The organism is Streptomyces sp. NPDC102259, assembly GCF_044766465.1.
Taxonomy (GTDB): Bacteria; Actinomycetota; Actinomycetes; order Streptomycetales; family Streptomycetaceae; genus Streptomyces.
This window is the reverse complement of the sequence record NZ_JBIWMA010000036.1, coordinates 1-51,972: the sequence shown is the minus strand read 5'-3', so window position 1 is coordinate 51,972 and position 51,972 is coordinate 1. Positions and strand designations below refer to the sequence as shown.

The 51,972-nt window shown below is 69.7% G+C and carries 45 protein-coding genes, 1 tRNA gene and 2 pseudogenes; 29 read left to right on the top strand and 19 right to left on the bottom strand.

The window, feature by feature from the left end; all coding sequences use genetic code 11:
- Window positions 1-106: pseudogene (locus tag ACIRPU_RS41425) on the top strand (MerR family transcriptional regulator); the annotation flags it as partial.
- Between the two features lie 195 nt (window positions 107-301).
- Here the strand turns inward: ACIRPU_RS41425 and ACIRPU_RS41420 are convergent.
- The gene (locus tag ACIRPU_RS41420; protein ID WP_403877513.1) at window positions 302-505 is read right to left on the bottom strand and encodes a hypothetical protein; all 204 of its coding nucleotides are present in this window, start codon (window positions 503-505) and stop codon (window positions 302-304) included.
- A 222-nt stretch (window positions 506-727) separates the two neighbouring features.
- On the opposite strand from ACIRPU_RS41420, the gene ACIRPU_RS41415 reads away from it, so the two are divergent.
- Window positions 728-1,156, top strand: a complete 429-nt coding sequence (locus tag ACIRPU_RS41415; RefSeq protein ID WP_403877510.1) for an ATP-binding protein — start codon at window positions 728-730, stop codon at window positions 1,154-1,156.
- 291 nt (window positions 1,157-1,447) lie between these two features.
- Here ACIRPU_RS41415 and ACIRPU_RS41410 read toward each other — a convergent pair whose 3' ends face one another.
- The 3 genes from ACIRPU_RS41410 to ACIRPU_RS41400 form a co-directional block, all read right to left on the bottom strand.
- The gene (locus tag ACIRPU_RS41410; protein ID WP_403877508.1) at window positions 1,448-1,672 is read right to left on the bottom strand and encodes a hypothetical protein; all 225 of its coding nucleotides are present in this window, start codon (window positions 1,670-1,672) and stop codon (window positions 1,448-1,450) included.
- Window positions 1,673-1,802: 130 nt separating this feature from the next.
- Entirely contained in the window at window positions 1,803-2,282 is a 480-nt protein-coding gene (locus ACIRPU_RS41405) for a MarR family winged helix-turn-helix transcriptional regulator (protein ID WP_403877506.1), read from the bottom strand.
- Window positions 2,283-2,319: 37 nt separating this feature from the next.
- Complete coding sequence (locus tag ACIRPU_RS41400; RefSeq protein WP_403877503.1) at window positions 2,320-3,234, bottom strand: NADP-dependent oxidoreductase; 915 nt, start codon at window positions 3,232-3,234, stop codon at window positions 2,320-2,322.
- 299 nt (window positions 3,235-3,533) lie between these two features.
- On the opposite strand from ACIRPU_RS41400, the gene ACIRPU_RS41395 reads away from it, so the two are divergent.
- A complete protein-coding gene (locus ACIRPU_RS41395) occupies window positions 3,534-4,004 on the top strand; it encodes a hypothetical protein (RefSeq protein ID WP_403877500.1) in 471 nt (156 codons plus the stop codon).
- 256 nt (window positions 4,005-4,260) lie between these two features.
- Window positions 4,261-4,599 (top strand): thioredoxin family protein, encoded by a 339-nt coding sequence (locus tag ACIRPU_RS41390; RefSeq protein WP_403877497.1) that lies wholly within the window; start codon window positions 4,261-4,263, stop codon window positions 4,597-4,599.
- A gap of 318 nt (window positions 4,600-4,917) precedes the next feature.
- Here ACIRPU_RS41390 and ACIRPU_RS41385 read toward each other — a convergent pair whose 3' ends face one another.
- The 3 genes from ACIRPU_RS41385 to ACIRPU_RS41375 form a co-directional block, all read right to left on the bottom strand.
- Entirely contained in the window at window positions 4,918-6,246 is a 1,329-nt protein-coding gene (locus ACIRPU_RS41385) for an enolase C-terminal domain-like protein (protein ID WP_403877516.1), read from the bottom strand.
- A 71-nt stretch (window positions 6,247-6,317) separates the two neighbouring features.
- Window positions 6,318-7,655, bottom strand: coding sequence for a gluconate:H+ symporter (locus ACIRPU_RS41380; protein WP_403877494.1), 1,338 nt, complete (start codon window positions 7,653-7,655; stop codon window positions 6,318-6,320).
- 161 nt (window positions 7,656-7,816) lie between these two features.
- The gene (locus ACIRPU_RS41375) at window positions 7,817-8,776 is read right to left on the bottom strand and encodes a 5-dehydro-4-deoxyglucarate dehydratase (RefSeq protein WP_403877491.1); all 960 of its coding nucleotides are present in this window, start codon (window positions 8,774-8,776) and stop codon (window positions 7,817-7,819) included.
- A gap of 119 nt (window positions 8,777-8,895) precedes the next feature.
- Here ACIRPU_RS41375 and ACIRPU_RS41370 point away from each other — a divergent pair, with 119 nt between their 5' ends.
- Window positions 8,896-9,684 carry an IclR family transcriptional regulator gene (locus ACIRPU_RS41370; protein ID WP_403877488.1) on the top strand — a complete coding sequence of 263 codons (789 nt, stop codon included), beginning with the start codon at window positions 8,896-8,898 and terminating at the stop codon, window positions 9,682-9,684.
- A gap of 142 nt (window positions 9,685-9,826) precedes the next feature.
- Here ACIRPU_RS41370 and ACIRPU_RS41365 read toward each other — a convergent pair whose 3' ends face one another.
- Window positions 9,827-10,555, bottom strand: coding sequence for a TetR/AcrR family transcriptional regulator (locus ACIRPU_RS41365; RefSeq protein WP_403877486.1), 729 nt, complete (start codon window positions 10,553-10,555; stop codon window positions 9,827-9,829).
- 89 nt (window positions 10,556-10,644) lie between these two features.
- On the opposite strand from ACIRPU_RS41365, the gene ACIRPU_RS41360 reads away from it, so the two are divergent.
- The 6 genes from ACIRPU_RS41360 to ACIRPU_RS41335 all read left to right on the top strand — a co-directional run bounded on the left by ACIRPU_RS41360 (window position 10,645) and on the right by ACIRPU_RS41335 (window position 15,542).
- Complete coding sequence (locus ACIRPU_RS41360; protein ID WP_403877483.1) at window positions 10,645-11,505, top strand: SDR family oxidoreductase; 861 nt, start codon at window positions 10,645-10,647, stop codon at window positions 11,503-11,505.
- 872 nt (window positions 11,506-12,377) lie between these two features.
- Window positions 12,378-12,542: a 50S ribosomal protein L33 gene (gene rpmG / locus ACIRPU_RS41355; protein ID WP_403877480.1), complete on the top strand. Its 165-nt coding sequence runs from the start codon at window positions 12,378-12,380 to the stop codon at window positions 12,540-12,542.
- 46 nt (window positions 12,543-12,588) lie between these two features.
- Window positions 12,589-12,849, top strand: coding sequence for a type B 50S ribosomal protein L31 (locus tag ACIRPU_RS41350; protein ID WP_403877477.1), 261 nt, complete (start codon window positions 12,589-12,591; stop codon window positions 12,847-12,849).
- 35 nt (window positions 12,850-12,884) lie between these two features.
- Window positions 12,885-13,007, top strand: a complete 123-nt coding sequence (ykgO, locus tag ACIRPU_RS41345; RefSeq protein ID WP_310437034.1) for a type B 50S ribosomal protein L36 — start codon at window positions 12,885-12,887, stop codon at window positions 13,005-13,007.
- A 513-nt stretch (window positions 13,008-13,520) separates the two neighbouring features.
- Window positions 13,521-13,715, top strand: coding sequence for a hypothetical protein (locus tag ACIRPU_RS41340; RefSeq protein ID WP_314225077.1), 195 nt, complete (start codon window positions 13,521-13,523; stop codon window positions 13,713-13,715).
- Window positions 13,716-14,636: 921 nt separating this feature from the next.
- A complete protein-coding gene (locus ACIRPU_RS41335; RefSeq protein WP_403877472.1) occupies window positions 14,637-15,542 on the top strand; it encodes a CAP domain-containing protein in 906 nt (301 codons plus the stop codon).
- A 252-nt stretch (window positions 15,543-15,794) separates the two neighbouring features.
- Here the strand turns inward: ACIRPU_RS41335 and ACIRPU_RS41330 are convergent.
- The 4 genes and pseudogenes from ACIRPU_RS41330 to ACIRPU_RS41315 form a co-directional block, all read right to left on the bottom strand.
- Window positions 15,795-16,022, bottom strand: a pseudogene (locus ACIRPU_RS41330) (MarR family winged helix-turn-helix transcriptional regulator); the annotation flags it as partial.
- A gap of 457 nt (window positions 16,023-16,479) precedes the next feature.
- The gene (locus tag ACIRPU_RS41325; protein ID WP_403877469.1) at window positions 16,480-16,773 is read right to left on the bottom strand and encodes a putative quinol monooxygenase; all 294 of its coding nucleotides are present in this window, start codon (window positions 16,771-16,773) and stop codon (window positions 16,480-16,482) included.
- A gap of 42 nt (window positions 16,774-16,815) precedes the next feature.
- Window positions 16,816-19,344, bottom strand: a complete 2,529-nt coding sequence (locus ACIRPU_RS41320) for a GH32 C-terminal domain-containing protein (RefSeq protein WP_403877466.1) — start codon at window positions 19,342-19,344, stop codon at window positions 16,816-16,818.
- 216 nt (window positions 19,345-19,560) lie between these two features.
- On the bottom strand, window positions 19,561-20,523 hold the full coding sequence (locus tag ACIRPU_RS41315; RefSeq protein WP_403877463.1) for a carbohydrate kinase: 963 nt from the start codon (window positions 20,521-20,523) through the stop codon (window positions 19,561-19,563).
- A 245-nt stretch (window positions 20,524-20,768) separates the two neighbouring features.
- Between ACIRPU_RS41315 and ACIRPU_RS41310 the strand changes: the two genes are divergently transcribed.
- The 4 genes from ACIRPU_RS41310 to ACIRPU_RS41295 all read left to right on the top strand — a co-directional run bounded on the left by ACIRPU_RS41310 (window position 20,769) and on the right by ACIRPU_RS41295 (window position 24,880).
- Window positions 20,769-21,785 carry a sugar ABC transporter substrate-binding protein gene (locus tag ACIRPU_RS41310; RefSeq protein ID WP_403877460.1) on the top strand — a complete coding sequence of 339 codons (1,017 nt, stop codon included), beginning with the start codon at window positions 20,769-20,771 and terminating at the stop codon, window positions 21,783-21,785.
- A gap of 143 nt (window positions 21,786-21,928) precedes the next feature.
- Window positions 21,929-22,942 carry an ABC transporter permease gene (locus tag ACIRPU_RS41305; protein ID WP_403877457.1) on the top strand — a complete coding sequence of 338 codons (1,014 nt, stop codon included), beginning with the start codon at window positions 21,929-21,931 and terminating at the stop codon, window positions 22,940-22,942.
- Entirely contained in the window at window positions 22,939-23,775 is an 837-nt protein-coding gene (locus tag ACIRPU_RS41300) for an ATP-binding cassette domain-containing protein (protein ID WP_403877454.1), read from the top strand. Before ACIRPU_RS41305 ends, ACIRPU_RS41300 begins: the two co-directional genes overlap by 4 nt.
- A 73-nt stretch (window positions 23,776-23,848) precedes the next feature.
- Complete coding sequence (locus tag ACIRPU_RS41295) at window positions 23,849-24,880, top strand: LacI family DNA-binding transcriptional regulator (protein WP_403877451.1); 1,032 nt, start codon at window positions 23,849-23,851, stop codon at window positions 24,878-24,880.
- A 202-nt stretch (window positions 24,881-25,082) separates the two neighbouring features.
- Here the strand turns inward: ACIRPU_RS41295 and ACIRPU_RS41290 are convergent, their stop codons facing one another.
- The 3 genes from ACIRPU_RS41290 to ACIRPU_RS41280 all read right to left on the bottom strand — a co-directional run bounded on the left by ACIRPU_RS41290 (window position 25,083) and on the right by ACIRPU_RS41280 (window position 25,983).
- Window positions 25,083-25,397, bottom strand: coding sequence for a hypothetical protein (locus tag ACIRPU_RS41290; protein ID WP_403877449.1), 315 nt, complete (start codon window positions 25,395-25,397; stop codon window positions 25,083-25,085).
- Window positions 25,398-25,567: 170 nt separating this feature from the next.
- Window positions 25,568-25,756, bottom strand: coding sequence for a neutral zinc metallopeptidase (locus ACIRPU_RS41285; protein ID WP_403877446.1), 189 nt, complete (start codon window positions 25,754-25,756; stop codon window positions 25,568-25,570).
- Window positions 25,753-25,983, bottom strand: coding sequence for a hypothetical protein (locus ACIRPU_RS41280; RefSeq protein WP_403877443.1), 231 nt, complete (start codon window positions 25,981-25,983; stop codon window positions 25,753-25,755). Before ACIRPU_RS41280 ends, ACIRPU_RS41285 begins: the two co-directional genes overlap by 4 nt.
- Between ACIRPU_RS41280 and ACIRPU_RS41275 the strand changes: the two genes are divergently transcribed.
- The 6 genes from ACIRPU_RS41275 (at window position 25,964) to ACIRPU_RS41250 (ending at window position 31,553) form a co-directional block, all read left to right on the top strand.
- On the top strand, window positions 25,964-27,151 hold the full coding sequence (locus tag ACIRPU_RS41275; RefSeq protein ID WP_403877440.1) for a UvrD-helicase domain-containing protein: 1,188 nt from the start codon (window positions 25,964-25,966) through the stop codon (window positions 27,149-27,151). The two genes, ACIRPU_RS41280 and ACIRPU_RS41275, sit on opposite strands and share 20 nt — an antisense overlap.
- Before the next feature lie 698 nt (window positions 27,152-27,849).
- Complete coding sequence (locus ACIRPU_RS41270) at window positions 27,850-28,137, top strand: helix-turn-helix domain-containing protein (RefSeq protein WP_070201824.1); 288 nt, start codon at window positions 27,850-27,852, stop codon at window positions 28,135-28,137.
- On the top strand, window positions 28,134-29,696 hold the full coding sequence (locus ACIRPU_RS41265) for a helix-turn-helix domain-containing protein (RefSeq protein WP_403877438.1): 1,563 nt from the start codon (window positions 28,134-28,136) through the stop codon (window positions 29,694-29,696). The genes ACIRPU_RS41270 and ACIRPU_RS41265 overlap by 4 nt, the downstream gene beginning before the upstream one ends.
- Window positions 29,696-30,268, top strand: coding sequence for a transcriptional regulator (locus ACIRPU_RS41260; RefSeq protein WP_403877435.1), 573 nt, complete (start codon window positions 29,696-29,698; stop codon window positions 30,266-30,268). Before ACIRPU_RS41265 ends, ACIRPU_RS41260 begins: the two co-directional genes overlap by 1 nt.
- Before the next feature lie 62 nt (window positions 30,269-30,330).
- Window positions 30,331-30,404 (top strand) — tRNA-Met (locus ACIRPU_RS41255).
- Between the two features lie 519 nt (window positions 30,405-30,923).
- A complete protein-coding gene (locus ACIRPU_RS41250; RefSeq protein WP_403877432.1) occupies window positions 30,924-31,553 on the top strand; it encodes a hypothetical protein in 630 nt (209 codons plus the stop codon).
- On the opposite strand, the gene ACIRPU_RS41245 is transcribed toward ACIRPU_RS41250, so the two are convergent.
- Both ACIRPU_RS41245 and ACIRPU_RS41240 read right to left on the bottom strand, forming a co-directional pair.
- Complete coding sequence (locus ACIRPU_RS41245) at window positions 31,554-32,669, bottom strand: hypothetical protein (RefSeq protein WP_403877429.1); 1,116 nt, start codon at window positions 32,667-32,669, stop codon at window positions 31,554-31,556. It lies immediately after the preceding gene.
- A gap of 101 nt (window positions 32,670-32,770) precedes the next feature.
- Window positions 32,771-33,880 (bottom strand): ImmA/IrrE family metallo-endopeptidase, encoded by a 1,110-nt coding sequence (locus ACIRPU_RS41240; RefSeq protein ID WP_403877426.1) that lies wholly within the window; start codon window positions 33,878-33,880, stop codon window positions 32,771-32,773.
- A 540-nt stretch (window positions 33,881-34,420) separates the two neighbouring features.
- On the opposite strand from ACIRPU_RS41240, the gene ACIRPU_RS41235 reads away from it, so the two are divergent.
- The 8 genes from ACIRPU_RS41235 to ACIRPU_RS41200 all read left to right on the top strand — a co-directional run bounded on the left by ACIRPU_RS41235 (window position 34,421) and on the right by ACIRPU_RS41200 (window position 47,910).
- Window positions 34,421-36,247 carry an ATP-dependent nuclease gene (locus tag ACIRPU_RS41235; RefSeq protein WP_403877423.1) on the top strand — a complete coding sequence of 609 codons (1,827 nt, stop codon included), beginning with the start codon at window positions 34,421-34,423 and terminating at the stop codon, window positions 36,245-36,247.
- Window positions 36,248-36,623: 376 nt separating this feature from the next.
- A complete protein-coding gene (locus ACIRPU_RS41230; protein ID WP_403877420.1) occupies window positions 36,624-37,793 on the top strand; it encodes an exonuclease SbcCD subunit D in 1,170 nt (389 codons plus the stop codon).
- A gap of 1 nt (window position 37,794) precedes the next feature.
- Window positions 37,795-40,809, top strand: a complete 3,015-nt coding sequence (locus ACIRPU_RS41225) for an AAA family ATPase (protein WP_403877417.1) — start codon at window positions 37,795-37,797, stop codon at window positions 40,807-40,809.
- A gap of 769 nt (window positions 40,810-41,578) precedes the next feature.
- Window positions 41,579-42,256 (top strand): restriction endonuclease, encoded by a 678-nt coding sequence (locus ACIRPU_RS41220; protein WP_403877414.1) that lies wholly within the window; start codon window positions 41,579-41,581, stop codon window positions 42,254-42,256.
- Window positions 42,257-42,436: 180 nt separating this feature from the next.
- On the top strand, window positions 42,437-43,996 hold the full coding sequence (locus ACIRPU_RS41215) for a DEAD/DEAH box helicase family protein (protein ID WP_403877411.1): 1,560 nt from the start codon (window positions 42,437-42,439) through the stop codon (window positions 43,994-43,996).
- Between the two features lie 37 nt (window positions 43,997-44,033).
- Entirely contained in the window at window positions 44,034-44,849 is an 816-nt protein-coding gene (locus ACIRPU_RS41210; RefSeq protein ID WP_403877408.1) for a tyrosine-type recombinase/integrase, read from the top strand.
- Window positions 44,846-47,350, top strand: coding sequence for a tyrosine-type recombinase/integrase (locus tag ACIRPU_RS41205; protein WP_403877405.1), 2,505 nt, complete (start codon window positions 44,846-44,848; stop codon window positions 47,348-47,350). The genes ACIRPU_RS41210 and ACIRPU_RS41205 overlap by 4 nt, the downstream gene beginning before the upstream one ends.
- Window positions 47,347-47,910 (top strand): hypothetical protein, encoded by a 564-nt coding sequence (locus ACIRPU_RS41200; protein WP_403877402.1) that lies wholly within the window; start codon window positions 47,347-47,349, stop codon window positions 47,908-47,910. The genes ACIRPU_RS41205 and ACIRPU_RS41200 overlap by 4 nt, the downstream gene beginning before the upstream one ends.
- A gap of 70 nt (window positions 47,911-47,980) precedes the next feature.
- Here the strand turns inward: ACIRPU_RS41200 and ACIRPU_RS41195 are convergent, their stop codons facing one another.
- Together ACIRPU_RS41195 and ACIRPU_RS41190 are read right to left on the bottom strand one after the other, a co-directional pair.
- Window positions 47,981-48,967: a hypothetical protein gene (locus tag ACIRPU_RS41195; RefSeq protein ID WP_403877399.1), complete on the bottom strand. Its 987-nt coding sequence runs from the start codon at window positions 48,965-48,967 to the stop codon at window positions 47,981-47,983.
- A 32-nt stretch (window positions 48,968-48,999) separates the two neighbouring features.
- A complete protein-coding gene (locus ACIRPU_RS41190; protein WP_403877396.1) occupies window positions 49,000-51,396 on the bottom strand; it encodes a Helicase associated domain protein in 2,397 nt (798 codons plus the stop codon).
- Window positions 51,397-51,972: the final 576 nt, after the last annotated feature.

Below are 51,972 nucleotides of genomic sequence, written 5' to 3'. Positions count from 1 at the left end.
CGAGGCCGCCTGCCGCATCATCATCCTCGAAGACCAGCTCGAAGAAGCCCAGCGCATCAACGCCGAACACCGCCGCGCCGCCTCCCGGCACACAGTCGGCACCTGACCCGCAGCCCGCAACGGCGCCGCGCCGGGCCACACCCGTGAGGAAAGACGCACCGCCTTCCCGAGCCCGACCGCGCACGACGAGGATCCGACCGCGCACGACGAGGACGTGACGAGGTCTTGCGCGCCGTCGCCGGACCGGGCCGGCATCGAAGGGGGAAGGACCTGGTCGGCGCCGAGCGGATCGCCCGACGGATCAGCCCCGATGACGCCCCGGGAAGCCCGGCTGGTGGCCGAAGCGGCCGTCGGCCCGCGTCTGCCGCAGATTCGGCCCCGGCGCCATCGGTGCGGCAGCCGTCTTTCGCCTCGCGCCCCGCACGGTGACGGCACGGACGCCGACGGCCACGCGGTGCTCGGCAGACAGCCTCTCCAGCCGGTCTGCCTGCTCGATGCGGGTCACCGTCTCCCTGACTGCGCATACGCTGGCCCCGGGCCACGGCCTGCGCGGATGAGCCTGCCCCACCACCCCGGCCGGATGCATTGGACGACTACGCCGAACAACATGCCTCTGCCATGTATGCCGGGAGGATGGGTACTCGCGCACTCATGCACGGGGAATGAGGGGAAAGCAGTGGGATCCCATGGCGACGGCGAGGGCTGTACCAAACCGGATGAGCACCTGATGCGTGCCGGCTACGCCCTGGACGGGGACAACGGCTGCATCGCCGACGCCCGCCGCCACGCTGTCGCCTTTCTCGACCAGGCCCACGCCGATCATCACCTGCCCGTGCCCGCACGGGCGAGAGACCTCACGCAACTGGTGGTCAGCGAGCTGGTCACCAACGCCCTCAAGTACGCCCCAGGTCCCGTCCTGATGGAACTGCGCATCACGGTCCGCGTCGTGGACGTCGTGGTGTGGGACAGCGACCCCAGGGTGCCCGCGGCCCGGTCCGTCGACCCCGGCAGGATCGGCCAGCACGGCCTGGAGATCGTCAAGGCCGTCACCGAGGCTCTCCTCATCGACCAGGAACCGGTCGGCAAGCGCATCACGGCCCGCATCACCCTGGCCGACCCCCCTGACGAACACCTCACCGGCCGCCGCCCTCAATAGCAACCGGCGCACCCCGCCGGCCGGCGAAGGCGGGTGAGCCCGGGCAGCACAGCGACCCGAACCCGCGGCCGGCGCCCGGGTGTGACGGTACGTCACCTGACGGGGTGCGAAGCCAGGACCGGCAGCCGGACGCACCCCCGCACCCTGCACGTGCTCGGCATCGCCCTGGACGGCGACCCGATCGGCACCGTCCGGCTCCGCACCACCGACAGCACCGGCCGCCTTCGCCTGCATTCTGCGCGAGGACACCTGGGGCCGCTCGAGGGCGTCGTCGATGTCTCCCACGGCGGGTCATTCTCCTTCGTCGTGGGTGGCGTCGTGGGTGGCGTCGTGACCGTCGCCCTTGATGTGGCCCCGTTTCTGGTTGAAGACGGGGCGGGTGAAGTGGTCGGGTGCGGACAGCCCGACGGTGAGGCGGGCGGCGGCGAGGGAGGCGGGGTTGACGTCCAGCCAGACCGTCCGTGCGCTCCAGGCGGAGCCCGCCGCTCCGTTGCGGGCGAGCGGGCTGTCCGCCATCGCCTCACACAGCCGTCGCAGATAGGCCGGAGACATGGCATCGGCGGCCACGCGATGCGTACGGAGAGCAGCTCTGCGCGCGGGGTAGGGGGCGGTCGGCCTGGCGGGTGGGCCGCCTGGTCGTGCCCGATTACCCGGCGGGTGCCTGTCGGCTGTGGTCCCTGACGGACTTCTCGATGGTGCGCGCACATGTGGTGAACATGTCGATCTGGTCGGGGGTCAGATCGCGTACGGAAATCTGCTCCAGGGTGCGCCACATGCCGGCGATGGGCTCCTGCAGGGCACGGCCGGCATCGGTGAGGCTGACCACCATGACCCGCCGGTCGTGGGCGGCGGGTTCCCGGGTGAGCAGTCCGGCCTCCTGCATGCGGCGCAGTGACTTGGAGACGGTGGAGTGGTCGAGGCCGACCCGCTCCAGCAGTTCTCCCTGCGTCTGGCCGTCGCGGTCGAAGAGCTGCATCAGCAGCAGTTCCTGTCCCGGGTGCAGGTTCAGGGCGCGCAGCATGGCGGCGGCGTGGCCGCGGTGGGCGCGGGCGAGCTGGAAGACGGCGTAGCTCAAGCGCCCCTCGCGCGCCGCGTCCGGCAGCTCCGATGCGGTGGTGTCGGACATTTCTTGCTCCCTGGCCTGAAGAGTTGAGGGCGACCGGCTAGTCGACGGTGAGGACGATCTTGCCGCGGTTGTGGCCGGCGTCGCTGGCCTGCTGCGCCTTGGCGGCTTCTGCCAGCGGGTAGGTGGCGCTGAGCGTGGTCACCAGTGTGCCGCCGGCGGCCTGCTGGGCCAGTTCGGCCAGCCGCGCGGCGGAGCGGCGCTGCGGGCCCTCCGCGAAGACGACGCCGAGTTCGCGGGCGCGGAAGTCGGCGGTGGTGACGATCCGGTCGGTGCCGCCGCGCAGGATGATGGAGTCCTCCAGTGCGCCCTTGCCCGCGGCGTCGAAGACGGCGTCCACTCCTTCGGGGGCGAGCTCGCGGACCCGCTGGACCAGGTTGTCGCCGTAGACCAGCGCGCTCGCGCCGAGCGAGGTGACGTACTCCTGGTTGGCGGCTCCGGCCGTGCCGATCACGCGGGCGCCGCGGGCGACGGCGAGCTGGACGGCGATGGTGCCGAGCGCGCCGGACGCTCCGTGGATCAGCAGCGTCTCACCCGAGGTGACGCCGAGCAGGTCCAGCACGCGTTCGGCGCCATCGCTCGCCACAGGCAGAGCGGCGGCGTGTGCCCAGTCCAGGCCGGCCGGCTTGGGCGCGAGGACGGCCGCGGGCGCCAGGGCGTACTGGGCGTAGGAGCCGGTGTCGGACCAGCCCAGGACCTCGTCTCCCACCTTCAGGTGGTCGACGCCCTCGCCGACGGCGTCGACCACACCGGCGATCTCCCCGCCGGGGACGGCGGGCAGCGTGGTGGGGAAGATGGCCTCCATGACACCGGAGCGGATCTTGCCGTCCACCGGGTTGACGCCGACAGCCTGTACACGCACCCGGACCTGGCCGAAGCCGGGCTGAGGAATGTCGATCTCCGCATCGTGCAGAACCTCGGTGCCGCCGAACGCGTCGAAAACGATGGCCTTCATCACGGTGCTCTCCTCATGTGGGATGCTGCGCCGACCACCTTCTGTGGCTAGCCACATAAAAGTAGCACCGAATGGGTGGCTAGCCAAGTAATCGCTTCGAGGGGATCTCGGAGGCACGCACCCGCCGTACACGCCGGCGTGGCCGGCGAGTTGGACCAGGGGTGTTCCTGCTGTCACGCGGCCATCGCCCGGCATCGAGCCCCTGCACCGCGGTGCCCGGCAGGATCGGCGCCGCTGCCACTCGTGCAGCTGCGCGCCATCGGCTTCGAAGGCGCGTACGGGCGGCGCGCGAGGATGGGATGATCCTCTCCTCTCCGGTACGCCTGGCGACGCCACGTCTGCCGGATCGCACCGACGAGGAAGACGAAGGACCGATGATGCTGAGCGTGGGCCAACGGGTGCGGCTGGCGGCGGACCTCCGGTTGGCCGGGTCGGTGACCCCGGCCGAGGAGCCCCCGCAGGAGACAGGCGCCTTCGCCGCCTCTGTGGCCCTGGCGGCAGGCATCGAGGGCACTGTCGAGCGGGTGGACGAGCATCACCGCCGGCAGAGCCACGAGGTCCGGGAGTACCTGCGCCTCAAGTCGCTCCTCGACGACTTCGGCCACCAGATGCCCCCGGGGAGCAGAAAGCAACTGGAGGAGCAGGTGGGGGCCTTGGAAGAGGAGTGGGCCGCCCACCAGCGACGGATGCTCCGCGTCACGGTCCGCGTCCGGCTCGACAACGGATTCGTCCTCGACGACGCCCCCGAGGAGGCTTTCGCCTCCGCCTGATCATGAAGTCTCGGGTGGCCTGGCGTTCGGCCTCGGGCGCGCGGCGGGCTGCGGCTGGGTGACCGGCCCGGCGGCCAGGCCGGGTCACCAGAGGCCGCTCGCGCCGGGGACCACCGTGGTTCTGCGACGGCCCCGCGCCTCCCTTCCGACAGGTCAACCGGACGACCGGTCAGCCGGACGACCGGCCGGGCCGGCCTGGCACACCGCGCGAGGGATGATGGGGATGGAATGACGGAACGTGAGGTCAGGAGCTTCCATGGCGAAGCGGGTTCACCGCCCCCGTGAGGACGCGGAGTTCGATTTCATCCTCGAGATGAGCAAAGTTCCGGTCCTCGCGTACTTCACCGGGACCTGGCCCAAGGCGGTCGAGCCCTGCCGGGTGATGGACCTCGTCGTGGGTGGCATCGCCGACGACTACACGGGCCGCCTGACGGCCGTCCGCGCCGACATCACGCGCTGTCCGGCCGCAACCGAGCGATACGGGATCACCGGAGCCCCCTCCTACGTCCTGCTGAAGGAGGGAGAGGCGGTGGCGCACGGCACGGGGCCCATGACCAACGCCGAGGTACGGAAGTTCCTGGACGGCCACCTCTGAGCGGCCGCTGCGGCACGTGGCCGCGACGCCCGGCACGTCTCGTCTTTGGGAGCTGCGCCGCCTGAGACACCTTGGGGCTGAGACACCCCCTCGGCCGTCATGGCCGGGTCGCATCGCATCCGAACGTAGGCGTCGACGTCGCCGTACCCAACATCACGTAGCAGCATCCGTGTTGCTTCCTTGCCTACGTATCTCATGCTTCTCCCGCGATTATTCCGGGAGCTTGGATGCGGAGTGACAAGTGATTCTGGTCCTGGTGCATCGCCGTACTGCTGCTGGTGGGTGGGCCGGAACGAAGGCGGGTCCGCGAACAGTCGCCTACCGCACCAGGCAGGGGCGCTTGCTGTCGAACTTCCAGTCAGGAATGAGGTATTGCATCGTGACGGCGTCGTCGCGGGCCCCCAACGCCTTCTCCTGGTAGAGAGCGTGGGCCGCGAGGAGCCGGTCCATGTCGAGGTGGATGCCCAGCCCCGGCGCGTCCGGGACCGCGATCTCGCCGCCGGTGATGCGCGGTGGGGCGGTGGTGAGGCGTTCCAGCCCTTCCTGCCAGATCCAGTGGGTGTCCAGGGCGTTGTACTGGCCGGGGGCCGCCGCGCCGCAGTGGGTCACCATGGCCAGGGAGATGTCGAAGTGGTTGTTGGAGTGGCAGCCCCAGGTCAGTCCCATCGCGTTGCACAGCTGCGCCACCCGGACGGAGCCCTGCATGGTCCAGAAGTGCGGGTCGGCCAGCGGGATGGAGACCGACTGGAGGGCCAGGGCGTGGGTCATCTGACGCCAGTCGGTGGCGATCATGTTGGTCGCGGTGGGGAGGCCGGTGACGCGGCGGAACTCGGCGAGGATCTCCCGTCCGGAGTAGCCGTCCTCGGCTCCGCAGGGGTCCTCGGCGTAGGCGAGCGTGCCGGCCAGCGGCCGGCACAGTTCGATCGCCTCGCTCAGTGACCACGCGCCGTTGGGGTCGAGGGTGATGCGGGCCTCGGGGAAGCGGTCCTTGAGGGCTCGTACGGCCGCCACCTCCTCGGCACCCGCGAGGACGCCCCCCTTGAGCTTGAAGTCCCGGAATCCGTAGTGGCCGTAGGCCGCCTCGGCCTGACGGACGATCGCCTCGGGCGTCAGGGCCTCCTCGTGCCGGACCCGGTACCACTCGACGGGGGAGTCGGGTTCCCGGACGTACTCCAGGTCGGTCCGGTCTGGGTCACCCACGTAGAAGAGGTAGCCCAGCACCCGTACGGAATCGCGCTGTTGCCCGTCGCCCAGGAGCGCCGCGACGGGCACGTCGAGGTGCTGCCCGAGCAGGTCGAGCAGTGCGGACTCGACGGCGGTGACCGTGTGGACGGTGGTGCGCAGGTCGAAGGTCTGGGCGCCCCGTCCGCCGGTGTCGCGGTCGGCGAACCGGTCGCCGATTTCGCGCAGGACGCGCTTGTAGTCGCCCACCTTCGCCCCGACGACCAGCGGCTCGGCGTCGCGCAGCGTCTGCGTGATCTTCTCCCCACCGGGTACTTCGCCCAGTCCGGTGCGTCCCTCGGAGTCGGTGAGGACGACGATGTTGCGGGTGAAGTAGGGGCCGTGGGCGCCGGAGAGGTTCAGCTCCATGCTGTCCCGGCCGGCGACCGGGTAGACGGAGAGCGCCGTGACGGTCGGCTGTCCGATACTCATCGGGTGTCCTTCTGCGGATGGGATGGTGCGGGTGATCAGAGGTTTGCGGTTCAGGGGGTTCTGGTTCAGAGGCTGAGGATGTCGAGGGCCCACTCGGCCGCCAGGACGCCTCCCAGGCCGAGAACGGCGAGCACCGTCGTGTAGGTGGTGCGGACCTTGATCGCCTCGACGACGGAGAGGTTGAAGTACTCCTTGAACAGCCAGAATCCAGGGTCGTTGACGTGGGAGCACGCGATGGAACCGCAGGCGACGGCGAGCACCATGATCTCCGGGTGGACCCCGCTGCCCGCCAGGAGCGGCAGCACCACGCCGGAGGCCGTGACGACGGCGACCGTCGCCGAGCCGAGCGCGATGCGGAGGATGACGGCGATGAGCCAGGCAAGGATGATCGGCGAGATGGACCAGTGTTCTGTGGTGTCCTTGATGTAGTCGGAGATCCCGCCTTCGACGAGGACGTTCTTGAAGGCCCCGCCGGCGCCGATCACCAGAAGGATCATCGCCATCGCCTTGGCCGCCGAGGTGCAGGAGGCGCCGACGTCGTCCAGGCTGCGGCCGATCCGCGGTCCGAACGCCCACGTCGCCAGGCAAAGGGTCAGCAGCAACGCGATCGGGGCCGAGCCGATGAAGGCGACGGCGTGCAGGAGCGGACTCTCGGTGGAGGTGGCCATGTCGGTCACGGCGGCGGCTACGATCAGCACCACGGGGAAGAGCGCCACGAACAGCGACCAGCCCAGCCCGGGCATCTCCTCGTCGGTGAACTCGCGCTCGCTGACCAGTCCCTTGGGGATGGACGGGTTCATCGCCTTGATGAATGGAAGGCGAGGCCAGGTCAGGGCGATGAGCGCACCGGCGGGAACGGCGATGAACAGGCCGTAGAACAGCGTGAGCCCGACGGAGGCGTGGAAGGTCGCGGCGACCGCGGTGGGACCGGGGTGCGGCGGCAGGAAGCTGTGCATGGTGGACAGGGCGATGGACATCGGCAGGCCGACCCACAGCAGCTTCACCCCCGTGACCCTGACCAGGGTGAAGGCTATGGGCACCACGATGACGAACGCGACCTCGTAGAACATGGTCACGCCGATCAGCATGGACGTGACCACCATGGCCACCTGAACCCCGCGCGGGCCGAAAGCGTCAAGGAGCTTGCCGGCTATACGCTGAGCGGCGCCCGAGTCCCCCATGACGCGGCCGACCATGGCACCGAGTCCGATGGTGAGCATGGTGTCGCCGATCTGGTCCCCGATGCCTTCGGAGAGGACGTCCGGGATGGTCGCCACCGGGATTCCCCGGACCAGTGCGACGCCGACCGCCACGAGCAGGAGGGCCGCGAAGCCGTTGACTTTCAGCTTGGTCATGAGGAGCAGCAGAATCAGAACACTGATCCCGACTACGAGTATGGGCATGACAGTTCCCCTTTGAACTGTTGGCTGGGCAGCCGGACGCTCCGTCGGCTCCGGGCGGCCCGATCGGCGTACGGCGAGAACGGCCGCACGTCTCGGAAGGCAGAGGGCACTGGCGCGTGGCAGGGCCGGGGGCGGCCGGGGACGAGAGGTGACCGGGTTCGTCAAGCGGGCCGTCGTACGGCGCCCACCAGACTCAGGCCGTGGTCCAGCACCTTCTCCAGATCGGCAAGGTCGGCCGGGCCGGGGTCGGTGAGCGGGGCGCGCACCGGGCCGACCGGGATGCCGCGCAGCCGGGCGGCGGCCTTGACCAGGGAGACGGCGTAACCCGGCACCCGGTCGCGCAGTTCGACCAGCGGGACGTAGAACTCGCGCAGGAGTTTGGTCACGCCCGCGTCGTCCCCGTCCCGCAGAGCGGCGAAGAAGGCGTTCGCGATCTCGGGTGCGAAGGCGTGGACGGCCGACGAGTCGGCGGGCACGCCGACGGCGGCGTAGGCACGGGCCTGGATCTCGGCGGTAGAGGCGCCGTTGAAGAAGAGGAAGCCGTCGGGCGCGGCCAGCGTGAGGCGCTGGAGCCGGTCGAGGTCGCAGTGTCCGTCCTTCAGGCCGATGACGGTGGGGATCTGTGCGATCCGGCGCAGGCTGTCGGCGGTGAAGGAGACCTGACCGCGCTGGTACGCGATGAGTGGCAGCCGGGTGCCGTCGGCGATGCGGCGCAGCTGCTCCACCAGACCGTCCTGCGGGGCCCCGACCAGGTAGTGGGGCATGACCAGCGCGGCGTCCGCGCCGGCTTCCTCCGCGATACGGGCGAAGCGCAGGGCCTGTGCCCAGCCGTAGCCGATGCCCGCGACCACCGGCGACCGCCCGTCGGTGACCTCGACCGTGGTCCGCACGACAGCCCGGTACTCGTCCTCGTCCAGCGAGAAGAACTCCCCGGTCCCGCAGGCCGGGAACACCGCGCCGGGTGCGCTGTCCAACCGGCCGGCCAGGTATGCCCGGTAGGCGGCCAGGTCGAGACCGCCGTCGTCCCGGAAGCTCGTGAGAGGGAAGGACAGTACCCCGCCGGCCATTCCCTCACGGAGCCGCTGGACGACCCCTGCGGCCTCGGTGCTGATTGCTGTCATGCCCGTCGCCCGTCCCTGTATGCAGATGCTGTCTATGTATGCAGATGGAGGCTAGAACCGTGAACGCGACGGGTCAATGGGTGCGCAGACCCGAATCGACGCGGATCTACGATGAGCGCATGTCGCAGACGAGAGGCGTTCGCGGGGTGAAGTCAGCGGCCCGGACCGTCGTGTTGCTGGAACTCCTCGCCGAGCGGGGTGAGCAGCCCTCGCGCCTGGATCAGCTCGCGGAGGAGCTTGGTGTGCCGCGCAGCAGCATGTACCAGCTGCTCCAGACCCTCGTCGAGTACGGCTGGGTCCGCACCGACGCCACCGGCTCCCTCTACGGGATCGGCATCCGCGCCCTGCTCACCGGCACCAGCTACCTCGACGGCGACCGGCGCATCCGCCTGGTCCGCCCGTACCTCGACGAGGCGTCGGACGCGCTCGGGGAGACGATCCACATGGCACGGCTCGACGGCCCGGACGTCGTCTACCTCGCCACCCGCGAGTCCCATGAGTACCTGCGCACCATCAGCCGGGTCGGCCGTCGCGTCCCGGCGCATGCGGGCGCGCTCGGCAAGGCGTTGCTCGCCGAGCGCGCCGACGACGAACTGCCCTTCACGGGCGAGCTGTTGACTCCTCTCACGAAGAACACGCACACCGACCGTGGCGCACTGCTCGCCGACCTGTCCCAGGTGCGCGCGTGCGGCTACTCCATCGATCGCGAGGAGACGGTGCCCGGTATCGCCGGCTTCGGCTTCGCCCTGCGGTACGACACGCCGGCCACCGACGCCATCAGTTGCTCGGTGCCGGTGGCCCGGTTGACCGGGGAACACGAGGCCCGCATCATCTCCGTGATGCAGGAGACACGAGCGAAGATCGAAACCCGTCTGCCGCCCGTCTCCGGCGTACCCGACTGGCGCTGAGGCCGCGAGCATACGCCCGGCTCTTCGTCGTTGGTCCCGGTCGGCCACTCCCGGTCCTTCTGAAGCCTCAAGGCCTGCCGCTCCCAGGGCTTCCGCCTGCGGGACGGACGCCGAGTCATGAGCGAGGCCGGCTGACGGAGGTTCAGGCCTGCGGCGTGCCGCAGTCCGCCGCCAGGCGGGTGAGCCACTCGCGCAGCAGGCGCTGCTCGGCCTCGCTCAGCACGTCGGCGTCGTCGGGAAGGGCGGCGCGCAGCGCGCGGGCCGCCGGCGCGGGGCCGGACTCCGCGGCGGGGACCGTCGGTTCGGCGCGGGTGACGGCGGCGACCATGGACTCGCGAAGGATGGTCAGCAGCGCCGGGTTGCGGCGTTCCGCGGGGGTGGCGTGCCATGTGGTGACCCCGCCCTGGCCGGTGGCCTGGATGATCTGGGCGGCCAGGTCCTCGTCGACGCGCAGCCATCCCGAGGCCGCCAGCCGGCGCACCCGGCCGCGGAGGATCTCCAGGCCCGCGCGGTGTGCCGCGTCCGTCCCCGAGCCGGTGGCCCGGTTCATCAGGGCGAACAGTTCGGGGCGCGAGACTCCGAACTCCACCACCATGTCCCAGCCGCGGCGCAGCTCTTCCACCGGGTCCTCGGGCGCGAGGTCGAGCTGTGCGTGCTTGCTCTCCAGGAACTGCGCGTAGCCGTGCTCGGCGACTGCCTGCAGCAGCCCTTCCTTGTCGCCGAAGTGGCGGTAGATGGCCGGTGGCTGCATCCCGGCCGCGGCGGCCACCGCGCGGGTGCTCACCGCGTCGGGGCCGCCGCTCTCCAGCAGCTCGACGGCCGCCTCGATGATGCGGTGGCGGGGGCTGTCGGGGGTGTCGCGAATCGGCATGTATCGATGATATCCGGGGTTTGCTTCCACCGTTAGTTCCAGTGTTATCGTGGAACTGATTCCACTGGAACCATTGCTGGGAGACCCTCATGATCATCGTGACCGGAGCCACCGGAAAGCTCGGCCGCCGCACCGTCGAGCGCCTCCTGGAGCGTCTCCCCGCCGACCGCGTCGGCGTCAGTGTCCGCGACCCGCGCAAGGCCCGGGACCTCGCCGAGCGCGGCGTCCGCGTCCGGCGCGGCAGCTTCGACGACCCCGCCTCGCTCCTCCACGCCTTCGAGGGCGCCGAACAGCTGCTGCTCGTCTCCCTCGACCGCACGGGCGAGGAGTGCGTCACCGGCCACCGTGCCGCGATCGACGCCGCCGTGAAGGCCGGAGCCGGCCGCATCCTGTACACCAGCCAGATGGGCGCCGCCCATGACTCCCGCTTCCAGGCATGCCGTGACCACGCCCGGACCGAGGACCTGCTGCGCGCCACCGGCCTGCCCTGGACCGCGTTGCGCAACGGCTTCTACGCCGCCAGCGCCCTGCAGTTCCTGGAGTCCGCCCGCCGCACCGGCGACATCGCCCTGCCCGCCGACGGCCCCGTCGCCTGGACCGGCCACGACGATCTCGCCGAGGCCACCGCGGCGATCCTCACCGACGAAGGCCGCTTCGAGGGGCCCACCCCGCCGCTCACCGGCCCGGCGGCGCTGGACTTCGACGCCGTCGCCGAGACGGCGGCCAAGGCCACTGGGCGGCCCTTCACCCGCACCGTCCTGTCCGACGACGCCTTCCGCGAACAGGTCCTGGCGCACGGCGCCCCCGCCCCGATCGCCGACCTGATGCTGAGCATCTTCGCGGCGGCACGCAACGGCGAGTTCACCGCCGTCGACCCGACCCTGGCCGAGCTGATCGGCCGGGAGCCCGCCACCTTCCGCACCGTGCTGGAGCACACCTGGGCCGCGTAGACCCGGCGGCGCGCACCCGCCGCCGCGGCGGGATCCGGGCACGAAGCGTCGAGATGCGCATGCATACCATCCCCAGAAGCGGGCAGCAGCCCGATATAGCTCGGAACAGCCCACCCCCCGGCCCTCCGAGCGTCTGTCGGCCCTACGCCCCCTCCCCCCGGGGGGCAGTAGGGCCGACCCAGCCCCCGCCATCAGCTCCCAGCCCTCCGGCGGCATCGGCTCCAGAACGCCGGCCCCCGCTGCTCCGCCGCCGGACCCCGCCGGTCCGCCGCCGGGCGGCCGCGCCGGCCCCGGCCCCGGCAGGACGAACACTCCCGCGCAGCGGTCAACGCGCGACGCTCACGGTCCACGACTGCCGTCACCTTGCGTTCCTCGTCGGTCACAACGGAGACGAGCGGTTGTCGTACGGCCGTCCCGTCACCGCCGACGGGGCGGGTTCGCCTCCTGGTTCACCGAACCGGACCAGCGGTGCCCCGAGCCGGGTGCGCCCCCGGTGCGGTGTCTGCCCTCGCAGCCGACCGCGATCGCCGGATCCACAGGCACCGGGGCGGGGGGGCCGGGGGACCCGGCGGCGACGGCGGCGGACTGGGGCCCGGCGGGAGGCTGGGGGCCCGGCGGAGGACTGGGCGGGGGACTGGGCCGCTGCCGTCCTCGCCTGGCAGCGCCGATGCCCTGCCGATGCCTGCCGAGGCCGTGCACGGGCGGCGCACCGGTGGTCGTGCTGCCGACCTGAGTGCGGACAGCCGTGCCGAAGGGCCTGCGGCGGCCGGAGCTTCGTGCCGGTCGGGAATGAAGAGGCCGGAGTGCGTGTTCCACACCATGTAACTGGCATGCTCCGGTCAATCCGGGGGTGTGGGTGAAAGGAGGACCTCATGGCACGCAACAGCATGCGTCCCGTCGTCACGCTGAAGTCGACGGCCGGGACCGGCGTCACCTACGTGACGCGCAAGAACCGCGGCAACGATCCCGACCGGCTCGTCCTGCGCAAGTACGACCCGCTCGCCGGGAAGCACACCGCCTTCCGCGAAGAACGCTGAACCACGCTTCCGCCCCCCGGCGGACAGCCATAAGGAAGGAAACCCCATGAGGCCCCGCATCCATCCCGAATCCCGGCAGGTCGTCTTCCGTGACCGCGCCGCGAACGCCCTCTTCCTCACCCGCTCCACAGCGGCCTCGGCCCGTACGGTCGAGTGGGAGGACGGCAACACCTACCCGCTGATCGATGTCGACATCTCATCGGCGAGTCACCCGTTCTACACCGGCACCTCGAGGGTCGTGGACACCGCCGGGCGGGTCGAGCGGTTCGAGCGCCGCTACGGCCGCACCGCCCCGGCCCGCCCCTGACCGCGGTCCGTCGTCCGAACAGGAGGAAGCAGACCATGAAGGTACGCAAGTCCCTGCGTGCGCTGAAGTCCCGACCGGGGGCCCAGGTGGTACGCCGCCGGGGCGTGGTCTTCGTCGTCAACAAGAAGAACCCCCGCTTCAAGGCTCGCCAGGGCTGACAGCACCTGCCCGTCCGTCCGCCCGTCCAGCCGTCCGCCCGTCCAGCCGTCCGCCCGTCCAGCCGGCCGGGCCGCAAGCCGCGCAGCCGGGCCGACCGCGCCTCGCCCGGGATCTGCGTCCCGTGTGTCCCCGGGCCGACCCGGTCCGGGAGCCCGCCCGGCCGGTGGACGGCGCGGGAATGCCGGTGCGGCGGGCTGTGTTGTGGACGGTGTGGTGGTGAAGGGGACAGTGTCCCCGGGCCTCACCTATTGCCTGCGGGGACGATCGTCCGGCTGAAGCCCCGCAGAGCCTTTCGCCGCGAAGGCGACCGCCCTTCACGACCACGCTCTTTCGTCTGCGGCCCCGGGCCGGCGTCCTCGCCGGCCCGGGGCCGCAGACGTGTGCGCCGCTGACGCGCGGCGGGACCGGCCCGCGGCAGCCCCCGGAGGTCCTCCCTGCCGGGGGATCGGCAACCGCGTGATCATCCACGAGCGGCTCGCGGCGTGCTTACGGCTGCCGGGGGCGGGGAATTGATGATCTCCATGACGAGCGCGATGCAGAACTACGGTCTCCTGTGGACCGACCCGGACGGCACTCCGCAGGCGTCCGCGGGCAGGTACGACAAGCGGTCCGCGAAGCACCGCCGCACCGAACTGAAAGCCGTGGGCTGCACCCGCGTTGAGATCGTGCCGGTCAGACCCGGCGAAGTTCCCGAACCCGTTTCCTGAGCAGGGCAGGAAAGGGCGGACCAGCCCGGGGCGGGACGGCCCCGGCAGGAGACCCGCACGACACCGATACCGCTGCGCCCCGGCCGCGCAGCGCCTGACTGACGCCCGCTCGCGCTCGGCCGCGCCGCTGGCCCGAGTCCCCGACGAGCACACGACTGCCGGCCGGTCCGGGCCGTGCGGCAGCCTGCGGCGGGAAGGGAGCGCCTGAGCGACGAGCTCAGCGCGACGCTGCCACATCCTCTGCCGCCCGGTGGTGTCGACTCCCGCCGACCGGGCTGACCCCAGACCGGCCCATCGGGCGGCCGCGCTCGCCGACCTGACTTCTCCGAGAGCGCGCTCCGCATCTCTCTCGGCGCTCCCTCGGCACCCCCACGGACGGGCGGCCGTCCGCAGCGGTGTTCAGGCCGGCCATCGGCGGCGGCGAGGAGGCCGTAGCCCTCTCCCGCGCTCCTGTGCCAGTCACCGGGCCCGACCACGTCGCCCCGCACGCCGGGCACCGGAAGGGTTGTGGGCAAAGCCGGTGACATCCCTCACGTGCCCGTTCCCCGTCAACGTGCCGCGATAGTACGTGGCGCGTGGTCGACATAGGCGGATCTGGGATGCGGAAGCAGGCATACGAGGCACATCGGCCGGTGTCGTCGGCCCGGGGCACCGGCCCCGAGCCGCCGGACCGTCTCTGCCGTCCTTCTGACGGAGTGTGAGGCGCCGTCGGTGTCCGGCGCGTCGGCCCGGCACAATCCCGGCCCGGATTCAAGGGGCGCCCTCGTCTACTAGGCGAGGTAGTGGAAGCCCCCGTTGCCGTGCCCTCACGCGGCTTTTAACAATGACGGCCCCGCAAGGCGTCCCCGCAGGTCAAGCGCAGTGTCTGTGCGAATCCGAGCCTGCCGGAGGCGTAAGGAGAGTCGACCGAACGAGGTCCGCATGAGGAACCAACGGAAGCACCGCAGGAAGACGCGCCGCCGGCCCATAGCCGTCGCCGTCCTGGCGATGAGTGCGGTGGCGGTGCCGTCGGCCGCCATGGCGTGCATGGGCGACGGGGGAGCGGAGGCCATCACCGCCACGACCAGCTCTCCCTGGACGGACGGGAAGAAGGCGTCCTGGAACGGACACCGCACGGACGGGGGGAAGACGTCCTGGGACGGGCACCGGGGGCGGGACACCTGGACCGCGAAGCCCACGGCGACGGCTTCGCCCTCGGCCTCGCCGACGACCTCTCCCGGGACTGCGGCGCCCGCCCCGGACAAGCCCGAGGCACCCGTCTCGAAGACGACCGCCCCGCCCGCCCCGACGAGGACCACCTCCGCGCCGAAGCAGACCGCCGCGCCCCTCTCGACGGCCACCTCCGCGCCGAAGCAGACCGCCGCGCCCCTCTCGACGGCCACCTCCGCGCCGAAGCAGACCGCCACCACGGCCCCCGCCGCCACCACGGCCCCCGCCGCCGGCACGGCGACCTCAGCCGTCGCCCGCGTGGTCGCTCTGGTCAACAGCGAGCGCGCCAAGGTCGGTTGCTCCCCGGTCACCCTGAACGCGAAACTCTCGCAGGCCGCCCAGGCCCACAGCGCGGACATGGCGAGCCACAACACCATGTCCCACACCGGTTCCGACGGGTCCGACCCGGGACAGCGGATCACGCGCGCGGGCTACCTCTGGAGCACCTACGGCGAGAACGTCGCCTACGGGTACGCCACGCCCGAGCAGGTCATGGCGGGCTGGATGGCCAGCGCCGGTCACAAGCGCAACATCCTGGACTGCGGCTTCAAGGAGATCGGTGTGGGGGTGGCGCAGCCCGGCAACTACTGGACGCAGGACTTCGGCACGGCCCGCTGACGCTCACGGGACCCCACGCCCGTCACGGCCCGCCGACTATCACGCCGGCCGCTGCCCAGCCGATCAACGCGCGGTACGCCGCCCCGGTATCCGCACGGGTGAGGAAGCCGCAGAGCAGGGGGTCTTGCCGCCCCGCGCAGAGCGAGGGCTGCCCTCAAGGCGCCCTGGCTCTGCGTGCGGGGGAGGGGCGGTCGGCCCGGGAAGTGGACCGCGGAGTCGGGGGAGCGGACCGCCTGGTCGTGCCCGATCACCCGGCGGGTGCCTGTCGGCTGTGGTCCCTGACTTCTCGATGGTGCGCGCACACGTGGTGAACATGTCGATCTGGTCGGGGGCCAGATCGCGTACGGAAATCTGTTCCAGGGTGCGCCACATGCCGGCGATGGGCTCCTGCAGGGCACGGCCGGCATCGGTGAGGCTGACCACCATGACCCGCCGGTCGTGGGCGGCGGGCTCCCGGGTGAGCAGTCCGGCCTCCTGCATATCGCTGGTGACCGCTACCAGTGGCTAGCCGCACGGCAGGGATATGTCGTGGCCCCGGTTCTCTCCGGCGGGTACGCCGTACAGGGTCGCCAGCTCGTCGACCATCCCAGCCAGGACCGACCGTCTCCGTGGATCACCGTGGTCCCGTCGTCCGCGGTGATGATCGCGCGCTGGATCAGGGACGGGTTGGTGGTCATCAGTGCGGTGATCCAGCGTGTGCGGGAGGTGCTCTCGCTCCTTCTGTCTGTCCGGACAGGTCGGCCGGTGGTCCGTGCGCCTTTCCAGCCGGGCCCGAGTCCGCGTCGTCACGCACGTTCGGAGCCCGGAGCGGGCACTTCGGCGACGTCCTCGGTGGCGGTGTCGGCGGCGCAGTTCACGTGCCGGGCCCGGCAGCCTCCCGACACCGTTCGAAACGGTATTGGCCCGGCTCGCGGCGCGAGCCGGGCCAGGCCAGTGGTCATGCCGTCGGATCGAGGAACGTCAGGACGGAGGCGTCCTCCTCGATGAGCGGGGTGAGTGCCGTGTTGAATGGGGGGCCGTAGGGGGCTTTGAGGTGTGCCTGGAACGCGTCCTCGTCGCGGTAGACCTCGAAGATCCAGTAGGCGCGTGGGTTGGCTGCCTTGGTGTAGACGTCGAAGGTGAGATTGCCTTCCTCCTCGCGGACGTTGCGGGCGTAGTCGCTGATCATGCGGGCGACCTCGTCCTGTGCTCCTTCGCGGGCGGTGAACTCTGCGAGCAGTGTTTTCTTCACGGTCTCGTGTCCTCGGTGTTGTTGCGGCGGGCGGCCGTTGCGTCAGTTGTGGGTGGAGTCGAGGCGCCAGACGGTGGCCTTGTCCAGTTTCACCGAGCCGTTCTCGGCGAAGACCTGGACTTCCTGGCTGGCGGGGTCGGGGAAGATCTGGTCGGTGATCACGGCTTCTCCGCCGCCGCCGAAAACCTCGACGGACGACCAGTCGACAAGGATCCGCAACTTGATCTTGCCGTTGGCTGCCTTCAGGGGCGCGGTCTGGATGCCGGGGAAGGTGCTGTTGAAGTCCACGGCGCCGGAGTGGGTGCGGTCGACGTACAGCTCCTGGGTCGTGGTGTCGTAGCTGATGACGGTTTCCTCGCCCGAGGTGCCGGTGCGTACCTTGAGCCCGAAGCGTTCAGCGTCCTTGAGGGAGAAGGTGGCCTCGATGTCGAGTGCCTTGCCGGCGGCGGCGGGCCCGGCCAGCGCCTTCGACGTGTTCGTCACGATGCCCGCGCCTGCGGTCGCCGGGGAGGACTGCCGCAGGGACTTCACGCTACTCACCGGCTCGCTGGTCAGCCGGACGCGGCCGTCGACGGTGCGCAGGGCCATCTGGCGGGGGATGCTCTGCGCTCCGCGCCAGGGGGAGGTGGGGACAGCGCCGGCGTAGTCCCAGTTGCTCATCCAGCCGATCATGTACCGCTTGCCGCCCGGGGCGTTCTCCCAGGAGACGGCCGCGTAGAAGTCCTTGCCGTAGTCGGCCCAGTTGGCGCGCTGCAGGACGGAGAGGGCGGGGGAGTCGGCGGCGGTGAACTGGTCGGCGAGGATGTGGCCCCAGCCGCCGGTGTTCATGTCGACCAGCTGGATCTGCGCCTTCTTGCCGAGGTAGGGGCGCGTGCTGAAGGAGGCCCAGTCCAGCATCTCGCTGTCGGATCCGGTCGCGCTGCGCACGACCTGCCCGTCGACGATGAGGTTGACGGCGGTCTCCTGGGCGCCGGGCTGGGCCTGGGTGTCGGACAGCACGATCTGGTCGGCGTTGATGTGGCCCCAGCCGCCGGTGTTGTCGTCGACCACCCTGATCTGTGCTTTCTTGCCGGCGAGGTCATGGACGTCCCAGGAGGCCGTCTCGAGTGCCTCGGCGTCCTTTCCGGTGGCGCTGCGTACGACCTGGCCGTCGACGAGGAGTTCGAGAGCGGTGGGGTGGGGGGAGCCGGCGGGGTGGTTGCCGCCGCCGATGAGGAAGTTGACGTATCGCTTGACGATGGTGAACTCGGGCGACGCGAGGGTGCCGGTGGTGGCGTCGCCGTTGAGGAAGGTGTTGGCCAGGCCGCTGCCCTGGAAGCCGGAGACCTGCTGCTGGCCGGGGAGGGTGCCGGTGGCCGGCGCGGGGCCGAAGGCGTCGCCGGTCGTCGTCCAGTCGCCGTAGCTGCCGCCGTCGAAGTCGGCGAGGAGATTTGCGGGCTGGTGAGGGTGCCGGCCTCCGCCGATCTTGAAATTCAGGTAGGGGCTGTTCACGGTGAAGGAGGGCGAGGTGAGGGTGCCGGTGGTGGCGTCCCCGGAGTGGAAGCTGTTGGCAAGGCCCTTGCCGTCGAAGCCGGAGACGGTCTGCTGCTCGTCGAGTGTCCCGGCTGCCGGTCCCGGGCCGAACGCGGTGGCCGTGGCGGTCCACGCACCGAAGTCGGTACCCTCGAAGTCCTGCACGACCGCTCCGGCGGGAGGCGTGTAGGTGCCGTTGTCCTCGGCGGTGAACTTCGTGCCGTCGAAGTCGCCGATGAAGTACTGGGCTGCCGAGCCGCCCGCGATCCCGCCGGGGTTGATGTTGACGACCAGGACCCACTTGATGTTGTTCGTGTCCCCGTCGACGGCGAGGGGGAACAGGTCGGGGCACTCCCACACACCGCCCGTCGCGCCGGACGGGCCGAACTCGCTGAGCTGTGTCCAGTCCTTGAGGTTTTTGGAGGAGTAGAACCGCACCTTGTGCTCCGCGGACAGTGACACCGTCATCAGCCAGCTCTTGGTCGGCGCGTACCACTGGACCTTGGGGTCGCGGAAGTCCCTCGAACCGATGTCGATCACGGGACTGCCCTGGTACTTGGTCCAGGTGCGGCCGCGGTCGGTGCTGTAGGCGAGTGCCTGCGACTGGATGCCGGTGGTTTTGTTGTGGCTGGTGTAGATCGCCACCATGGGAGGGTTCTTCTTGGTGCCGAAACCGGTGGTGTTGTTCTCGTCGACGACGGCGCTGCCGGAGAAGACCATCTCCTTGTCGTCGTGCGACAGGGCGAGAGGCAGCTGCTGCCAGTGGACGAGGTCCGTGCTCACCGCGTGGCCCCAGGACATGTCGCCCCACGAGTTGCCGTCGGGGTTGTACTGGTAGAAGAGGTGGTACTCGCCCTTGTAGTACACAAGGCCGTTGGGGTCGTTCATCCAGTTCTTCTCCGGAGTGAAGTGGAACTGGGGACGGTAGGTCTCGGAGTGCAGCGGGGTGTCGGCCGCGGAGGCCTGAGGGGCGAGCAGGGCGGCGGACAGGGCGCAGACGGCCGCCGCCGCGGCGGTCGTCCGCACGCGGGCATGCCGGGATACACGTCCAGAGCTCATGGCGTCTCCTGTGCTGCGGCCGTCCACGCAGCACAGCCTGCGGCGGGCGGCCCGAAAATGTGATGCTCCGGCCCGCGATGTCGTCCCACACCGCCGACCAGAGGGTGTCAGCGATGACTTGTGTCAACGCTGACATCTAGTGGCCTGATGATGAGCGCCATCCAGCCGAGGCGTCAACGGTTCGGACGTCATTGCCCGGCGCGGCCTGTCTGCCGGTCAGACGTGATCGGCTGCAGCGAGCAGTGCCAACTGGTCGTGCCACGGCGGATTCGGACCGGCGACCGAGCAGGTCAGAGCCGCTACCCGAGCGGCGAACCGGCAGGCTTCCGCGACATCCTCAAGGCGCAGAGCGGCGAACCGGCCGCCGAGAAGTCCGCGGGCACCGAGGTGGTGCAGCAGCCCGGCGGTGAAGGAGTCTCCCGCCCCCACCGTGTCGACAACCCGCGTCGCCACCGCCGGCACCGCCACCCGTTCACCGTCCAGCGAGGCCAAGGCGCCGTCGGCACCGCGCGTGATCACGACCAGCCGTGCCCCGGCCGCGTGCCAGAGGTCGCACGCCTCTTCCGGCGCGGTGCCCGGCAGCAGCAGAGCCAGGTCGTCCTCGCTGAGGCGCAGGATGTCGGCGAGGGAGCACCAGTGGGTCAGCCGGGCGCGGTAGACGTCCGGGTGCACCAGCAGGGGCCTGACATTGGGATCGATGCTGATGGTGGCCTCGGCCGAGGACCGTGCCAGAAACTCCTCCACCGCCCTCGCGCCGGGTTCCCTGACCAGGGCCAGCGAGCCGGTGTGCAGACAGGACGTGCCGGACAGGTCGACTCCCGCCAGTTCTTGCGAAGTCCACTGCCAGTCGGCCGTGTTCTGCGCGTGGAAGGAGAACGCGGCCTGCCCGTCGGCGTCCAGCTCGGCTACGGCCAGCGTGCTGGGCTCGGCGGCCGCGACGGCATCCGAGAGGTCGACGCCGGATGTCTGGAGGTGGGTGCGGAACAGGCGGCCGAACACATCGCCGGACAGGCGCGCGAGAAAGCGGGCCCGGGTGCCGAGGCGGGCCAGCGCCACCGCCGTATTTGCAGGTCCACCGCCCGGCAGCACGCGCAGGACGAGTTCGTTCGAAGCGCTTGCGGGCTCGGTGAAGGCGTCGGCGACGCACTCTCCCAGAACGGTGATCTGGCGCGGGCTCATGGGCAGCTCTTCTCTCGGAGCGGTACGGGCGGACCGGGCCGGGCATGCGGGTGCCTCCGGCCCACCGTGCGCCCGGCCGTTGTGGGCGTTGCTGATTTGTGACGGTCAGAAGGCATTGACGTTGCCGGGAGACGGAGTCCATCATCCTCGCCATGCAGTGTCAACGATGACATAAGTCAACGGTGACACCGGGGGCGGCCTGCTCGCACCCTGCCTGTGCCGCCCGCTATCCACAGGAGTCGTTCATGTCTCGCACCACGCGCCTGTCCTCCTCCCTCCTCAGAGCCGCTGCCATCACGGGTATCGCGGCCCTCACCCTGACGGCCTGCGGCTCCGGCTCCGGATCGGGTTCGTCCAGTGCCGGTTCGGGCGATGTCAAGGTCGGACTGATCACCAAGACGGACACCAACCCGTTTTTCGTGAAGATGAAGGAGGGCGCGGAGAAGGCCGCGAAGTCCGAGGGCGTCAAGCTGATGACCGCGGCCGGCAAGTTCGACGGTGACAATGCCGGGCAGGTCACCGCGATCGAGAACATGGTCGCCGCCGGGGTGAAGGGCATCCTCATCACCCCGAGCGACTCCAAGGCCATCGTGCCCGCGATCGCGAAGGCCCGCGCCAAGGGCGTCCTGGTGATCGCACTGGACACCCCGACCGAGCCGCAGGGCGCGGTCGACGCCCTCTTCGCCACCGACAACCTCAAGGCTGGGCAGCTGATCGGCGAGTACGCCAAGGCGGCCATGGCGGGCAAGAGCGCCAAGATAGCCACCCTCGACCTGGCACCCGGCGTCTCGGTCGGCGTCCAGCGGCACAACGGCTTCCTCAAGGGCTTCGGCGCCACGGACAAGGACGTGGTCTGCGCCCAGGACACAGGCGGCGACCAGGCCAAGGGCCAGACAGCGATGGAGAACTGCCTCCAGAAGGAACCCGGCATCAACGTCGTCTACACCATCAACGAGCCGGCCGCGCTGGGCGCGTACACCGCGCTCAAAGCCAAGGGCCGTGAGAAGGACGTCCTCGTCGTCTCCGTCGACGGCGGCTGCACCGGCACTCAGGCGGTCAAGGACGGCAAGATCGCCGCGACCTCGCAGCAGTACCCGCTGAAGATGGCCGCCGAGGGCGTCAAGGCCGTGGTGACGTACGCCAAGGACGGCAAGAAGGCCTCCGGCTACACCGACACCGGCGTCACCCTGATCACCGACAAGGCACAGGCCGGGGTCGACTCCAAGGACACGGCGTTCGGCCTGGAGAACTGCTGGGGCTGAGCCGCCCGCCGGCCCCACGAACCGCCTTCTGCTCTCAGCTGGGGCGGCCGCCCCCACCTCCCCGACCCGGGACGGCCGCTCCCTCGCCTCCTTGTCCCCCAGCGGGGCCGACAAGGATTTCTGTCTCCCGACAAGGACTTCGCATGACTGCCACGTCCACGCCACCCTCGACCTCGACGCCATACGCCGAGCTCAAGGCACCGACCACGGCCCGCCGGCTGCTCATGCAGCCGACCACAGGCCCCCTGGCCGCCTTGCTGCTGGCCTGTGTCTTCTTCTCGTTCTCGACCGACCAGTTCCTCACCGGCGGGAACTTCTCGCTGATCGTGCAGCAGGTCATGGTGGTCGGCACCCTCGCCATCGGACAGACCCTGATCATCCTCACCGCCGGCATCGACCTGTCGTGCGGTGCCGTGATGGCGTTCGGCAGCATCGTGATCGCGAAGATGGCGGCGCAGGGGTCGCTTCCGCCGCTGCTCGCGATCGCGCTGGGCCTGGTGGTATGCGGCGGCTTCGGGCTGCTGAACGGGCTGCTGGTGCAGAAGATCCCGCTGCCGCCGTTCATCGTCACCCTCGGCATGCTCAACGTGGCGTTCGCGCTGACCCACATCTACTCCGAGGAGCAGACGGTCACCAACCTGCCCGGCCCGCTGACCGCTCTCGGCGAGACCTTCCCGCTCGGACATACCGACATCACCTACGGTTCGCTGGTCACCATCGCCCTGTTCCTGCTGCTCGCCTACACGCTCAGCAGCACCGGCTGGGGCCGGCACGTCTACGCCCTGGGCAACAGCCAGGAGGCAGCACGCCTGAACGGCATCCGCACCTCCCGCCTCACCATCGGCATCTACACCGTGGCGGGCCTGCTGTACGGCGTCGCGGCCCTGCTCCTCATCTCTCGCACCGGGGTGGGCGACCCGCAGGCCGGGCAGACCGACAACCTCGACAGCATCACCGCCGTGGTCCTCGGCGGCACCAGCCTGTTCGGCGGCCGGGGCTCGGTCCTCGGCACGTTCATCGGCGTGCTCATCGTGGGCGTGTTCCGCAACGGGCTCCAGTTGATGGGCGTCGCGTCCATCTACCAGACCCTGATCACCGGTGTGCTGGTGATCCTCGCGGTGACCGTCGACCAGATCTCCCGGAAGAAGGCCCGATGAGCGCCTCGGACTCCCCCACCCCCGTGCTGCAGGCCCGCGGTCTGGTCAAGCGCTACGGCCATGTCACCGCCATCGACGGCGCCGACTTCGATCTGCTGCCCGGCGAGGTCCTCGCCGTGATCGGTGACAACGGCGCCGGCAAGACCAGCCTGATCAAAGCCCTCACCGGCGCAGTGACTCCGGACGCCGGCGAGATCCGGCTCAACGGAGAGCCCATCGTCTTCTCCGGTCCGCAGAGCGCCCGCGCCCACGGCATCGAGACGGTGTATCAGGACCTCGCCGTGGCCGCCTCGATGGACATCGCCTCGAACATGTTCCTCGGCCGGGAACTGCGCCGCCCCGGAGTCCTCGGCAGTGTCTTCCGGATGCTGGACAAGAAGCGGATGCGGCAGGAGGCCGCCGAGCACATGGCCGATCTGAAGATCGGGCTGCGCTCGCTGACCCAGTCGGTGGAGACCCTCTCCGGGGGACAGCGGCAGGCCGTGGCCGTGGCCCGCTCGGTGGCCTGGGCGAGCAGCGTCGTCGTCATGGACGAACCCACCGCCGCCCTCGGCGTCAAGGAGTCCGGCCAGGTCCTCGACCTGATCCGCCGCGTCCGCGACAAGGGCATGCCGGTCGTCCTGATCAGCCACAACATGCCGCACGTCTTCGAGATCGCCGACCGGATCCATGTCCACCGCCTCGGTCGGCGGGCCGCCGTGATCAAGCCCTCCGACTACTCCATGGCCGAAGTCGTCGCCATCATGACCGGCGCACTCACCGTCGACGAGGCCGGAGGTACCGTCATCACGGATTCGGAGGCCGCCAAGGCCGCAGGAGTCCAGGCCAACTGACAACATCTTCAGCAGTTACGGGTTCCGGCCGAGGCTGCGGCCGGAACCGACGAGCAAGGAGACCGTGTCCTCCATGGCAGCGAACCGCCGCCCCACCCTGGCCGATGTCGCCCGTGAAGTGGGTGTCAGCGCCAAGACCGTCTCCCGCGTCCTCAACGAGGACGGACCCGCCTCCACGCAGACCAGGGAACAGGTACTCGCCGCCGTGGCCCGGCTGGGCTTCCAGCCGAACCTGATGGCGCGCAACATCCGCGTCGGCGGCCCCGACACCACCGTCGGACTCGTCATCCCCGACCTCGGGAACCCCTTCTTCGGAGCCGTCGCCCGCGGCATCGAGGACACCGTCGGCGGCCGCGGCCTGACCCTCCTCATGGGCTCCTCCGCGGACGACCCCGAGCGCGAACGCGCCCTGACAGACAAGTTCCTCGCCCGCAGGATCAGCATCCTCATGGTCGTGCCGTCCGTCGGCGCGAATCACTCCCACCTCAAGACCCAACGCAACGCCGGGCTGACCATCGTCTTCCTCGACCGACCGGGAGTGGGATTGACCACGGACAGTGTGGTCAGCACCAACCGCACGGGCGCGCACGACGGCGTCGCCCACCTCATCGCCCACGGCCACCGGCGCATCGGCTTCATCGGCGACCTGCCCACCAAGCTGTACACGCGCCGCGAACGTCTGGCCGGATACCGGGATGCCCTGCAAAAAGCAGGCCTGCCGCACGACCGGTCGCTGGTCACGAACGCCCATGACCAGCACGGCGCTTCAGCCGCCACATCCCAGCTTCTGGACCTTGCGGATCCCCCCACGGCCCTGTTCGCCGGCAACAACATCGTCGCACTGGGCATAGTGACCGAACTCGCCCGCAGCAAGCGCAAAGACGTCGCCGTCGTCGCCTTCGACGACGTGGCCCTCGCCGAGGCCCTCGAACCGGCCCTGACCGTCGTCGCCCAGAACCCCGAAGAAATCGGCAGAGCAGCCGCAGCAACCGCCCTGGCCCGCCTGGACGGCGACCGCTCCCGCACCCGCACCATCACCATCCCCACCCAGCTGATCAGCCGCGGCTCGGGCGAGCATCCCCCTGCTGCGCAGCACGATGCATGACATCGCACTCGTTTCAACGCCGCCACGAACTCCGCCCCGGTGCACACGCTGAGTGTCGTGACCGCTGGCGCGAGCGGCTGCCCACGGCGGGCCTTTGCGCTCCCGGAAGCATGGAATGCGGCGGCGGAAGCAGCCGAAAGGACACACAGATCCTGCCGGTCGGCCTCCCGCTCGTGCAGCGATGGGCCGATACCCGAGCCGATCAGCCCGACGAGCGCAAGGGCCACTCGTTCTCCAGAGGACGCAGACCGGAAACAGCGGCCGCTTCGACGTCCTCGACGGGCAGTCCGTGCTCGTGGCCGGCCGCGGCGATCGCGGCCAGGGCTTCCTCGTCGATCCGGCTGGAGACGGCATTCAGCAGGACGAACGTTCCGTGGCCGTACCCGTCCTGCGCAGACGCGGCAGCGCCTGCCGCTTCCCGTACCGCTGTCCGCCAGGGAGGCCAGCGCCGCGCCGCGTCCACGGCCATCGCCAGGCGCAACCGCCCGTGCCGGGTACGGACCGAGGCGGCCGTCACCTCACCGAAGACGCCAGCATCGCCCCGGCCGCACGAGAGGCCCCGGCTGCCCGCCGGCCCGCCACCATCACGCGCACCCGCGGGTTAGCTGTAGCGAGCGTGAACGCGATCGACTGCCCAGCTACGACAGGAGTGCGGGGCCCCGGGCGGTCCTTCGCCGTGCGCCCCGGTCAAGGGCCGCCTCCCGCTCCGCCCACGTATTCGTGCGCGATGACGTAGGCCTTGGCGAACGGGCCGCCCTTGGCGCCGAACTTGCTGCTCAGGTCGTTGAAGAAGCCGAGGTCGAGATAGACCTTGTCATCGGCTGAGCAGTAGAAGGGGCCGACGTCAGAAGTCGCGTTCCCACAGCCGGTGTTCACACTGCGGTGAACAGGAACGTCGGAGCCTGCTGGTAGGGCTTGCCGGCGGCTGTCTCCGTCTGCTTCCAGAATGCCTGCACGCTGTCGACCACGGCGACGATCCGGCACTCCTCCTTGCGGTTGGCGTCGGCACCGGTCCGGCAGTCCGCCGCGAGGTCCGCGGCTGACTTGCCGGACGAGGACGTGTCGCTGCTGCCCGAGCCGAACATGCCGGGGTCGACACCCAAGAGCACGGACGCGACCAGCACCACGATCCCGACCAGCCCCCGCCCCTCCTACGTCACCCTGCGCACCGTGGCCCGCTTCTGCCACACCGCCGACGCGACGATCACCCGCCACCACATCCCCCACCTGCGCGGCCTGGAAGAGCCCAGCCTGCACGCACAACTCGCCGCCCACATCGTCCCGTTCGCCCGCAAGGCCTGGCTGGACCTCCAGTACCCCAACGACGGCGCCGTCCGCTTCGACCACGACCACTACCTCAAGATCTGGGCCCTCACCCAGCCGAAGATCGACGCCGACTTCCTGCTCCTCGACGAGGCCCAGGACACCAACCCCGTCGTCGAGCAGATCTTCCTCGCCCAACGCGACCACGCCCAGCTGGTCATGGTCGGCGACTCCGCCCAGGCCATCTACCACTGGCGCGGCGCCAAAGACGTCATGACCGGCTTCGACGGCACCCAGCTCGCTCTGTCCCGGTCCTTCCGCTTCGGCCCCCGCCTCGCCGAGGAAGCCAACCGCTGGCTGTACCTGGCCGACGCCCCCATCCGTCTCACCGGCGCCGACACCGTGCCCACCGAACTCGGCCCCGTCACCCGGCCCGACGCGGTCCTGTGCCGTACCAACGTCGGCGCCATGGCCCAGGTCATGGAGCTGCTGTCCGGCGGACACCAGGTCGCGCTGGCCGGGGGAGGAGACAGCCTGCGCGCTCTGGCCCTGGCCGCCCGCGACCTCAAAGAAGGATGCCGCACCACCCACCCCGAACTGGTGCTGTTCACCACCTGGGGCGACCTGCAGGACTACGCCGCCTACGACCCCGCCGGCCGCGACCTGCAACCCCTGGTCGACCTGGTCGACACCCACGGCGCGGACGCCATCCTGGCCGCCGTGGCCCACCTCTTGCCCGAAGACCAGTCCGAGGTAACCGTCTCCACCGCGCACAAGGCCAAAGGCCGCGAATGGGCACAGGTGAAGATCGCAGACGACTTCACCCCACCCTCCGACGGGCCGCCGGACGGCACGGGGCAAGGAACCGTCCGCCGGATCGACGGCAAGGAGGCCTGCTTGGCCTACGTAGCCGTCACCCGTACCCGGCGCCGCCTCGACATCGGCGGCCTGTCCTGGATCAACGAGCATCCGGAGGGAGCATTGGCCGGTCCTCAGCCACCGCGGTGATGCTCAGGGCGGGTTCGGGGCGGTCGGAGCCTCCGCCTGGAAGGTGCACGGGGGAGCAGCGGTACGGATCGCAATGATCCGGGACGGGTGGCTGCCCCCTGTCCGTGACGGCACATGCGAGAAGCCCTCACTTGCCGCCCGCTGTCCACAGACGGCCCCCGGCAGGCTTCTTGGGCTATGAACATCAGCTCGCCGGGCATCGCCCGGAACAACAAGAAGACGCCGCGCTGCGAACGCCACGACGCCCTCCTCCAGCCGGAGGAGCAGACCGAGTTCGCGGCCCGGTTCCCGGCAGGCCACCAGGCGCAGATGGCGTTCCTCCTGGCCAACTACGCCGGCAACGCCTCCCTGGTCGCCGCACTCCTGGGCACTGGAGTGCGTACGGTGCGCCGCCACTGCCGAGGGTGGCCGCCACCGCCCGGGCTCCGGCTGCGCCCGGGCCCTGCGCCGCCGTGTCGTGGACCTCGTGTGCCCGCGATGCCTGTCCGATCGTGCGGTGGAACAGGCGCGCCAGGCGAATCGGGAAGCCCGGCGCGCGGCCCGACGGCTTCCGCGTGATCCCGGCGGCATGGATCGCTGACACACCGGGTGCCCGAGAACCTTCAGCTCCCTCAGAACGCTGAAAGCTTTCCTGCATCATTGATAGTTAAAAGCTGGCTTAGATGCGAAAGTTGCATGGATTCAGGTAAGATGGCGGCATGGGATTGCGCTTGGAGGAGTCGCTGCGGCTGACGGTGGCCGCGTTGATGCAGGTAACGGGTGAATCGCAGCGGTCGGTCGCGGGGGTGCTGGGACTGACGCAGACACAGGTGTCGCGTCGGCAGTCGGGCGCCATCTCCTGGAGCCTGCGCGACGTCGACGTCCTGGCCGAGCACTACGGCATCGGCGCGCTGGATCTCCTGGCGGGTCCGACCAGAGCGTGCGAGGCGCTGCCCGCCGACAGGCGCCGTACCGTGCGGACCGAAGCGAGGGGGACGGGCCGGTGAGCGACTTCGACGCGATCGACTCGCTGCTCGACGCCGTCGGCCCCCAGGCCGAACTCCCGCCCTGCCCTGTACGCCGCGAGCTGCGAGAGCGGGCTCGGCTGTCCAAGGCGCAGGTGGCACGCGCGCTCGGCGTGAGCCCCTCAACCCTCAGCGGATGGGAAAGCGGCCGGGACCCGGCCGGCGAGATCCGCACCAAATACGCCTACCTGCTGGACGGACTGAACGCCAAGTTCGCCACCGAGACCGAGACCGAGGTGGCGTCGGCTGCGGAGCAGACCGTCACGTCAGGCACGGCCGCGACCGCCACCCCCTTGTCTTCGCCGGACCTCTGCCTGGACGAGGACGGGGACGACGTGGAGCTGCTTGTCGTACCCGAGCCCTGTGTGCTGTGCGGTCGTCCGGCCGGACAGCGCGTGGCGGGGTTCGCTCAGCACCTGGCCCCGGCCGACTGCCAGCCCACCGCCACCGGAGCCCCAGCTGCCCCGCCAGCCGGACAGCCCACCGCGCAAACCCCGAAAGCGCCGCGGCGCACGACAGGTCCGGCGCGTGCGACGGAGCGTTCCAAGGGCCCGGCCCGCCACGCGTTCCAGGAGTCGTCCGGCCCGGCCGACCTGATCCGCGAGGCTGTGCAGTGCGCGCTTGCCGAGCACCGGGGTGACGTCGACGCAGCCACGGCGACACTGTTGAAGCGGGCGATCCCGGACGCGATGCGACTGCTGGACGAGACCCGCAAGGGCGCCCGCTACGACGTGATTGCGCACCCCTGGATCCCCGACATCCTCAAGAAGCAGACCGCGCGCGGCGCGGACCAGATCTGGGAAGCCCGCCCCAGGTGGACCCGTCACGAACTCCCGCCCGGCAGGCATGAGGTGACCGCGCTCGACATCAACGGCGCTTACCTCTCCGCCCTCAAGACGCACCTCCCCCTGGGCCAGCTCGAGCACTCAACCGGTCTCGCCCATGACCGCCGCCGCTCCGGAGTCCACCTGATCACCCCGCCCGAGTGGGGGCACGAGGCGGTGCTGCCCAACCCGATCGGCCAGAGGGACGAGCCCGGTCCCCTGTGGGTCACCGAGCCGACGCTGCGCCTCCTGCTGCGCCTGTCCGGCCCCAAGCACCAGCTGTGCGCGCCTCCTCAGATCCACGAGTCGTACACCTCCGGGACCACGGAGAACCTGCTCGAGAAGTTCCGCATCGCGCTGAAGGACGCCCGCGACACGGCGATCGAGCAGGGCGATACGGTGACGCTGGAGTACGTGAAGGCGATGTACTCGAAGTTCGTCTCCACGATGGGGGAGTCGAACTACAACCGGGAGCTCTACCGTCCGGACTGGATGCACCTCATCCGTAGCCAGGCCTTCGCCAATCTGTGGCTCAAGGCGCTCAAGGCCCATGACGAGGGCCTGGCCGTCGTCCGGGCGATGGGCACCGACGAACTCCACGTCATCGGTGACTGGCGCCGTGTCTTCGCCGAAGGCCGCGGTGTTACCGAGGTCAAGGTCAAGGACACGTACACCGCCGGAAGCGACGCCGCTGAGCACGCAGGCGAGGGGGAGTAGTGCCGGAGAAGAACATCGACTTCGGAAGGTTCGGCGCCCGGGGCATCAAGGGCAGCGACGCCGTCGCGCGCAAGCTCGACGAGCTCGCGGGCGGCATCGCCACTCCCGTGACCGCCAAGCGCGGCTGGACGGCGCGCCTGCACTACCTGACGAAGTCGGCCCAGACCCTGAAGGCCGCCCAGGACGCCGGGCTGACAGTGACGCACCGGACGCTGAAGGCGTGGCTGGAGGAAGACCGTCGCCCCTCCAAGACCAACCTGGAACGCATCGACCAGGTGTACCGGGCGGTGCGCCGTCACTACGTCGCCCGCCATCTCCTCAGGCGCCTCAACCGCGACGGACGCGGCACCCGGGTGGAGATCCACCCGCTCAACCAGTCCCAGGTGCCGCAGCCGCTGCAGCGGGTGGTGGAGTACCGGACGATGAACGTGCGCCGCTGGGACCGCATCGTCGGCTCCTGGGCGGCCGGCGACCACCGGGGCCTCGACGCCGCGTGGCAGGACACGATCGTCGACCTCGGCTCGCAGTGGGGCCAGTACGAGTACGTCACCAACGTCGGCTTCGCCGCATAGGGGCCTGCGCCGGAAGGTGGTCTTCGGCGCCTGCTGGGATGGCGTACGGTGGGGGACACCGACGCGGGGTGGAGCAGCTCGGTAGCTCGCTGGGCTCATAACCCAGAGGTCGCAGGTTCAAATCCTGTCCCCGCTACTGACGAAGAGGGCCCGGATCAACACGATCCGGGCTCTTTCGCGTTCCTGGCACGCTCTCACGTCTGGCTCCTGCCCGGCAGGAGGCCCGGCCGCCCTTGCAGCCTGCCCGAGGTGATCGATCTCAGGCCGTTCTGCTGGACTCTGCGGCGAAGAGAGGAGTCCTCGGTGACGGTGCGCGGACCGCAGTGGCTGGTGTCTGCGCACAGTGCAGGGTTGGCATGTGCGCGGTCCGCACTGGGATCTCGCAGCAGGTCCTGCTCTGAACAAAGCCGGTCTGCGCATACCCGTCATCGAGCCGCCGTGCCGTGCGGGACCTGCGCCGTGGCCCACCTGGCCACGCGGTATGCCGCCCGCAGGCCCTGGTGCCAGGGAAGAGCGGTAGTTCTACCGTGCGGTCGGCGACATAGCACTGTGGCAGGGAGTGGGCGGGATTTTGGAACGTTTGGACGGGACGGCCGTGCCCCATCGGGTGGGATAGTCGGGGCCGCCGGGTGCGGTCGAAGTCGGATGAGGCAGGGTGAACGCCATGGTGACCTTGGCCAGCCCGTCGGTGGGCACGTCGGTTCGCGCAGCCTCTGCGGCCGTGCTGGATCCTGCCGCGCTGTCTGTCTCGCTCCAGCTGATGGGCAGCCAGGCGCTGCTGTTCTACCGCCTTGACGAGGAAGAATGCGCACGCCGCGCCCGCGTCTCAGCGGCCCGTCTGGACAGTCTCGATGCGCTGCAGACTCTTCTGGAGCTGCCCGTCGACGAGCCCGTCGCCCTCGCCTTGCTGCCCGCACGGCTGCGTGCGGCGGTACGTCGGCTTCCGGCCGGTGCCGCCGAGCTCGACCGCCGTGAGGTCACCCGTCGCGCGGTGCGGCCGCTCACCATTGATCTCGCCGTGGTGCGGGCGAGCGCCGCAGGCTGGCGCGGAGGACTCGAGCAAGCCGGCCGTTTCGCCCCCTTCTGCCGGCGCGCCCTGCTGCTGGACAGCGCTCCACCGGCGGCTGAGGAGATGTTGATGGAAGCCGCCTTCTACGGCATCGGCGTCCTGGCGGCAGACGGCGAGACCGTGGACATGCTGCTGGAACCCCGGCCTTATACCCCGCGCCGCCACACCCCCGCAGCATGGTGCTTCACCGAGGAGTTCCACCACCGCATCGGCTAGTCACACCTCACCGCGCTCCACACCCGCCACCGGGCGCGCCGCGGACGAAGTCTGCGAGGCGACGGGGGCCTGCGCCCACTGCAGCAGCTGCGCGGGCACCTTGAAGGCGCTGAACCCGGGATGGTCGAGTTCAGCGTTGAGGACCGGGTAGCGGTCCACCGCGCGCTGGCAGCGCTGCTGCCACCACGCGGGCCGCCCGGCCGGCTCGACGGCGTCCATGGTGCGCAGCCACTCCATCAGCACCGCGGCGTTATGGGCGGCGGCCGGCACCTGCCAGTGATTGTCGACGAAGGCGTCCAGCACGAGCCCGTCGCAGGCAGCACACCGGCACACCGGCGCCAGACCCGCGGCGAACCGCTTCGCCAGCGTCTCGCCGAGGAAGAAGTCCATCAGCTCCGGCAGCAGCACGGAGGGCGAGTTCGGTCCGCCCGCGGACCGCTTGGCGGCCTGGCCGGGCGGCACGATGTGCCGCACGCTGCTGGTGGCGCCGAAGGCGGTGAACACCGCCCCATGGGCGAGGGCCCCGAACGCTGCGAGATCGGCACGCAACAGCGCCGTGCCGGGCACCTCCGCCAGCAGCCGCTTGAGGTTGCCCACCGCCTGGGAGAAGCCGGCCAGCGGGTCCATCTGTCCGCCGAGCATGACCGCCTTGGGGTTCGGCACGACATTGAGCCAGGCGATCAGCTGCCCGACCGCGTCGTCGCGCAGCCACCCCACGTCCACGGGAACGCTGAAGAAGACGTGGGGGTCCTCCAGCTTGAGGACCTGGTGGACGGCGGCCTTGAGGGCGTCGGAGTCTTCCGCGTGCAGGTATCCGGTGGGCGTCATGGCCGCCGTCGCGCCGGCACGGTGGCCCACCTGCTCCTCGATCGACAGCTGCAGCGGGTCGCCGAAGGTCAGCTGGCCTTTCGAGACGTCGGGGAAGGGATCGTCCTCGCTGGCTGCCGCCACGGTGTAGACGGCGGGATCCGCGAGCAGCGGTCCGGTGAACCCTTCCTCGCGCAGTTTGCGGACCTTCGCCGCCGCCCCGGGACCGCTGACGACGAGCCCGCTGCGCACCGGATCGAGCTGCTCGCGGATATAGCCGACGCGGCTCACTCCGGACTGCAGCAGCATCCGCCCCTTCAACTGCACAGGTACAGCGGGGGTGTGAGGAGGGTCGGGGGGCTCCGCGGGATCGGAGCCGGCGCCCGGGCGGGGGGAGGGGAACGACTCAGTCATGGCCTCACCTTCGAAGCGGAATCCACCGTCGCGCCTTCGCGCGGGGCGTACAGCAGCTGGAAGTCCTCGGGCAGCAGCCGGGCACAGCGGGCCAGCTCTTCCTCGCTCATCCCCGCGGCCAGAGCGGAGCGGATCAGCCCGGGGACGTATCGGGGCCGCTCCCGGTCTATCTCGACCGGTTCGGCCGTGCGGTAGCCCAGCGCGGACATCTCCACCATCACGCTGCGGTACTGCCAATCCGTGACGATGTTCAGACTCTGCGCCCGGCGCAGCAGCGCGGCCATCGACACCTTCCACTCCCGCTTCAGCCGGGCCAGCAGTTCCAGGTCGACGCGGGGCGTGAAGGCGGAGCGGATGTCACGCGCGGGCATGAGGAGCTCGGCGGCGAATTCGTCGGCTTGCCGCTCCTGTACGGCGCTGTCGCCGGGGGACTGGTGCAGGACCAGGTGCCCCAGCTCGTGTGCCAGGCTGAAGCGGTAGCGGTCTGCGGGCGCGTGGTGGTTGGCCAGGATGAGCGGCGGCTGCGTGCCGTCCCACTGGCTGACCGCATCGAGCCGGCCGCTGCCCAGATCACGCGTGACCACCAGAACTCCGGCCGTCTCCAGGGATGCGGTGAGGTCCGCCGCCGGGCCCGGTGGCATGCCCCACGCCTTGCGGACCTGCCGGGCTGCATCCTTGGCGGTGGTCAGGGCGTCGAGTGCGACAGCGGGAATGGCCGCGGCCCGCGCGCCGAGACCGGGTCGGCACGCGGCGATCCCCTGCAACTGAACCCGTGTCAGGGCGAGATGGGCATGTTGGCGCCGCAGGGCGGAGACGGTCAACGACGCACGCTTGCGGTGGTGGACGAGCCCCACGCCGACCCCATGCACCTGCGGATCCAGACACAGCAGCTCCGGTGGATACCCCAGCGCCGCCGCATAAAGCTCCAGCCGCTCTCCGGAGACCGCCAGCCGGCCGCTCTCAGCGCGGCTCACGTACCCCTGCGACACCGCCGCGTCACCGCCGGAGGCCTTCACCATCGCCTCAGCCACGTCGGCTTGTGTCATGCCGCGGAACTCGCGGGCCACCACCAGCATCCCCGGCTGCGCCGAATGTACGTCGCTCACGTCGTACCACCTCAGATCAGACCTCAAAAGATTAGCCTCAAATATTCCTCCGTGTATCGAAGTTGACAAAATTGACAGAACGTCAAGACGAGCATTTGGGGATGGGCGGGCGGCGTGACGCCGCTCGTTCACGCGGATGACTGCTCCTGGAATCCGAGACGAGGCTCGATTGGCCGTGACGCCCTCGGCGAAGTGCTCCGCCATGGCGGCTGCGACGTCCCGGGTCTCGATCCTCCGCTCCCGGCTCCCGGCCGCAGGACCGTGCTGTTCCGGTCCGCGCTGGTCAAGACGTACGCCGCGAGGCCGTGCCGGTGCAGCACCCGGCTTCTGCGGGATGCGGCGTTCCGGCCCCGGCGCGGAGAGTCCCGCCTTGCCCCGGCCAGACCCTAACTGGCGCAAAACGGCGAGCTGTTGCTTTGCGTCCCTCTAGGATGACTGCCTGCGATGAGTGCTCAGTTGCCTCATCCGCACGCGTAACGCCCGCACGCCACACCCCTGCCCGTCGCCCGGCGGAGCGGGGAGATACGGAGCAGCTCGACCGTGCACCTCATCCGCTTCTCCGCGTGCGGGTTCCGCTCGCTGACCCATGTGCAGGACATCCCGGTCAGCAGCCCGACGATCCTGGCCGGCCGCAACGACGGCGGCAAGAGCGCGGTCCTGGCCGCGCTGGCCTTCCTGCTGGGCGAGCACCGTCTGACGGACGAGGACCGCACCTACCAGCAGGACGAGGACGTCAAGGGACAGCGCTGCGCGGAGACATGGGTGGAGGGCGTCTTCCGCCTGGACACCGCCGAGCAGGCCGCAGCCGCCCCCTTACCGGCCGAGCTGCGCATCCGGCGCCGCTCACGGGCCGGCGAGGCGGCGTGCTGGGAGTTCTTCGGATCGCAGCCCGCCGACAGCCGTCTGCAGGGCCTGGGCCGGCTGATGAAGAAGGACCTGACCGAACTGGTCGCCGAGTTCGGCCTCGCCCCGTCGGGCACACTGAAGGAAGACCTGCTGGCCGCGCTCACCGCGCACGCCACGACCGTCCCGCAGACCGACCAGTGGCAGCCGCTGCCGAAAGACCTCGAGGCACGACTGCCGCGGCTGCTGGCCTTCGGCGGCAAGGACGAGAGCCCGGACGACGCCGTGCGCACCGCCTTGAGTAGCTGCTACGAAACCCATCTGGAGGACGAGACCCTCCAGGGACAGGTCCGGGAGATCGAGAAGGAGATCACGCAGCGGCTGGAGAAGGAAGCTGACTCCCTATGCCGGCACATCCGCCAGCACTGCCGTGAATTCGTCGGCGTGGAGGTCAGGCCCGAGGTCTCCTTCAAGGGCGGCTTCAAAAGGGCGCCGCTGGAGGTGTCCAAGGCCGACGGCGAGCCCGTGGATCTGACCCGCTCGGGCCAGGGCAGCACCCGGCGCATCGCCCTCGCTGTGTGGGAGTGGACCAGCAGCCTCCTCGAAAGCAGTGAACTCGCCGCGACGGGGGAGCAGGACGAGCCGCAGCCCACCCAGACCATCGTCGTCTACGACGAGCCCGACACCCACCTCGACTACCGCCACCAGCGCACCGTCATGGACATCATCCGCAAACAGTGCGCCCTGCCCCACGTCAGCGTCATCGTCGCCACCCACTCGATGAACCTCATCGACGGCGTCGACATCGCCGACGTCGTCCACCTCAAGCTCAGCGACAGCGGCCGCACCCTCGTCGAGCGCCTCGACGACGACACCCACGACGGCATCGACTTCCACCTCGGACAGATCGCCGCCGCGGTGGGACTGCGCAACTCCGTCCTGCTGCACGAACGCTGCTTCCTGGCAGTCGAGGGCCCCACCGAGCAGCAGTGCGTGCCCCTGCTCTTCCGCCTCTCGCAGGGCCTGCCCCTGCAGGCGGCCGGCATCGCCCTGTGGGCCTGCGACAACAACGAAGGAGCACTTCACCTCGCGGGCTACCTCGTCAAGCACCACCGCACCGTCATGCTGATGGTCGACGCCGACAGCCGCACACATAAGCACTTCAAGACCGAGAAACTCGTCAGAGCCGGCCTCGACCTCACCAAGCAGGTCTCCTACGTCGGCGAGGGCGAGGGCTACAACGAGCTGGAGGAGCTCTTCAGCGACCTTCAGTGGGCGGCCGCCGCCAACGCCCACTGGCCCCGCCCCGAGGGCCAGCCCTGGAGCGCCTATGACTTCACGGAGCACCGGGGCGGCAAGTTCAGCGAGCGCATCCTCTACATGATCAAACAGCAGGCCGCAGAGAGCAGCCCCAACGGCAAGGCCGACATGCTCTACGCACTGGTGTCCATGCTCGCCACGCCAGAGGAGGTCCCCCAGCAGCTACGGGACATCTTCACCGAGGTGCAGGCCCTCGCCTGCTGACCTGCTGCTGCGTTCGCCGCTGCAGCATGCGCTCCTTGCGCTGCTCAGTGGTCGGCGCCGTCCAGGCGTGCCATCCGGCCTCCGCAGTCCATTGCCGCGCGTGCGCGCGGGCTTCGATTCCGCACCACCGGCAGCCCCCGGGCGCCACAGTGTGCTCGGTCCTGGCAGAACGCGATAACGACATCACATCCTCCTTCCCCCACTGCTTATCTTGCCTCCTGCCACTGACAATCACCCTGCGAGCCGCGTCCGGCTCCGCCACCCGGCGGCGCATACGAAGAAACCTTTCCCTCACGTGTCCCCAAGACTCCGAAACAAGACCGTTTATCGGGAAAACCACCCGTAGCTCCCACCACTCTGGTTACGGTCTTTGCCCATGAGGTTCCTGCACACCTCGGACTGGCATCTCGGCTGCCGGTTCCACGGGGAAGATCTGATCGACCGCCAGCGCATGGTCCTGGACCACATCTGCGCCACCGCCCGCACTCAGAAGGTGGACGCCCTACTCATCGCGGGCGACATCTACGACCGTGCCATTCCGAGCCTGGACGCGGTACGCCTGTTCGACCGGGCTCTGCACCAGCTCGCCGACCTCGGCATCCCCACCATCATGATCAGCGGGAACCACGATTCCGCCCACCGCCTCGGCACCGGCTCCGGCCTGTACGCCAAAGCCGGCGTCCACCTGCGCACCAACCCCGCCGACGCCGCCCGCCCCGTCCTCCTCGACGACGAGCACGGCCCCGTCGCCGTCTACGGAGTGCCCTACCTCGAGCCCGCCCTGGTACGCACCCAGCTGGACGCCGAGACAGCCTCCCACCAGGCCGTTCTCACCTCCGCACTGGACCGCATCCGCGCCGACCTCGCCACCCGCCCGGGCACCCGCTCCGTCGTCCTCGCCCACGCCTTCATCACCGGCGCCACCACCAGCAGCAGCGAACGCGACATCAGCGTCGGCGGCATCGCCCACGCCGGCGCCGACCTCTTCGACGGCATCGACTACACCGCCCTGGGACATCTGCACCGCCCGCAGAGCGTCAACGCCCGCATCCACTACAGCGGCTCCCCGCTGGCCTACTCCTTCTCCGAGACCAGCCACACCAAATCCCTCACCCTGGCCGACCTGCCGGCCGACGGCGCCCCCACGGTCACCCGCCACGACATCCCGGCCGATCTCCACCTGCCGCTGGCCCGGCTGACCGGCCGCATCGAAGACCTGCTGACCGACCCCGCACACGAACATCTCAGCGAAGCCTGGCTGCAGGCCACCCTCACCGACACCGCCCTCCCGTACGAGGCGATGGCACGCCTCAAACAGCGCTTCCGCCACACGCTGGACATGCGGCACCTGCCCACCGGCATCCCGGCACAGGCCACCGACACCCCCACCTACCGCGAACGAGTACGCGGCCGCGGCGACCTCGACATCACCCACGACTTCATCACCGCCGTGCGCGGCACCCCACCCACCACGGCAGAGGCAGGCCTCCTCCAAGAAGCCGTCGACGACATGCGCGTGCGCGTCCAGGAGAAGGAAACCGTCTGACATGCGTCTGCACTCCCTGCGCCTGCAGGCCTTCGGCCCCTTCGCCCGTCGGCACACCGTCGACTTCGACGCCTTGTCCGCCGACGGCCTGTTCCTCCTGCACGGCGACACTGGCGCCGGCAAGAGCACCCTGTTCGCCGCCATCTGCTTCGCCCTCTACGGCCTGCCGCCTCACGAACGCAACATGCGGCTGCGCAGCGACCACGCTCCCGCGGACCTGCTGACCGAAGTGACCCTGGAAGTAACCCTGGCCGGCAAGCGCCTGCAGATCCGCAGGATCCCCGCCCAGAAGCGACCCCACCTGCGCAACAGCGCAGAGCTCGTCGACCAGAAGGCCGAAACCTACCTTCACCAGTGGGTCCTCGACGAACACGGACACGGCCAGTGGGAAGGCGTCATCAAGTCCCACAAGGAAGCCGGAGAAGAGATCAAGTCCCTCCTGCGCCTGACCCGGCAGCAGTTCTGCCAGGTCGTCCTGCTCCCGCAGAACGAGTTCACCAAGTTCCTGCGCGCCGACGCATCCGAACGCCGCATCCTGCTCGGCACCCTCTTCGGCACCCGCCGCTTCGGCCTCATCGAAGAATTCCTCGCCAACCGCAAAAACCTCACCGCCAAGACACGCGACGAGGCCCGCGCCGACGTCCTGCGCCTGGCCGAACGCATCCAGCAGGCAGCAGGCGACGAACTCGAACCCGCCCAGGACGCCCCCCGGGCCGACGACCCCGCCACCCTCACCGCACCCGCCCGCGCCTGGGCCGGCGCTCTGCACCGCCAGGCTCTCATCCGCCAGGACGCCGCCGACACCGACACCGAGACCGCCGCACAACAGTTGGGGGAAGCCCGCCTGGCAGAACAGACCGTCCGCGACCTCCACCGTCTCCAACAGGCCCACCGCACCACCGCACACGACCTCGAACTGCTCCACGAGCAGACCACTCACCACGACGACCTCGCGGAACGCCGCGACCGCGCCGCGAAAGCCCAACAACTCCAATCCGTCCTGGAGACGGCACACACCGCCGACCTCGAGCACACCCGTGCCCGGGACGACGACAGCCGCGCCCGCGCCCTCTTGCCGCCCGAACACGCATCCCTCGACACCGCCGGCCTCACCCACGCCGCACAGCAACTGCACGCCGACACCGGCGCCGCCCAGGCACTCCTGCCCGAGGAGGCCACCCTCCAGCGCCACACGGCAGAACTGGCCACACTCGACCGCGAGCGCCAGCAGCTCACCGAAACCCTCACCGACGCCCAGGAATGGCTCAACGCCCTCCCGCAACGCCGCGCCGACCTTGTCGCACGCTTGGAAGCCGCCCGCAGCGCGCAGGAGACCGGCCGCGAACTCACCCCCACCCTCAACCTCGTCGAGAAGCAGCTGGAAGCCGCCAGGCGCCGTGACGCACTCGACCAGCAGGTCAGCGGCGCCCGTACAACCCTCAGCCGGGCCGAGAGGGACTCCGAGCAAGCCGCGCAAACGTACGTCGACATCCGGCGCCGACGCACGGACGGCATCGTCGCCGAACTCGCCGGCCGGCTCGTGGACGGCGAAGACTGCCCCGTATGCGGTTCCCCCACCCATCCCGCACCCGCCACCGCCCAGCCAGGCCAGCCCACCGCCGCCGACGAACAGGCCGCCGAAGCCGCCCACACCCGAGCCCAGCAGAGCGAGAACAAGGCCAAAGAGGCCCTGGCCCAGCTGAACGAACAGGCCGCCACGGCCCGCGGTGAAGCCGGCGGCGACACCCCCCTCGCCGACCTCACCGCCCACCGCACCGACCTCGCACAACGCCTCGCCGACGCCCTCTCCCAGGCAGCCGACGCCGGACCGGCCGGCGAACAACTCGCCCTCCTGGAAAAGGAACAGGCCGACACCGAGCACACCCGCAACACCGCAACCGCACGCCTGGGCGCCGCCGACGCCACCTACGACAGCCTGTACACCCAGCGCGAAGAGCTCACCCACCGCCTCGCGGCCGCCCTCAACGGACACGCCACACTCGCCGACCGCATCACTCGCCTCACCCAGAACGCCGGCCGGCTCGAGGCCGCCGCCGCGTGCGCGGCCACCGTGGCAACAACCGCCGCAGACCGACGCAACGCCACCGCTCTCGCGGAGCAGGCAGCGCTCGCGGCAGGCTTCGCCTCCCCGGCCGATGCCTTCGCCGCCCGCCTGCCCGACGACGAACTCACCGCGATCGACAGCGAGATCACCCAGTGGCGTGAACAGTGCCTCGTCCTGACCGCCCGGCTCGCCGAACCCGAACTGCAGGCAGCCATCGTCCAGCCGTCGGCCGACCTCGAGCACGCCGTCACCGAGCTGAACACCGCCACCACGACCCACTCCCGCACGGCAGCCCTCGCCACCCAGGCCGCCGCCCGCGCAACCGCCCTGGCCACCCTCACCGGGCAGCTGGAAACCCAGATCCAGCGCCTGGAACCCCTCGAGGACGACTACCGCACCGTAGATCACCTCCACGGCCTCATCAGCGGCGGTTCAACCAGCAACCAGCTCCGCATGCAACTGGAGTCCTACGTACTGGCAGCCCGTCTCGAAGACGTCGTCGACGCCGCCAACACCCGCCTGTCACGCATGTCCCACCACCGCTTCACCCTCGTCCACTCCGACGACAGAGCCGCCCGAGGCGCCAAATCAGGCCTGGACCTCAAGGTCCTCGACGCCTGGAGCGGACACAAACGCCACACCGACACCCTCTCCGGCGGCGAATCCTTCTACGTCTCCCTGGCCCTCGCCCTGGGCCTGGCCGACATCGTCACCGCCGAAGCCGGCGGCCAGGCACTGGACACCCTCTTCATCGACGAAGGCTTCGGCACCCTCGACGAAGACACCCTCCACCAAGTCCTCGACGTCCTGGACTCCCTGCGCGCCCACGACCGCACTGTCGGACTCATCAGCCACGTCCCTGAACTGCGCCGCCGCATCACCCAGCGCCTGCACATCTCCAAGCACATCGACGGCTCCACCCTCACACACCTGACCGAATCCGCCGAATGACCGCACGACAGGACGCCAGACTCTCCACGGCCCTTCCCCGACCAGAACACAGCACCCCCCAGGCCACGGGCACCTGCCGATCTTCACCCCGCCGTCGACCCCAGCCGTGACCACAAGCCGTCGGGGCTGCCCTCACACCCCTCAGTCCCAGCCGAGAAGGCAGCCTCCATGCGGCTCCCGGCGCCGAGAGCCGCACATCCCCAGAAGCAGTCGACTCGCGTCTCCCAGACGCAACACATCGAACACGAACCGCTTCCTGCCATTTCTGCATGTGATCGAAGCGACGGAAACAGAGCGCTGGGCAGCATGAACACCTGCATCCAGCCACCTGAGCCGTGCCAACACACGTCAGCCCGGCCGCATGACGGGGGTTTCCGCAGGCCCGAGGACTGCTGCCCCTCACATTCGAACACCGCCGGACGCATACGCGCCTCACGGCGCGTTTTCGAGGCAGCGCCATGGCCTGCACTGATCAAACCGGCGGATTTGTCAGTGCCCACTGCTACACCAATTCCCATAGATCAGACCGCAGTTGACGGCCTGGCACTACGGAGGAGGAAGCAGTGGCGAAGCCGCCCGAGGGCTACCACAGGGTGCGAAGTCATTACCGGCGCAATCCCGGCCCCAGCGCAAAGAAGCTGAGCGGCTGGTCGATCGCAGGGCTGATTGCGGTGGTGTGGCTATGGAGCCAGCTCATCGGCTTCGGAGAGGCCTCCCCGGCAACGCCGCAAACCCCTACACCATCAGTGTCAGCAAGCGTGGGCCGCTGATGCCCCGCCACTCGCCCCGGCTGCGCCCACCCCGAGGCGGCAGGGAACAGGTCTCCGCCGCAGCCGTCGCCTGCGCCGCACTCTGGCTGCTGGCCAAGATCGCCACAGCCACGTGGCAGGCAGCCGTCCGCATCTGGCCATGGCTCGCCCTCCTCGCAGCTCTCGCCCTCGGCTACGCAGCCTGGCGGTTCATCCGTGAAGTACGGGCCCGGAAGGTGCGGGCCGAGACGCTGGCCCGGCTCCGGATCACGCTCGCACAACTCGACGCCATGGACGACCGAGCCTTCGAATTCGCACTGCGTGACCTGCTCCTCCGCGACGGCTGGAACGCACGGCAGGTCGGCCGACAAGGAGACCAGGCCGCAGACGTCATCGGCGAAGACCGCCAACGCGGCAGGATCGTCCTGCAGGCCAAGCACACCACCGTCGCCGGCAAGGTCGGCTCATCAGTGATGTACCAGGTCAAAGGAACCGCAGGCCCCGCGCACGGAGCCGATACCGCAGTCGTGGTCACCAACGGCTCCTTCACCCGGGACGCCAAAACATGGGGCGAACGCCACCAAGTGCACTGGGTCGACCGCGAGCGCCTGCGCCGGTGGGCCGAACACGGCACACCCCTGCAAGACCTTCTACGCCTGCCCACGGCACGCAAGACAGCCTTCCGCCGGGCTGCATGAAATCAAGCGGAGAGCGGCCCGACCCCGAGCAATCGCCCACTATCCGCAACCGACAACACCGATCACGGGGCGCGCACGGCTCTCAGCGTGCCCCCGCCAGAGCAGAGACACTGCACCGCACCCCTGCTGTACGCGAGAATGAAGCGAGCCAGCCCCTCACGTATGCCGAGGAACCGTGCGATGACAGCCAGCCCCCCCGCCACAGAACACACCGGGCGTCTGGTCCTGCGCACGGACCAGCAGGAGGGCCTCGCCAGCACGGTCCGCCACCTGCGTCGCCCGCGCACCCGCGGGCACGCAGTCTCCGCCTGCGGCACCGGCAAGACCCTCTTTGCCCTGCGCGTCGCCGAGGAACTCGGCGTACGCCATCTGGCGGTGGCGGTGCCCAGCCTGGACCTGATCGCGCAGTGGGCGGCGGCCGCCCGCGCGGACGGCCGCCGCGAGCCGATGATCACCGTCTCCTCGCTGCGCGCCGAATCCCACCCGCTCCTCGCCGAGGCCGAGGTCGACTCGGCCAACGCGGGGGAGTACCTGGCCTACTGGCTGGGCCGCCACCCCAAAGCAACGGTGTTCTTCACCTACGATTCGCTGTCCAAGATCGAAGAGGCCCAGCACTCCGCGATCTTCCCCGCCCCCGTCTTCGGCCTGCTGATCGTGGACGAAGCCCACGCCACGGCCGGCACCTGGGAGAAGAACTGGACCGCGCTGCACGACAACGAGCGCATCCCTGCCGAGCGACGCCTCTACCTCACCGCCACCCCGTATGTGTGGGAAGCCCCCCGCCTGACCGAGCCGCCCACCACCAGGGCGCAGCCCAAGCGCACCGCCGCCACCGCACCGGCCTGGGACGACCCGGCCCTGCTGGCCACCATGGACCAGCCGAAGATCTTCGGCCCCCGCCTGCACACCTACTCCCACGCCGACGCCATCGACGACGGCGTCCTGGCCGACTACCAGCTCGTCGTCCCCACCATCACCGACACCGAACTGCGCACCGCCCTCACCGATCCGGAAGCCGGGCCCACCGCACGCCGCACCACCGCGCTGCACCTGGCCATCCTCAAAGCCATGCGCGAGCAGGACCTGCGGCACGTGTTCGTCTACTTCCAGCAAATCGCCGACGCCGCCGACTTCGCCCGCCAGTTCGCCCACACCCTGCGCTCCCTCCCCGACGAACTGCGCCCCGACTGGGCGGACGACGTCGTCGTGCAGTCCATCGACGGCACCCACAGCCCCCACCGGCGCGCCGACATCATCGCCCGCTTCACCGACGCCGAGCGGGGAGTACTGGCCAACGCCAAGATCCTCGGCGAAGGCGTCGACATTATCTGGGGTCGCTGTTGGTGTGGGGGATGTAGGGTACGCGCTCCGACCTGTGGTGGAGGGGCGTTCCGGGAAGTCCGGCACCGGGGCTCTGGGTGCGAGTTACGTTCGGCGCGTGTCTCCTGGCTTCCTCGCTTTCCGGTCGGTGTCTGCTGGTGGTGGGGTGCGGTGGGTGGTGGTCGATGCCAGCACCTACGCCCTGCATCTACAGGCCACCGCCTACCTGGCCTCGCTGCGGTCGCGGGGCTGTTCGCCGAACACCGAGCGTGTGTACGCGGGCCGGGTGGCGCTGTACCTGGACTACTGCCAGGACCGGGGCCTCGACTGGGCCGCTCCGCGGTTTCTGGAGCTGGCGGGCTTGCAGCGGTGGCTGATCACCGAACCCCTCCCTGCGCGGGGTCGCCGGCCGCCGCTTGAGCCGCGGTTCCGCTCGCCGGGGACGGCGAACGCGGTGATGACCGTGGTGAGCGGCTTCCTCAGGTTCGGTGCCGTGCACGGCTGGGTTGCGCCCGCGACGGTGGCGGTGCTGTCGGAGCCGAAGCAGCTGTTCCATCTTCCGCCGGGCTATGACCCGGGTGAGACGGGCCAGTTGCGTACGGTGGAGGCGGCCGCGTTCCGGTTCGCGCTGACCGATCCGGGCTACCAGGACCTCAGTTCCGAGCAGATCGCCGCCATGATCGCTGTTGCGGGGCGGGCCCGGGACCGGTTCCTGATCGCGTTGCTGGCGTGTACCGGGCTGCGGATCGGCGAAGCGCTTGGGCTGCACCGTGGCGATATGCACCTGCTGGCCTCGTCCCGCGTGCTGGGCTGCGGCACCGACGGCCCGCACCTGCACGTCCGCCGTCGCACGGACAACCCCAACGGCGCGCTGGCCAAGTCCCGCCGCTCCCGCACCATGCCGGTCACCGCCGACCTGGTCGCCTTCTACGCCGACTACCAGTACGAACGCGACGCAGTCGGTCCGGCGGCGGCCGAGAGCGAGATGGTGTTCGTCAATCTCTTCCGCGCGCCCCTCGGACGTGCGATGTCCTATCCCAACGCCAAGGACCTCTTCGACCGCCTGGCCCGCACCGCCGCCCACCCCTTCCGCCCTCACATGCTGCGCCACTCCGCCGCCACAGCCTGGCTCCGCGGCGGAGTGGACCGGGATGTCGTCCAGCATCTGCTGGGGCATGTTTCGCCGCTGTCGATGGAGCGCTACCGCCACGTCGACGACACCGAGAAACGACAGGCCGTCGAACGCGTCCAGGCCCTGCGGGAGCACCCATGAGCCGGGCACTACGCGTGTTGGCGCCCTCCGACCCGGCGAGCCGCGTCTCCTGGGACACCGAGACGTGGCGTACCTGGCTGGAGGACCGCCTCGACCTCGGCTGGCGGGCGGGGGAATGGGACGCGCGCAACTGGCTGTTCACCGGCGACCTCCACAGCCCGCGCACGTCCTCCTCTACGTGCCGGACCCAGCGGTGCGATCTCATCGTCATCAGCCGCAACATCTTCTGCTCGCTGTGCGCCGAGCAGGTGAAGGCCTCCGGCCTGGACCCGGACCAGTTCGCCGCGACCCATCAGCCGGTGCGGAACCGCAGCGCTCGCGGGATGGTGACCGCCCGGTGCTCCATCACCCGTGACGGTGTGCAGTGTGTCCGTCCCCGCCACTGCAAGGGCATGTGCTGCACCCACTACAACACCTGGAAGTACCACGCCGCCAAAGACACCGAGGAAACGTGGCTGCGCGACCGGGCCCGCCCCTTCACCGAGGTGATCCCCTGCCTGGTGCCCGTCTGCCCGAGCCCCTCCTACAACTCCCGCGGCCTGTGCAACTACCACGCCCGCCAGTGGAGCCAGGACAACCGCACCCACCCCATCGCCGCCCGCCAGTGGGCACCGACCCAGAGCCCTTACCTGGCCAGCCACCAGTTCAGCCTGCTGCCCCTGGGCGACCTGCTGCGCCAAGAAGTCCTCTACAGCCTGCAGCAGGCCGACCGGTGGACCCGGATGCTGGAACCCCACCGCATCCGCCACCTCGTACGCGACCTGTCCGGCGCCACCACCCTCCTGGCCGACGACATCGGCCCCGACCGGCTCGCCAGCCGCGATGCCGGCGCAGCCCGGATCCTGAAGCGGCTGCGCACCGCCGTCCGCACCGGCTTCGAGGAGTTCACCGGCCGCCCGCTGGACGATCCCGACGTCCTGGACCTGCGCACCATCGGCCTGCGCACCACGACGGGATCCGCACCCCGCCACATGTCCGGGACCGCGGACCTGCGAACTCTCCACCAGCCCTGGCTGCGCCACCTCGTACGGCACTGGGCGACCACCAGCTCCCCGCGCACCGACGTCTTCTCCAACACGATGCGCGCGATCACCCTCGCCTCCGCAGCCCTGGCCCAGCGGCCGGGACAAGGGCTGGACCCGGCCGCCCTGACCTTCGCCGATGCCTCCGCGGTCGTCGACGCCATCCGCACCGCCGTCCGCCAGGACGGCACCCTCTACCGGTCCTCCCAGCGACGGACCCTCGCAGGCTGTTTCTTCCAGCTGATCGACTACGGCCGCCGCTCAGGCCACCTCGACACCCTCGCCGGAGCCTTCACCCGCGACCCCGTCGAGCACCGCATCCGACTGGAAGAGGTCGACGAGGACGGCATCGGCAAAGCCGTTCCCGAATCCGTGATCCGGCAGCTCGACACCCACCTGCACACGCTCGGCCTCGGGGACGTCCAGGGCCGCCGCGACATCCCTGCCACCGACCTCCAGCTGCTGTACCAGACCGTCTACATCCTCCTGCGCGACACCGGCCGTCGCCCCCTGGAGATCGCCTCCCTGCCCCGCGACTGCTTGGAGACCGACCACGGCCAGACCTCCCTGATCTGGGACAACCGCAAACGGCGCCGACACCGCCGCCGTCTGCCGATCACGGCCTCCACCGCCCAGGACATCCGCCGATGGCAGGCCCGCCGCGACCACCTCCAGCTCCCCGCCCGCGGTGACGACTACCTCTTCCCCGCCCTCAGCGATCAAAGCGCCGACCGGCACCTCAGCGCCAACTACATCAGCGAAACCCTGCGCACCTGGGTCGACTCCCTGCCCGAACTCCACGCCGAAGGCACCGACGCCGCCGGCGGCCGCCTCCCCTTCAACCGCTCCTTGATCTACCCCTACGCCTTCCGCCACTCCTACGCCCAGCGCCACGCGGACGCGGGAACCCCCGTCGACGTACTCCGTGAGCTGATGGACCATCACTCCATCGCCATGACGCAGCGCTACTACCAGGTCTCCCTCAAACGAAAACGCACCGCGGTCGCCGCCCTCACCGCCCACGTCGTCGACCGCCACGGACACCCCACGCCCAGCTCACCCAGCGGCTACGACCTGCGCTCGGTCGCCGTCCCCTACGGCGGATGCACCGAACCGTCGAACGTCAAAGCCGGAGGCGACTCCTGTCCGATCCGCTTCCAGTGCGCCGGCTGCGGCTACTACCGCCCCGACCCCTCCTACCTACCCGCCATCGAGCAGCACATCAACGAACTGCGCGCCGACCGCGAGACCGCCCGCGCGATGGACGCCGCCGACTTTGTCATCACCGCTCTCACCGCGCAGATCACCGCATTCGAGCAGGTCGTCGACCGCATGCGCCGACGCCTGTCCGCCCTGCCCGAAGCCGAACAGGAAGAACTCGAGCAGGCCAGCGCCGTCCTGCGTAGAACCCGAGCCGGCACCACCCGCACCCACCTGCCGCTCACCGTCCTCAACCCCCACCGGACAACTCCCCGATGAATCCCAATGGCAACCCGACCCCGCTGGCACAGGCCCGCCGCCGCGACAGCATCGACAAACGCCTCCGCGTCCTGACCGCCATCGAACGCCTTGAACGCGACGGCGCCCCCATCACCCACACCGCCGTTGCCCGCACCGCCGGCGTCTCCACCTGGCTCACCTACGCCGAAGGCGTCCGCGAACATATCTACGCCGCACAAACCCGCCAGAACGCACGCCCCACAATCAGCCAACTCCCCAGCCCTTCGACCCCAGCCAGCCTGCGCACGGACCTCGAACTCGCCCGCCAGGAGATCACCACCCTCCGAGAAGAACGCGACCGGCTCCGCACCGCCATGAGCCACCATCTCGGACAACAACTCGACGCCGTCAGCAGCCAGAGTCTGACCACGCGCATCGACGAACTCACCCAGCACAACCACCAGCTGACGGCCCAGCTTCAGCACACCACCACCGAGAACACGACTCTTCACACCCGCGTCACCCAACTGGAAGGCGACCTCGCCGCAGCCCGCACCAGCCTGCGCCGCATGATCCGAGACGAGAACCTCAACCAGTAAGCCCTGCTCCGCAGCGCCGCAACGACAGATTGAAGCGCTGCCCTGGGCGGGCCGCCGAGGGCAGCGCGACTCAGAGGGTGTGCAGTGTGGCCTCAATCGCCTCCACGATGCCGTCGTGGGCCGCCGGGGCCACCCGGCGGGCTCTACCTACGGGGACCGGGGCCTGCTCGGCGATGCGGTCCAGTACCCGCAGGAAGTTCTTGTCGGCGGTGAGGAACACTTCGCAGTCCGGCAGGTAGGCGGCGTGTTGGACGTCTAGGGGGTTGCCGGCGGTGACCTTCATGTCCATCTGCACGGTGTCTGCCGCACACCGCAGCCAGGCGCGTGGCATGTGAACGGGCTCCACCTCGTACAGCCAGAACCGGTTGAACACCTCCCGCGAGGCGCACATGGCGCGGAGGTCCACCCGGGCGCCGACCCAGTCGGCGTAAGTGGTCTCCTCATGCGTGAGCACAGATCGGCGGCCCCTTGCGAAGGCATGCCAGTACACCTCCTGGCTGTACGGCCGCCATGCCGCGATCCTTTCGCCAGGTGCCCACCCAGTCTGCTGCTCGACCGTCGTCTCCTCACTCGGGGCCAGCGTGATCTGGGAGAGGTCGCCGAGATCGAACCCAGCTTCGCGCCAACGCTCCCGCTGCTCCTTCTGGTTATCCACCAGGAAGCCCACCGTGCGCGCGGTCCGCCGGGCCGGCGCCGTGTCGCGCAATCGGTCGTGGTGCTCCACCGCCTCCCGCCAGAACCTTTTGGTCCAGTACGTACGCCACGCCGCCTCGCGTCCGGTGTCGGGCATTGCCCTCATCCACTCAGGGTGCAGACGGCGTACTTCGGAGATGACCTCGGCACCTTCCTGGTCGGCCTCGCTGCGCAGCCGTTCGTCCGTCGCGGTCGTGATGGCCTCGATGATGGCCGCCCGCATGTCCGAGCGGGGATGCTGCAGCACCTCGAGCAGGACGCTCGGCGCGGTTACCACGTGATACCCGAGGGAATGAGCGACCGTCTTGAACCGGTTCCCAGCCCGCTCATCCCCCAAATAGGACCAGATGTTGTTGTCGAGCATGATTCTCATGCTGTCGTTCCTCCTCGAATGCCCTACACCCTGGCCCATTCGAGTCCCAGGTGGGCGAGTGTCTGGAGTCGGTCGGGGGTGAGCTTCGTGCGGCGTCCCTTCTGGTTCATGATCCATACTCCGAGCCGGACTTCGGTGCCGTCCTCCAGCGTCTCTACGTGGGCCCGTGGGACGGTCACCGAGCCGGTGCGGGTCTTGTACTGCGCCAGGGCTGCGACGCCCTTGTCGAAGGCGCTCACGGGCGCCGTGGACGCGTTCGCGGGAGCCTCCGGCGCCGGGGCGGGCGGTGTGATGCCGAGTTGCTGCAGGCGCTCGCGTTGCCCGTCCCTCAGAGCCTCCCAGACCTTCGGCGTCTGCTGCTTGGCCAACCACTTCCCGATGTCCATGCCGTGGACGGTGAGGCCGGGCAGGACTTTCACCGCGCCGGCTTGGCCTTGTTCGTCGGCGACCAGTTCGCGTAGTGCGGCGTAGTGGCGTTGCCAGTCGGCCGGCCACACGGGGTTCCAGTCCTCGTCTACGGCTTCCAGCGCCGTCTTCCACTCGGGATGTCCGTCGAGGGCGCCGGGTCGCCGCAAATTCGCGAGCCACATCCCCAACGGTTTGTCGAGCGCTGTCGCGGTGCGGGGTGCGCAGAGTGTCCAGTGCTGGTCGTAGTACGCCTTGGCGGCTTCCAGGTTCTCCTGGAACCTCTCATCCGCTACGGACCAGACCATGCCGAGCTGTTCGAGCCGGCGGGCGCGTTGGCCGGTCATCTGCCCGGCTGCGTAGGCGCGTCGTTGTTCGGCGACCCATTGTCCGAGCGGTGTCGCGCCCTCGCGGTGTCCGTAGGGCACCCTGGCGTTCCCGACCCGTTCGACGTACGTCTTCAGCTTGGCCCAGCCGCGGGCCCAGTCCTGGCGTTCGGTGTCGATCACGTTGAAGGAGACCCAGTCCGCGACCATCACTGGATCCCGGGGGGCCGCGAAACGGAGCAGCAGCCGGGATTCTTCCTCACCGTCTCCGGGCGCGGCACCGATGTTCACGGACGGTTGTGCGATGTCCTTCTGTGGCTCCTGTGGAATCGCCAGCAGTTCCACGGCCTCTTCATCGTGGGCCCGCAGGCCTTCCAGGACTTTTACCAGGGGCCGGTATGAGCCGGAGGTGAACATGTCTTCCGGCTTTTCTCCGGGCTGGAGGAACACCGGCACGATGAGAGAGGCAAGTTTCCCTTGTCCGGGCTTCTGGCGGAGAGCGCGTCCGATGGCCTGGACGATGTCGTGGGGTGCGCCCTTGGGGTCCAGGAGGGCGACGCTGTCCACGCTTCTGATGTCGACACCCTCGCCCAAAACGCGACAGTTCGAGAGCACGGCCCGCTGCGCCGTGGACCCGAACGAGCCGAGGACCTCCCGCCGGTGCTCGGGGACGTGTTCGCCGCACAGCCAGTTGGCCCAGATCCGCTTCGGGTACTTCTCCGGCTGATCGGCGTGCAGTTTGGCCGCGACGCGCTCCAGGCCTTCCGCGTAGGCCTGTGCCTCGATGGTCCGGTGGTGGAAGGTGATACACGTCGACAGGTCGTGCTGCGCCATCGTGTGCAGCAACGCGGCCTGCAAAGCCCCGAGGCGCTGCCCCCGCACCTCTTCCGTGTGCCGCTCCTCGCCCATCAACCGCTCGGGAGTGACGACGGGGTCCTTCAGCTCCAGGACGATGATCTGGTACCGCGCCAGCAACCCGCGCGACACGGCCGACGCGAGCGAGAGCTTGTAGAGGACAGGTCCGAAGACTTTCTCGTCGTCCATGGAGGCCGCCATCTCGCGCGGCAGCGGGTCACGCACCCCTTCGGCAACCTCGCGGTTGAGCCGCTCTTCCCAGATCCGCGGCGTCGCCGTCAGGTACAGGCGCCGGTACGCCGGGATCACACTCTGGTCGTGGATGTCCGCCCACGCCTTACCCATCGAGCCACTTGTCCTGTGGGCTTCATCAACGACCGCGAGGTCTAGTGGATCAAGCTTCTGGCCGTAGACACCCTCGAACGCCTCCGCCAGAACACCCAAAGACGCGTAGGTGGCGTAGATGGTGACGGGCCCCTGCCCGTGCCACAGCGCCAACTGGATCGGGTTCGTCGTGGAGCGCACCTTCAACGACCACAGCTCCGGATCGTCCTGGAGCGAACACACCGCCACCGCCGGCCCCTTGTGCCCGGCCTCGTGCCAGGCCCTCACCGTCTGCGCCAGCAGATCCAGCGTCGGCACCAACACGAGCACACGCCCCCTGGGCACAAGCCGCCTCGCCGACGCCGCAGCCATCATCGTCTTCCCCGTGCCACACGCCGCGTGCACCTGCCCGCGAAGACCATTCCAGGAAATACCGCCCGGCGGAACATCAAGACCCCGCACAATGGCGGAAACGGCCTCGATCTGGTGATCACGCAGCTTCACGGCCATGCCCCGTGCTCTCCTTTTTCGCGGAATGCGGCGCGTAATAGTAAATAGAATTCAGGCGCAAGGTGCGCGGCGGTAGGGGTGTAGCATCTGATCCCAGACTCTACACAGTCACGACGCATGATGCATCAGCCGTCCGCCAACTTCGCTCCCGAGGGTGGCACAGTGACTCGATCTCGCCCACGAACGGTCGACTGTCCTCTATGCTGAACAGGGCGATAGGTGAACATGCCGGGACAGGTAGACAGTGGGGGAGGGGTTCAGGGTGGAGCGCAGCGGAACCCGTCACTACAACGAGGCCGGCACCCCGTCAGGCCGACGGTTCGTCACATCCGTTACAGGGGTGGTAGCTGGGAATCCCAAGCCCCACACAGTCCCACGCCTGATGCACCTACCCCTTACTGCCAGCCCCAGGAATCCCGCTTGCGGGATTCCCCCAATTCGCGCTTGCGCGAATTGATACGCACTCAGAATTCCGCTTGCGGAATTCGATTCACGCGCTTGCGCGGGAATCCGACGGAGCGTCAGCGGAGTCATTCCCTATGCAGCGCGCCAGCGCTGCATATCCCGCTCCGCGGG

Coding starts and splice junctions, on each gene's coding strand:
- ACIRPU_RS41415 (WP_403877510.1), top strand. CDS start 728: ATGCGTGCCGGCTACGCCCTGGACGGGGACAACGGCTGCATCGCCGAC.
- ACIRPU_RS41410 (WP_403877508.1), bottom strand. CDS start 1,672: ATGGCGGACAGCCCGCTCGCCCGCAACGGAGCGGCGGGCTCCGCCTGG.
- ACIRPU_RS41405 (WP_403877506.1), bottom strand. CDS start 2,282: ATGTCCGACACCACCGCATCGGAGCTGCCGGACGCGGCGCGCGAGGGG.
- ACIRPU_RS41400 (WP_403877503.1), bottom strand. CDS start 3,234: ATGAAGGCCATCGTTTTCGACGCGTTCGGCGGCACCGAGGTTCTGCAC.
- ACIRPU_RS41395 (WP_403877500.1), top strand. CDS start 3,534: ATGATCCTCTCCTCTCCGGTACGCCTGGCGACGCCACGTCTGCCGGAT.
- ACIRPU_RS41390 (WP_403877497.1), top strand. CDS start 4,261: ATGGCGAAGCGGGTTCACCGCCCCCGTGAGGACGCGGAGTTCGATTTC.
- ACIRPU_RS41380 (WP_403877494.1), bottom strand. CDS start 7,655: ATGCCCATACTCGTAGTCGGGATCAGTGTTCTGATTCTGCTGCTCCTC.
- ACIRPU_RS41375 (WP_403877491.1), bottom strand. CDS start 8,776: ATGACAGCAATCAGCACCGAGGCCGCAGGGGTCGTCCAGCGGCTCCGT.
- ACIRPU_RS41370 (WP_403877488.1), top strand. CDS start 8,896: ATGTCGCAGACGAGAGGCGTTCGCGGGGTGAAGTCAGCGGCCCGGACC.
- ACIRPU_RS41365 (WP_403877486.1), bottom strand. CDS start 10,555: ATGCCGATTCGCGACACCCCCGACAGCCCCCGCCACCGCATCATCGAG.
- ACIRPU_RS41360 (WP_403877483.1), top strand. CDS start 10,645: ATGATCATCGTGACCGGAGCCACCGGAAAGCTCGGCCGCCGCACCGTC.
- rpmG (WP_403877480.1), top strand. CDS start 12,378: ATGGCACGCAACAGCATGCGTCCCGTCGTCACGCTGAAGTCGACGGCC.
- ACIRPU_RS41350 (WP_403877477.1), top strand. CDS start 12,589: ATGAGGCCCCGCATCCATCCCGAATCCCGGCAGGTCGTCTTCCGTGAC.
- ykgO (WP_310437034.1), top strand. CDS start 12,885: ATGAAGGTACGCAAGTCCCTGCGTGCGCTGAAGTCCCGACCGGGGGCC.
- ACIRPU_RS41340 (WP_314225077.1), top strand. CDS start 13,521: ATGATCTCCATGACGAGCGCGATGCAGAACTACGGTCTCCTGTGGACC.
- ACIRPU_RS41335 (WP_403877472.1), top strand. CDS start 14,637: ATGAGGAACCAACGGAAGCACCGCAGGAAGACGCGCCGCCGGCCCATA.
- ACIRPU_RS41320 (WP_403877466.1), bottom strand. CDS start 19,344: ATGAGCTCTGGACGTGTATCCCGGCATGCCCGCGTGCGGACGACCGCC.
- ACIRPU_RS41315 (WP_403877463.1), bottom strand. CDS start 20,523: ATGAGCCCGCGCCAGATCACCGTTCTGGGAGAGTGCGTCGCCGACGCC.
- ACIRPU_RS41310 (WP_403877460.1), top strand. CDS start 20,769: ATGTCTCGCACCACGCGCCTGTCCTCCTCCCTCCTCAGAGCCGCTGCC.
- ACIRPU_RS41305 (WP_403877457.1), top strand. CDS start 21,929: ATGACTGCCACGTCCACGCCACCCTCGACCTCGACGCCATACGCCGAG.
- ACIRPU_RS41300 (WP_403877454.1), top strand. CDS start 22,939: ATGAGCGCCTCGGACTCCCCCACCCCCGTGCTGCAGGCCCGCGGTCTG.
- ACIRPU_RS41295 (WP_403877451.1), top strand. CDS start 23,849: ATGGCAGCGAACCGCCGCCCCACCCTGGCCGATGTCGCCCGTGAAGTG.
- ACIRPU_RS41275 (WP_403877440.1), top strand. CDS start 25,964: ATGCCGGGGTCGACACCCAAGAGCACGGACGCGACCAGCACCACGATC.
- ACIRPU_RS41270 (WP_070201824.1), top strand. CDS start 27,850: ATGGGATTGCGCTTGGAGGAGTCGCTGCGGCTGACGGTGGCCGCGTTG.
- ACIRPU_RS41245 (WP_403877429.1), bottom strand. CDS start 32,669: ATGCTGCTGCAGTCCGGAGTGAGCCGCGTCGGCTATATCCGCGAGCAG.
- ACIRPU_RS41230 (WP_403877420.1), top strand. CDS start 36,624: ATGAGGTTCCTGCACACCTCGGACTGGCATCTCGGCTGCCGGTTCCAC.
- ACIRPU_RS41225 (WP_403877417.1), top strand. CDS start 37,795: ATGCGTCTGCACTCCCTGCGCCTGCAGGCCTTCGGCCCCTTCGCCCGT.
- ACIRPU_RS41220 (WP_403877414.1), top strand. CDS start 41,579: ATGCCCCGCCACTCGCCCCGGCTGCGCCCACCCCGAGGCGGCAGGGAA.
- ACIRPU_RS41215 (WP_403877411.1), top strand. CDS start 42,437: ATGACAGCCAGCCCCCCCGCCACAGAACACACCGGGCGTCTGGTCCTG.
- ACIRPU_RS41210 (WP_403877408.1), top strand. CDS start 44,034: ATGACCGTGGTGAGCGGCTTCCTCAGGTTCGGTGCCGTGCACGGCTGG.
- ACIRPU_RS41205 (WP_403877405.1), top strand. CDS start 44,846: ATGAGCCGGGCACTACGCGTGTTGGCGCCCTCCGACCCGGCGAGCCGC.
- ACIRPU_RS41200 (WP_403877402.1), top strand. CDS start 47,347: ATGAATCCCAATGGCAACCCGACCCCGCTGGCACAGGCCCGCCGCCGC.
- ACIRPU_RS41195 (WP_403877399.1), bottom strand. CDS start 48,967: ATGCTCGACAACAACATCTGGTCCTATTTGGGGGATGAGCGGGCTGGG.
- ACIRPU_RS41190 (WP_403877396.1), bottom strand. CDS start 51,396: ATGGCCGTGAAGCTGCGTGATCACCAGATCGAGGCCGTTTCCGCCATT.